The sequence below is a fragment of the Arthrobacter sp. SX1312 genome, assembly GCF_002929295.1.
Classification (GTDB): domain Bacteria; phylum Actinomycetota; class Actinomycetes; order Actinomycetales; family Micrococcaceae; genus Arthrobacter_D.
Map to the genome: position 1 here is coordinate 1449099 of NZ_PJIM01000001.1, position 55361 is coordinate 1504459.

Genomic DNA, 55361 nt, shown 5'->3' on the forward strand with positions numbered 1-55361 from the left:
TCTCCACCGTGACGTCGCCGCCATCGGGGTAGAGCTCGGAGAGCTTGTCCAGGTTCACGACCTGGAACTCGACGCGGAACGGGTTCTTGAAGCCGCGCAGCTTGGGAAGACGCATGTGCAGCGGCAGCTGGCCGCCGGCGAATCCTGCCTTCACCTGGTAGCGCGCTGCGGTTCCCTTGGTACCACGGCCTGCGGTCTTACCCTTCGAGCCCTCACCACGGCCGACACGGGTCTTCGCCGTCTTGGCTCCGGGTGCGGGACGCAGGTGGTGGACCTTCAGGGCGTGGACGCGCTCTGCTTTTGCCTCGGTCGCGGCCGGAGCCGCGATGTTCTTGTCTGCCATTAGTTGGCCTCCTCAACCTTCAAGAGGTGCGGAACCGTGTTGATCATGCCGACGGTGACGGCATCGGCTTCACGGACCACGGTGTGGCCGATCCGCTTCAGGCCGAGCGACCGCAGCGTGTCGCGCTGGTTCTGCTTGCCGCCGATGGCGGACTTGATCTGGGTGATCGAGAGCTTCGCCGAGCTCACGGGCACCTTCTTCGGGGTGATCGCGGTCATCACGCACCTGCCTTCTGAGCTGCGATTGCGCGCAGCATCTGGTGGGATGCGACCTCGTCGAGGGGCAGGCCACGGCGTGCCGCGACGGCCTGGGGCTCCTCGAGGCGCTTCAGCGCGTCAACGGTCGCGTGAACGATGTTGATGGCGTTCGCGGAACCGAGCGACTTGGAGAGGACGTCGTGGATGCCGACGCACTCCAGGACCGCACGCACCGGACCACCGGCGATGACGCCGGTACCCGGGGAGGCGGGACGGAGGAGGACGACGCCTGCGGCTGCCTCGCCCTGCACCAGGTGCGGGACGGTGCCACCGATGCGCGGAACGCGGAACATCGTCTTCTTGGCTTCCTCGACGGCCTTCTGGATGGCCGAAGGGACTTCCTTCGCCTTTCCGTAGCCGACGCCGACCATGCCGTTGCCGTCGCCGACCACCACGAGGGCGGTGAAGCTGAAGCGGCGGCCGCCCTTGACGACCTTGGCGACACGGTTGATGGTGACGACGCGTTCGATGAACTTGTCCTTGTCGTCGTTGCGGCCGCCGTCGCGACCGTCACGGCCACCCCGGCCGCCACGTTCGCCACCGCGGGCGTTGCCGCCACGCTCGCCGCCGCGGGCGTTGCCGCGCGCATTGCGGTTGGCGTCAGCCGACGCGGTCTCCGTTGCGCCTGCGGCTGAAGTCGCTTCGGCCGCGGGCTGCTCTGTAGCCGTATTCAATGGGGCTTCCTTTGCGTTGTTCTCCTCGGTCACAGTGCCAGCCCACCTTCACGTGCGCCGTCTGCGATGGCTGCAACGCGACCGTGGTACTTGTTGCCACCGCGGTCGAAGACGACTGCCTCGACGCCGACGGCCATGGCACGCTCGGCCACGAGTTCGCCGACGCGCTTGGCCTTCGCGGTCTTGTCACCGTCGAATGCACGGAGGTCCGCTTCGAGGGTGGACGCCGATGCGACGGTCACGCCCCTGGTGTCGTCGACGACCTGCACGAATACGTGGCGGGCCGAACGGTTGACGACCAGGCGGGGGCGGACAGCCGTGCCCGAGACGCGCTTGCGTACACGGAGGTGGCGGCGTCCGCGGGAGGCGGCCTTGCTCTTCGAGCTGCGCTTCTTGTTGATGCTCAGACCCATGGTTACTTACCAGCCTTTCCGACCTTGCGGCGGATGATCTCGCCTGCGTAGCGGATGCCCTTGCCCTTGTACGGGTCAGGCTTGCGCAGCTTGCGGATGGTTGCAGCGACCTCGCCGACCTGCTGCTTGTTGATGCCTGCGACCGAGAGCTTGGTGGGGCTGTCGACGGTGAGCGTGATGCCCTCGGGAGCCTTGACGGCTACCGGGTGGCTGTAGCCCAGAGCGAACTCCAGGTCGCTGCCCTTGGCCTGGACACGGTAACCCGTGCCCACGATCTCGAGGTTCTTCTTGTAGCCCTCGGTGACTCCGACGATCATGTTGGAGACGAGGGTGCGGGTCAGGCCGTGCAGCGAACGCGATTCGCGCTCGTCGTTGGGGCGGCCGACCGTGAGCGTGCCCTCGGAGAGGGAGACCTCGATGGGGCTGGGAACCGTGTGGCTCAGCTCGCCCTTCGGGCCCTTGACGGAGACCTCTTGACCGCTGACATTGACCTCGACACCAGCGGGAACGGTGATGGGGAGACGTCCAATACGTGACATGTTTCTTTCCCTTTCCCGTTACCAGACGTAGGCGAGGACTTCCCCACCTACACCCTTCTTGGATGCCTGGCGGTCCGTGAGCAGACCGGAGGACGTGGACAGGATGGCGATACCGAGGCCGCCGAGCACGTGGGGCAGGTTCGTGGACTTCGCGTACACGCGCAGGCCCGGCTTGGAGATACGGCGGATGCCGGCGATCGAACGCTGGCGGTCCGGGCCGAACTTGAGGTCGATGGTCAGCTTCTTGCCGACCTCCGCTTCCTCTTCCTTCCAGCCGGCGATGTAGCCCTCGGCCTTCAGGATGTCCGCGACGCGGGCCTTCAACTTGCTGTACGGCATGGACACGGAATCGTGGTAAGCCGAGTTGGCGTTGCGCAGACGCGTGAGCATGTCTGCGACAGGATCTGTCATTGTCATGTGGGCTCTTGCCCTTCCTCGAAACGGTTTCCGGTTTCCGGTCGGCACACGTAGTGACGGCCGGAGCGGACCTGCAACGTAGTTAGATTAATCTTCGGATTTGAACGGGAAGCCAAGCGCCTTGAGGAGCGCGCGGCCCTCGGCGTCGGTCTTGGCGGTGGTGACGACGGTGATGTCCATACCGCGGACACGGTCGATCCGGTCCTGGTCGATCTCGTGGAACATGGACTGCTCCGTGAGACCGAAGGTGTAGTTGCCGTTGCCGTCGAACTGCTTGCCGTTGAGGCCGCGGAAGTCGCGGATACGGGGCAGGGCGAGGGAGACCAGGCGGTCCGTGAATTCCCACATGCGGTCGCCACGCAGGGTGGCGTGGGCGCCGATGGGCATTCCCTCGCGGAGCTTGAACTGCGCGATGGACTTGCGGGCCTTGGTGACCTGGGGCTTCTGGCCCGTGATCGCGGTGAGGTCCTTGACGGCTCCGTCGATCAGCTTGGAGTCCTTGGCGGCGTCACCGACACCCATGTTCACGACGACCTTCACCAGGCGCGGGACCTGGTTGACGTTGGCGTAGCTGAACTGCTCCTGCAGGGCGCCCTTGATCTCGGACGCGTAGCGCGCCTTGAGGCGGGGAAGAACCTTGGCTTCTGTGGTTTCGACAGTCATTACAGATCCTTCCCTGATGACTTGGCGACACGGATGCGGACCACGCGCTCGCGGCCGTCGCGCTCGACGGTCTCGGTGCGGTATCCGACGCGGGTCGGCTTCTTGGTCTCGGGATCGACGACGGCCACGTTGCTGATGTGCACGGGTGCCTCGACGACTTCGATGCCACCGGTCGTGGTGCCGCGCTGCGACTGCCCGACCTTGGTGTGCTTGGTGATCCGGTTGATGCCTTCCACGAGGACGCGGTTGGACTCGGGGAACACCTTGAGGACCTTGCCCTGCTTGCCGCGGTCTCCGCCGCGTTCCTGCTTGCCCCCGGTGATGACCTGGACGAGGTCACCCTTCTTGATCTTGAGCTTTGTCTTCTGTGCCATGGACTACAGCACCTCCGGCGCCAGCGAGATGATCTTCATGAAACGCTTGTCGCGGAGCTCGCGACCGACAGGGCCGAAGATACGGGTGCCGCGAGGGTCGCCGTCGTTCTTCAGGATCACTGCTGCGTTCTCATCGAACTTGATGTAGGAACCGTCCGCGCGGCGGCGTTCCTTCTTGGTGCGGACGATGACCGCCTTGACGACGTCGCCCTTCTTGACGTTGCCGCCGGGGATCGCGTCCTTGACGGTGGCGACGATGACGTCGCCGATGCCTGCGTAGCGGCGCCCGGATCCTCCGAGAACGCGGATGGTCAAGATTTCCTTGGCCCCCGTGTTGTCGGCGATCTTTAGCCGCGATTCCTGCTGAATCACTGATTACTCCTGTCGTCGCGCCGGTTCTCTCATCGAGCCTTGCGGAACGGATATGGGTGGGCCCCGTAATACTGGTACTCGCCGTGTGCGCGCCCGGGGCGCGCGGCCATGCCAAATCTTCGACATGGTGGATCGTGGCGAACAAGATTATCGGGCTTTTGCCTATTTGCCCGGTGTGAAGGCAACCCCCGGAGGAAATCCCGTGAGGAGACCTTGTGAGGGCATGCGCCAGCCCACCAGACAGACAAGATTCCCATGGTATCGCGAAGATGCCCCGGACGCGAAATCGCGTCCGGGGCATCCGGGGCGGGTCCGGTGGTGCCGGACCCTGTGCAGTGCTGGTGTTACTTGGCCTTCTCGATGATCTCCACCAGGCGCCACCGCTTGGTGGCGGACAGCGGGCGGGTCTCGCTGATCAGGACCATGTCGCCGATGCCGGCGCTGTTCTGCTCGTCGTGCGCCTTGACCTTGGAGCTGCGGCGAAGCACCTTGCCGTACAGGGCGTGCTTCACGCGGTCCTCGACCTCGACGACGATCGTCTTTTCCATCTTGTCGGAGACGACGTAGCCACGGCGTACCTTGCGGTAGCCGCGCGAGTTGGCGTCGTGGACGGCCTTCTCGGTTCCTACGGTCATTTCGCTCTGCTTCTCACTCATTTGGCGTCCTCCTCAGAAGCCTCGGTGTCCGCGGAAGGTGCGTCCTTCGCGGAGGCCTTCTTGGCTTTCTTGGGCTTGTCCGCCTTCGCGGGCTTCGCTTCCTCGACGGGAGCGACGACCTCGGGACGGAGACCCAGTTCGCGCTCACGCAGCACCGTGTAGATGCGTGCGATGTCGCGCTTGACCGAACGAAGGCGACCGTGGCTTTCGAGCTGGCCGGTGGCCGACTGGAAACGGAGGTTGAACAGCTCCTCCTTGGCCTTGCGCAGTTCTTCCACCAGACGGTCCTTATCGAAGCCGTCCAGCTGGTCTGTTGCCAGTTCCTTTGAACCCAGAGCCATAACTATTCACCACCCTCACGACGCACGATGCGTGCCTTCAACGGCAGCTTGTGGATCGCGAGGCGCAGGGCTTCGCGGGCTACCTCTTCGGAAACGCCGGACAGTTCGAAGAGAACCCGTCCCGGCTTGACGTTGGCCACCCACCACTCGGGCGAACCCTTACCGGAACCCATGCGGGTCTCGGCGGGCTTCTTGGTCAACGGGCGGTCCGGATAGATGTTGATCCAGACCTTGCCGCCACGCTTGATGTGGCGGGTCATGGCGATACGAGCGGACTCGATCTGCCGGTTGGTGACGTATGCCGGGCTCAGAGCCTGGATACCCCACTCGCCGAAGCTGACCTCGGTACCGCCCGTGGCAGCGCCCGAGCGACCCGGGTGGTGCTGCTTACGGAACCTGACTCGACGTGGGATAAGCATTTAGGCCTGTCCTCCTTCAGTCGCAGCGGGGGCTGCGGCGGTCTCGGCGGGTGCAGACGCACCCTGGCCCTCGGAGCGCTCAGGCGCACGACGACGACGGTCGCCTCCGCGGTCGGCACCGGCGGGGCCACGGCCCGGACGGTCTCCGCCACGGCCACGGGAGGGAGCTGCTGCAGCCTGGGCCGCGAGTTCCTTCGCCGTGACGTCACCCTTGTAGATCCAGACCTTCACGCCGATGCGGCCGAAGGTGGTCTTCGCTTCGAAGAAGCCGTAGTCGATGTTGGCGCGGAGCGTGTGCAGGGGAACGCGTCCCTCGCGGTAGAACTCCGAGCGGCTCATTTCGGCGCCACCCAGGCGACCGGAGCACTGGACACGGATGCCCTTGGCGCCGGCACGCTGTGCGGACTGCATGGCCTTCTTCATCGCGCGGCGGAACGCCACGCGGGAGGAGAGCTGCTCGGCGATGCCCTGGGCGACGAGCTGAGCCTCGATCTCGGGGTTCTTGACCTCGAGGATGTTCAGCTGGACCTGCTTGCCCGTGAGCTTCTCGAGCTCGCCGCGGATGCGGTCCGCTTCTGCTCCACGACGGCCGATGACGATACCGGGGCGTGCCGTGTGGATGTCCACGCGGACGCGGTCCCGGGTGCGCTCGATCTCGACCTTGGCGATGCCGGCGCGGTCCATGCCGGTCGACATCAGCTGGCGGATCTTGATGTCCTCGCGGACGAAGTCACGGTAGCGCTGGCCGGGCTTGTTGCTGTCGGCGAACCAGTGTGACCGGTGGTCGGTGGTGATGCCGAGTCGGAACCCGTGCGGGTTTACTTTCTGTCCCACTTAGCGGACCTCCACTTTCTCAGGGGTAGCGACGACAACCGTGATGTGGCTGGTCCGCTTGTTGATGCGGAACGCGCGGCCCTGGGCTCGCGGACGGAACCGCTTCATCGTCGGGCCTTCATCAACGAATGCTTCGCTGATGATGAGGTTGTCCTCGTCGAAGGCGACGCCGTCACGGTCCGCGCGAACGCGGGCGTTGGCGACTGCCGACTGGACCACCTTGAAAACCGGCTCCGAAGCAACCTGTGGGGCAAACTTCAGAATAGCCAGAGCCTCATTCGCCTGCTTACCACGAACAAGGTTGACGACGCGCCGGGCCTTCATAGGCGTTACGCGGATATGACGCGCAATAGCCTTGGCTTCCATTGCTTTCCTTCTCTCGTCTTAGCCGTAAGAGCAGCGCCTAGCGGCGCTTGCCCTTGCGGTCGTCCTTAACATGGCCGCGGAAGGTCCGCGTGGGAGCGAATTCGCCGAGCTTGTGCCCGACCATCGACTCGGTGACAAACACCGGGATGTGCTTGCGCCCGTCGTGCACCGCGATCGTGTGCCCGAGCATGTCGGGGACGATCATGGAGCGGCGGGACCACGTCTTGATGACGTTCTTCGTACCCGATTCGTTCTCGCGAGCGACCTTTACGTAAAGGTGCTGATCGACGAAGGGGCCTTTCTTCAGGCTGCGTGGCATGTCTCCAGGCTCCTATCGCTTGTTCTTGCCGGAACGACGGCGACGCACGATAAGTGAGTCGCTCTCTTTGTTGGGGCGACGGGTGCGGCCTTCGGCCTTGCCGTTGGGGTTGACCGGGTGGCGTCCACCGGAGGTCTTGCCCTCGCCACCACCGTGCGGGTGGTCGACCGGGTTCATGGCGACACCACGGACGGTCGGGCGGATGCCCTTCCAGCGGTTGCGGCCGGCCTTGCCCCAGTTGATGTTCGACTGCTCGGCGTTGCCGACCTCGCCGACCGTCGCGCGGCAGCGGACGTCGACGTTGCGGATCTCGCCGGAGGGCAGTCGCAGCTGGGCGAAGCGGCCCTCCTTGGCGACGAGCTGGACCGACGCACCGGCGGAGCGTGCCATCTTCGCGCCGCCGCCTGGGCGGAGCTCGACGGCGTGGATGACGGTACCCACGGGGATGTTGCGCAGCGGCAGGTTGTTGCCGGGCTTGATGTCCGCCCCGGCGCCGGCCTCGACGAAGTCGCCCTGCTTGAGCTTGTTCGGCGCGATGATGTAGCGCTTGGTGCCGTCGACGTAGTGCAGGAGGGCGATGCGCGCGGTGCGGTTGGGATCGTATTCGATCTCGGCAACGCGGGCGTCGACGCCGTCCTTGTCGTGGCGGCGGAAGTCGATCAGACGGTACTGACGCTTGTGTCCACCGCCCTTGTGGCGGGTCGTGATCTTACCGGTGTTGTTGCGTCCACCCTTCTTGGGAAGGGGGCGGACCAACGACTTTTCCGGCGTCGACCGTGTGATTTCAGCGAAGTCGGCAACGCTCGAGCCACGACGGCCCGGGGTTGTCGGCTTGTATTTACGGATTCCCATAACTCAATTCCTCGTTAAAGTGGTCTCCGCTCTCAGGAGAGCGGACCGCCGAAGATGTCGATCGAGCCCTCTTTGAGGGACACGATGGCACGCTTGGTGCCCTTGCGCTGGCCCCACCCGAACTTGGTGCGCTTGCGCTTGCCAACCCGGTTGATGGTGTTGATCGAGTCGACCTTCACGGAGAAGATCTTCTCGACCGCCAGCTTGATTTCTTCCTTGTTCGAGCGCGGGTCTACCAGGAAGGTGTACTTGCCTTCGTCGATCAGGCCGTAGCTCTTCTCCGAGACGACGGGTGCAATGACGACGTCGCGCGGATCCTTTGCGATGGTGCCGCTCACTTGGCATCCTCCTCGGTGATGACATCAGCAGCGCCGACGAACTGGTCGTAGGCGGCCTTGGTGAAGATCACGTCGTCGGAGACCAGCACGTCGTACGTGTTGAGCTGGTCTACGTAGAGGACGTGTACCTCGGGCACGTTGCGCACCGAGAGTGCAGCGACGTCGTTAGCGCGCTCGATGATCACGAGCAGGCGGGGCCGCTCGGAGATCGCGCGCAGGGTGTCGATCGCGCCCTTGGTCGACGGCTTGCCGCCGGCGACCAGGGATTCGAGGACGTGGATACGGCCGTTGCGTGCCCGGTCGGAGAGGGCTCCGCGCAGGGCGGCGGCCTTCATCTTCTTGGGGGTGCGCTGGCTGTAGTCGCGGGGCGTGGGCCCGTGGACGACGCCACCACCGGTCATGTGGGGGGCGCGGATCGAACCCTGGCGGGCACGACCGGTTCCCTTCTGCTTGAACGGCTTGCGGCCTGCGCCACTGACCTCGGCGCGGGTCTTGGTCTTGTGCGTGCCCTGGCGGGCGGCAGCAAGCTGGGCGACGACGACCTGGTGCAGCAACGGCACGTTGGTCTGCGCGTCGAAGATCTCCGCGGGGAGATCGACCTTTACAGTGTTGGCAGCCATTTGGCTATGCTCCCTTCACGGCGGTGCGTACGAGGACGACCTGGCCGCGGGCGCCGGGGACGGCACCCTTGATCAGCAGCAGCGACTTCTCGGCGTCGACAGCGTGAACCCGGAGATTCAGCGTGGTCTGACGAACGGCGCCCATGCGGCCTGCCATTTTCATTCCACGGAAGACGCGGCTGGGGGTGGATGCTCCACCGATGGAACCGGGCTTGCGGTGGTTCTTGTGAGCACCGTGCGAGGCTCCCACACCGTGGAAACCGTGGCGCTTCATGACGCCGGCGAAGCCCTTGCCCTTGGTGGTGCCGATGACGTCGACCGTCTGGCCGGCTTCGAACATCTCGACGGAGAGTTCCTGGCCGAGCGAGTAGGAGTCGGCGTCGGAGGTGCGCAGTTCGACGACGTGACGGCGCGGCGTGACGCCGGCCTTCTCGAAGTGACCGGCGAGCGGCTTGGTGACCTTGCGGGGATCGATCTGGCCGAAGCCGATCTGCACGGCGGTGTAGCCGTCCTTGTCCTCGCTGAGGAGCTGCGTGATGACGTTCGAGTCCGCCTGGACGACGGTGACGGGGATGAGGATGTTGTTCTCGTCCCAGACCTGGGTCATGCCGAGCTTGACGCCCAGCAGGCCCTTGACCTGGCGCGTAAGTGAAGTAGACATATGTATCCGCTCTCCCTTACAGCTTGATTTCGATGTTCACGTCCGCAGGCAGGTCGAGACGCATCAGCGAATCAACGGCCTTGGGCGTGGGATCAATGATGTCGATCAGACGCTTGTGAGTACGCATTTCGAAGTGCTCACGGCTGTCCTTGTACTTGTGCGGGGACCGGATGACAACGAAAACGTTCTTCTCCGTGGGCAGGGGCACGGGGCCCACTACCGTTGCGCCTGCGCGCGTCACCGTCTCAACGATCTTCCGTGCTGAAACATCGATGACCTCGTGGTCATATGACTTCAGCCGGATGCGGATTTTTTGTCCCGCCATGGCGTCTCGACTCTCTCTCTACATAACTGCCTGGGCAGTTCCGGTACGTACGTACATTTCCTGCGCCCGTTGTGCGACGCCTCCCGAACAGACTGAATCCGGAGAACTCCGGGTTCCTCACCCTGCCGGGCTCCGACCCCCGCGCTCGGGCGTGTCGCGCAGTGCGAAAACAAGCACAGTCCGGACACACACGCTCCGCAGATCTCGGACGAGCCGAGCGGGGTGGATTATATTTGGGCTGCGCATCGGCGGACTCGATCCCTGCATCAGGCATTATCCTGACCGGGATGAGGTCCCTTACCGCACGCGCAAGCGCTTGAACAACTTATCTAGTGTCGCAGATTGCCTCCGTGATTGCGAACCGGCCCGGTGCGCGGGCGGGTGACCTGCACTACTCGACCTTCACCGGACCCGGTCAAACCGTCGGGGCAAGGCCTAGAATATTGGCCCACCACCACGAAGGAGATCCGCCATGATCAGCGCCAACAGGGCCACGACCGTCCTGCCCGTGCGGGACCTCGATCGAGCCAGGAATTTCTACGAGAACACCCTCGGCCTTCATCCCGACAACGCCTGGCACGAGGGGAGCTTTTTCTTCAGCGAGGACGGGCACAACGGGATCGAGCTCATGCTGAAGCCGGACGGCAGCCCGTCCGGCAATACCGAGCTCAGCTTCGAGGTCGAGGACCTCAGCGCCGAGATGACCTCGCTCGAACGGAACGGCGTCAGGTTCGAGGACTACGACCTCCCGGGACTGAAGACCGTGAACCACATCGCGGAGGACGACCACATGCGTGCGGCCTGGTTCACCGACACGGAGGGGAACATCCTCTGCCTCCACCAGCTCGTCACCTGAGGAGGGGGCGGGGCACCGCCGGCCCGGACCCGTCGACGCAGAAGGGCCCCGCTGCCGAAGCAACGGGGCCCTTCCGACGATCATTCAGGCAGTCGGAGGACTACTTGAGGATCTTGGTGACACGTCCCGAACCAACGGTGCGGCCGCCTTCGCGGATCGCGAAGCCGAGGCCGTCCTCCATGGCGATCGGCTGGATCAGCTCGACGGTCATCTCGGTGTTGTCGCCGGGCATGACCATCTCGGTGCCCTCGGGGAGGGTGATGACGCCGGTCACGTCCGTGGTGCGGAAGTAGAACTGCGGGCGGTAGTTCGAGTAGAACGGGTTGTGACGCCCGCCCTCGTCCTTGGCCAGGATGTAGACGTTGGCTTCGAAGTCGGTGTGCGGGGTGATGGAACCCGGCTTCACGATGACCTGTCCACGCTCTACGTCTTCGCGCTTGATGCCGCGGAGCAGCAGACCACAGTTCTCGCCAGCCCAGGCCTCGTCGAGCTGCTTGTGGAACATCTCGATACCGGTGACCGTGGTCTTCTGGACCGGACGGATGCCGACGATCTCGACCTCGGAGTTGATGGCGAGGGTTCCGCGCTCGGCGCGACCCGTGACGACGGTTCCACGACCGGTGATCGTGAAGACGTCCTCGACGGGCATCAGGAAGGGCTTGTCCTTGTCGCGGATGGGATCCGGGACGTTGTTGTCGACGGCTTCCATGAGGTCCTCGACGGACTTGACCCACTCGGGGTCGCCTTCGAGGGCCTTGAGGCCGGAGACGCGGACGACAGGAGCGTCGTCGCCGTCGAAGCCCTGCGAGCTGAGCAGCTCACGAACTTCCATCTCGACGAGGTCGAGGAGCTCCTCGTCGTCGACCATGTCGGACTTGTTCAGTGCGACCAGCAGGTAGGGGACGCCGACCTGGCGGGCGAGCAGCACGTGCTCGCGGGTCTGGGCCATAGGACCATCGGTGGCTGCGACGACGAGGATTGCCCCGTCCATCTGGGCCGCACCGGTGATCATGTTCTTGATGTAGTCGGCGTGACCGGGGGCGTCTACGTGGGCGTAGTGGCGCTTCTCGGTCTGGTACTCGACGTGCGAGATGTTGATCGTGATGCCACGCTGCTTCTCCTCGGGAGCCGAGTCGATCGACGCGAAGTCACGCTGCTCGTTGAGAGTGGGGTACTTGTCGTACAGCACCTTGGAAATGGCAGCCGTCAACGTCGTCTTTCCATGGTCAACGTGACCGATGGTGCCGATGTTAACGTGCGGCTTAGTCCGCTCGAACTTTGCCTTCGCCACGGGTTCCTCCTAGAACGTTTGAGAAGAATTGCTTCCCAGCCACGCTTGTCGCGGCTGAAACTCATGCAAGTCTACTGGGGGCTTTTGGTTTTGATGAAATTGCTCTGCACCGCCGGGCCTGCTGGTCCGGCGGCAGAGGGGGCGAGGCGGCCTGCCCTGGGCAGGCCGCCTCCGCTCCCCCGGGATCCCGTTGCCGGGAGGGGGCTACTCGCCGCGCGTCTTCTGGATGATCTCGTCGGCGACTGCCTTCGGGACCTCTGAGTAGCTGTCGAACTTCATGGAGTACACGGCACGGCCCTGGGTCTTCGACCGGAGGTCACCGATGTAGCCGAACATGCCCGACAGGGGCACGTGCGCCGTGATGACCTTCACGCCGCTGGCGTCCTCCATGGACTGCATCTGGCCGCGGCGCGAGTTGAGGTCGCCGATCACTTCACCCATGTATTCCTCAGGGGTGCGGACCTCCACCTCCATGAGCGGTTCGAGCAGCACGGGCTTCGCCATGCGTGCGGCTTCCTTGAACGCCATGCGGCCGGCGATCTTGAACGCCATCTCCGAGGAGTCGACGTCGTGGTAGGCGCCGTCGAGCAGGGTCGCCTTGATGCCGACCACCGGGTAGCCGGCGAGCACGCCGTCGTTCAGCGCATCCTGGATGCCGGCGTCGACACTCGGGATGTACTCGCGGGGCACACGGCCGCCGGTCACCTTGTTGTCGAAGGCGTACAGGACGCCTTCCTCGACCTCCATCGGTTCGATCGCGATCTGGATCTTCGCGAACTGGCCGGAGCCACCCGTCTGCTTCTTGTGGGTGTAGTCGTGCTTGGCGACCTTGCTGCGGATGGTCTCGCGGTAGGCGACCTGGGGCTTGCCCACGTTCGCTTCCACGCGGAACTCGCGGCGCATGCGGTCCACCAGGATGTCCAGGTGGAGCTCGCCCATGCCGGCGATGATCGTCTGTCCGGTGTCCTCGTTCAGCGAGACCTGGAACGTGGGGTCCTCGGCCGAGAGCTTCTGGATGGCTGTGGACAGCTTCTCCTGGTCGCCCTTGGTCTTGGGCTCGATGGCCACCGAGATCACGGGTGCCGGGAAGCTCATGGACTCGAGCACGATCTGGTTCGCCGAGTCGGAGAGGGTGTCACCGGTGGTGGTGTCCTTCAGGCCGATCGCCGCGTAGATGTGTCCTGCCGACGCTTCCTCGACGGGGATCTCCTTGTTGGCGTGCATCTGGAACAGCTTGCCGATGCGCTCCTTCTTGCTCTTCGTGGAGTTCACCAGCTGGGTACCGGCCGTCACATGCCCGGAGTACACGCGGATGAACGTCAGCTGACCGAAGAACGGGTGCGTGGCCACCTTGAACGCGAGGGCCGAGAACGGCTCCTCGGTGCTCGGCTTGCGCGTCAGCTCGACCTCTTCGTCCCGGGGATCGTGACCGATCATCGGGGGGACGTCGAGGGGCGAGGGCAGGTAGTCGATGACGGCGTCGAGCATCGGCTGCACGCCGCGGTTCTTGAACGCGGAACCGCAGAGGATCGGGTAAAGCTCGGAGTTGATCGTCATCTTGCGGATGCCGGCCTTGAGCTCGTCGACGGAGATCTCTTCGCCTTCGAGGTACTTGTTCATGAGCTCGTCGGAGGACTCGGCGACGGTCTCGACGAGGGCCGCGCGGTACTCCTCGGCCTTCTCCTGGAGGTCCGCCGGGATCTCCTGGATCTCGTACTTCGCACCCATGGTGACGTCACCCTTGGAGTCGCCGGGCCAGACGAGGGCACGCATGTAGAGCAGGTCGACGACGCCGATGAAGTCGTTCTCGGCACCGATGGGGAGCTGCAGCACGAGGGGCTTGGCGCCCAGGCGGCTGATGATGGTGTCGACGGTGAAGTAGAAGTCGGCGCCCAGCTTGTCCATCTTGTTGACGAAGCAGATGCGGGGCACTTCGTACTTGTCGGCCTGGCGCCAGACGGTCTCCGACTGGGGCTCGACGCCCTCCTTGCCGTCGAACACGGCGACGGCGCCGTCGAGGACGCGCAGTGAGCGCTCCACCTCGACGGTGAAGTCGACGTGCCCGGGGGTGTCGATGATGTTGATCTGGTTGTTCTCCCAGAAGCAGGTGACCGCGGCGGACGTGATGGTGATGCCGCGCTCCTTCTCCTGTTCCATCCAGTCGGTGGTGGAGGCGCCGTCGTGCGTCTCACCGATCTTGTGGTTGACACCCGTGTAGAACAGGATGCGCTCGGTAGTAGTGGTCTTGCCGGCATCGATGTGGGCCATGATGCCGATGTTGCGGACCTTGTTGAGGTCGGTAAGCACGTCCTGTGCCACGGTGTCTCCCTTAATACGTAAATGGAGTTCTGCTGGGCCGCCGGCCGGCCCGTCCCTGACGGGCTGCGGGTCCGGCCGGCAGAGCTGCTACCAGCGGTAGTGTGCGAAGGCCTTGTTCGACTCGGCCATCTTGTGCGTGTCCTCGCGGCGCTTGACTGCTGCGCCGAGACCGTTGGATGCATCCAGGATCTCGTTCTGCAGGCGCTCGGTCATCGTCTTCTCGCGGCGGGCCTTGGAGTAGCCCACGAGCCAGCGGAGGGCCAGGGCGGTCGAACGACCGGGCTTGACCTCGACGGGGACCTGGTAGGTGGCGCCACCGACACGGCGTGAGCGGACCTCGAGGGTCGGCTTGACGTTGTCCATGGCCTTCTTCAGCGCTGCGACGGGGTCGCCGCCGGACTTGGCACGGGCACCTTCGAGCGCGCCGTACACGATGCGCTCTGCGGTGGACTTCTTGCCGTCGACGAGCACCTTGTTGATCAGCTGCGTGACCAGGGGGGAACCGTAGACGGGATCTACAACGAGCGGCCGCTTCGGGGCCGGGCCCTTACGAGGCATATTACTTCTTCTCCATCTTCGCGCCGTAGCGGCTGCGAGCCTGCTTGCGGTTCTTCACGCCCTGGGTGTCCAGTGCGCCACGGACGATCTTGTAGCGGACACCAGGGAGGTCCTTCACACGACCGCCGCGCACGAGCACGATGGAGTGTTCCTGGAGGTTGTGACCGACACCGGGGATGTAGGCGGTGACTTCGATGCCGCCGTTGAGGCGCACGCGGGCCACCTTGCGGAGGGCCGAGTTCGGCTTCTTCGGGGTGGTGGTGTAGACGCGGGTGCAGACGCCGCGCTTCATGGGGCTGCCCTTCAGTGCGGGCGCCTTGGTCTTGGAGACCTTAGGTGTCCGGCCCTTGCGGACCAGCTGGTTAATCGTAGGCACTTTCGTGTTCTCCGTAATGTCTGAAGATGAGATCTGTGTCGCCCTACCCAGCGGTTGCGGCGGCTTCTCAGGGCCGCACCGTCCAGAGGTCGGGTTGATCGGTCGTTTGGCGCACCACCGACGGATAGGCTGCCGCAGAACGACTGTAGGCGTGCAAAAGAGTGGCATTCGCTGTACAACTTACGTACAACACGGAGATACGTTTCTCAACGCCGATCCACTGCCACACAAACAATTGGTCCCAAGTCTACCAGAGATGGGGTGTGCCCCCGTACGGGCAGCCCTCCCCCGCATGGTAGAGGCGGAGGGCCCGGAATGGGGGAAGGCCCCGGACCGCAGGGTCCGGGGCCTTCCTCATGGGTGCTGTGCTCAGCGGAAGTCGCTGTTACCCATGTCGTAGTCGTCAAGCGGGATCGCGTGGAACTCGGGGCTCAAGCCGCCCTCGACTCCGGCGTAGTCGAAGTCGCTGAACGCGCTCGGGCCGGTGAAGAGGTTCGCCTTCGCTTCCTCGGTGGGCTCGACCGTGACCTTCGTGTAGCGGTCCAGGCCGGTGCCGGCCGGGATGAGCTTACCGATGATGACGTTCTCCTTGAGGCCGAGCAGCGGGTCGCTCTTGCCTTCCATGGCGGCCTGCGTGAGGACACGCGTGGTCTCCTGGAAGGACGCGGCGGACAGCCACGACTCGGTGGCGAGCGACGCCTTGGTGATACCCATGAGCTCGGGACGGCCGGAGGCCGGCTTCTTGCCCTCGGACACCACGCGACGGTTCTCGTCCTCGAAGCGGCGACGCTCGGCCAGCTCACCGGGGAGCAGGTCCGACTCGCCGGACTCGATCACGGTGACGCGGCGCAGCATCTGGCGGACGATGACCTCCACGTGCTTGTCGTGGATGCCCACGCCCTGGCTGCGGTACACGCGCTGGACCTCGTCCACCAGGAACTCCTGGGCCTTGCGGGGGCCGAGGATCCTGAGGATCTGCTTCGGGTCGACCGCGCCGAAGACGAGCTGCTGCCCGACCTCGACGTGCTCGCCGTCGGTCACCAGGAGGCGTGCACGGCGCAGGACCGGGTACGCGATCTCCTCGGAGCCGTCGTCGGGGGTGACCACCAGGCGAAGCTGCTTCTCGGCATCCTCGATGGTGACGCGCCCTGCGACCTCGGAGATCGGGGCGACACCCTTGGGGGTACGCGCCTCGAAGAGCTCCTGGATACGGGGCAGACCCTGGGTGATGTCCTCGGCCGACGCCACACCACCGGTGTGGAAGGTACGCATGGTCAGCTGCGTGCCGGGCTCACCGATCGACTGCGCGGCGATGATGCCGACCGCCTCTCCGATGTCCACGGTCTTGCCGGTCGCGAGCGACCGGCCGTAGCAGAGCGCGCAGGTGCCGACGCTGGACTCACAGGTGAGTACGGAGCGGACCTTGATGTCGGAGATGCCGGCCTCGAACAGTTCACCGATGACCACGTCTCCGACGTCGGAGCCCGCGGCAGCGAGCACCTTGCCCTTGGAGTCGACGACGTCTGTGGCCAGCGTCCGTGCGTACGCCGAGTTCTCGACCTCTTCGTGCAGGACCAGTTCGCCGTCGGCGTTCGGCACGGCGATGGTGACCTTGAGCCCGCGCTCGGTGCCGCAGTCGTCCTCGCGGACGATGACGTCCTGCGACACGTCGACGAGGCGACGCGTCAGGTACCCCGAGTTGGCGGTACGCAGGGCGGTATCGGCGAGGCCCTTACGGGCACCGTGCGTGGCGATGAAGTACTCCAGGACCGACAGCCCCTCGCGGTACGAGGACTTGATCGGACGCGGGATGATCTCGCCCTTGGGGTTGGCCACCAGGCCACGGATACCCGCGATCTGGCGGACCTGCAGCCAGTTGCCTCGTGCACCGGAGGACACCATGCGGTTGATGGTGTTGTCCTTCGGCATGGCGGCGCGCATGGAGGCGGCGACCTCGTTGGTGGCCTTGTTCCAGATGTCGATGAGCTCCTGGCGGCGCTCCTCGTCGGCGATGAGGCCCTTGTCGAACTGCGACTGGACCTTGGCGGCCTGCGTCTCGTAGCCCTCCATGATGCCGGCCTTGTTGATCGGCGCGGAGATGTCGGAGATCGCGACGGTGACACCGGAGCGGGTGGCCCAGTAGAAACCGGCGTCCTTCAGGTTGTCCAGCGTGGCCGCCGTGACGACCTTCGGGTAGCGCTCGGCGAGATCGTTGACGATCGTCGAGAGCTGGCCCTTGTCGGCGACCTTCTCCACCCAGGGGTAGTCCAGGGGAAGCGTCTCGTTGAACAGGACCTGTCCGAGCGACGTCTCGATCAGTGCCGGCGTGCCGGGCTCCCAGCCCTCGGGAGCGGCGATGTCGGCGCTGGGCACGAAGTTGTCGACGCGGATCCTGACCACCGAGTTGAGGTGGAGGGAACCCATGTCGAACGCCATGACGGCCTCGGCCATGCTCGTGAAGACGCGGCCTTCGCCGGCACTTCCCTCACGCTTGGTGGTGAGGTGGTGCAGACCGATGATCATGTCCTGCGAGGGCAGGGTGACGGGACGGCCGTCGGACGGCTTCAGGATGTTGTTCGAGGAGAGCATCAGGATGCGCGCCTCGGCCTGGGCCTCGGGGCTCAGCGGCAGGTGGACTGCCATCTGGTCGCCGTCGAAGTCGGCGTTGAACGCACCGCAGACCAGCGGGTGGAGCTGCAGCGCCTTGCCTTCGACCAGCTGCGGCTCGAACGCCTGGATGCCGAGCCGGTGCAGGGTGGGTGCACGGTTCAGCAGCACGGGGTGCTCGGTGATGATCTCTTCGAGGACGTCCCACACCTGGGGACGGTACCGCTCGACCATGCGCTTGGCGCTCTTGATGTTCTGCGCGTGGTTGAGGTCCACCAGGCGCTTCATCACGAACGGCTTGAAGAGCTCCAGGGCCATCTGCTTGGGCAGACCGCACTGGTGCAGCTTCAGCTGCGGGCCGACGACGATGACCGAACGGCCCGAGTAGTCGACGCGCTTGCCGAGGAGGTTCTGGCGGAAACGACCCTGCTTGCCCTTGAGCATGTCCGAGAGGGACTTCAGGGGGCGGTTGCCCGGTCCGGTGACCGGACGGCCGCGGCGGCCGTTGTCGAACAGCGAATCGACGGCTTCCTGCAGCATGCGCTTCTCGTTGTTCACGATGATCTCGGGGGCCCCGAGGTCGAGCAGGCGCTTCAGGCGGTTGTTGCGGTTGATCACGCGGCGGTACAGGTCGTTGAGGTCGGACGTCGCGAAACGGCCGCCGTCGAGCTGGACCATCGGGCGCAGTTCCGGCGGGATCACCGGGACGGCGTCGAGGACCATGCCCAGCGGGCTGTTCGTCGTCGTCAGGAACGCGTTGACCACCTTGAGGCGCTTCAGGGCGCGCGTCTTGCGCTGTCCCTTGCCGTTCTGGATGATGTCGCGAAGCATCTCGGCCTCGGCCGGCATGTCGAAGTTCTCGAGGCGCTTCTTGATCGCCTCGGCGCCCATGGAGCCCTCGAAGTACAGGCCGTAGCGGTCGCGCAGCTCGCGGTACAGGCCTTCGTCACCCTCGAGGTCGGCGACCTTCAGGGTCTTGAAGCGCTCCCAGACCTGGACCAGGCGCTCGATGTCGGCGTCGGCGCGCTTGCGGACGTTCGCCATCTGGCGGTCGGCGGAGTCACGGGCCTTCTTCTTGTCGGCGGCCTTGGCGCCCTCTCCTTCGAGGCGGGCGAGCTCGTCCTCGAGGTCCTTGGCGATCGCGGCGATGTCGGCGTCACGCTGGTCCGTCATCTGCTTCTTCTCGAGGTCGTGTTCGGCCTGGAGGTTCGGCAGTTCGGCGTGGCGGTTCTCCTCGTCGACCGAGGTGATCATGTAGGCGGCGAAGTAGATGACCTTCTCGAGGTCCTTCGGCGCCAGGTCGAGGAGGTAGCCCAGGCGCGAGGGGACGCCCTTGAAGTACCAGATGTGCGTGACGGGAGCGGCGAGCTCGATGTGCCCCATGCGCTCACGGCGCACCTTGGCACGCGTCACCTCGACGCCGCAGCGCTCACAGATGATGCCCTTGAAGCGCACACGCTTGTACTTGCCGCAGTAGCACTCCCAGTCGCGGGAAGGGCCGAAGATCTTCTCGCAGAAGAGGCCGTCCTTCTCGGGCTTGAGCGTGCGGTAGTTGATGGTTTCCGGCTTCTTGACCTCGCCGTAGGACCAGCCGCGGATTTCGTCCGCGGTGGCAAGTCCGATTCGCATGAGGCCGAAGGAGGATTCGCTGGACATAGGGTCCCTGTTCTCTCTTTGTTCTCTAAATTCTTGAAGTCTTATGGGGTGCGGCGGGAATCCAGGCCCGCACCGGTTCAGGGAGGTGCCCGGAGGAAGGCGGCTTTAATATTTCAAGGCCGCCCGCGGCCGAAGAAATTTCGTTGCCGCCGTTCCGGGCACCGGACTGAACCGGTACGTAATACCTAGACTTCCTCGACAGAACTCGGCTCGGCCCGTGAGAGGTCGATGCCCAGTTCCTCCGCGGCCCGGAAGACTTCTTCATCCGAGTCACGCATCTCGATCGTCGTGCCGTCGGTGGAGAGGACTTCCACGTTGAGGCAGAGCGACTGCATTTCCTTGATCAGGACCTTGAAGGACTCGGGAACACCCGGCTCGGGGATGTTCTCGCCCTTGACGATGGCCTCGTAGACCTTGACGCGGCCGTGGATGTCGTCCGACTTGATGGTCAGAAGTTCCTGCAGCGTGTACGCCGCGCCGTAGGCCTCGAGGGCCCAGACCTCCATCTCGCCGAAGCGCTGGCCACCGAACTGTGCCTTACCACCCAGCGGCTGCTGCGTGATCATCGAGTACGGGCCGGTGGAACGCGCGTGGATCTTGTCGTCCACCAGGTGGTGGAGTTTCAGGATGTACATGTAGCCGACCGAGATTGGGTCCGGGAACGGCTCGCCGGAGCGGCCGTCGAACAGTCGCGCCTTGCCGGACTCGCCGATGAGGCGCTGTCCGTCGCGGGTGACGTTCGTGGAACCGAGCAGGCCGACGATCTCGTCCTCGGTGGCGCCGTCGAACACGGGGGTCGCGACGGTGGTCGAGGAGATCTCCCGGGGAAGGTTCGGGAGGTTCTTCAGCCACTCGGGTTCGCCCTCGATCTTCCAGCCCTGCTTGGCTGCCCAGCCGAGGTGGATCTCGAGGACCTGTCCCACGTTCATGCGGCCCGGGACACCCAGCGGGTTCAGGACGATGTCGACGGGCGTGCCGTCCTCCAGGAACGGCATGTCCTCGATCGGGAGGATCTTGGAGATGACGCCCTTGTTGCCGTGGCGGCCGGCGAGCTTGTCGCCGTCGGTGATCTTGCGCTTCTGCGCCACGTACACGCGGACGAGCTGGTTGACGCCCGGGGGCAGCTCGTCGTCGTTGTCGCGATCGAAGATGCGAACGCCGATGACCGTACCGGACTCGCCGTGGGGGACCTTCAGCGAGGTGTCGCGGACTTCGCGGCTCTTCTCGCCGAAGATGGCGCGCAACAGGCGCTCCTCGGGGGTCAGTTCCGTCTCGCCCTTGGGGGTGACACGGCCCACGAGGATGTCTCCGGCCTCGACCTCGGCACCGATGTGGATGATGCCGCGCTCGTCGAGGGCTCCGAGGACCTCCTCGGAGACGTTCGGGATGTCACGCGTGATCTCCTCGGCACCGAGCTTGGTGTCGCGGGCATCGACCTCGTGCTCCTCGATGTGGATCGACGTCAGGACGTCGTCGGAGACGATGCGCTGCGACAGGATGATCGCGTCCTCGAAGTTGTGACCCTCCCAGGACATGAACGCGACGAGCATGTTCTTGCCGAGCGCGAGCTCGCCCTGGTCCGTGGAGGGACCGTCGGCGATGATCGTGTTGTACTCGACGCGGTCACCCTCGGCGACCAGGACGCGCTGGTTGTACGCGTTGCCCTGGTTGGAGCGGGCGAACTTCATGATCGGGTAGTTCGTCTCGGTGCCGTCGTCGTTGAGGATGCTGACGAGGTCCGCCGACACCTCCTTGACGACGCCGGCCTTCGTCGCGGTGACGGCGTCACCGGCGTCGACGGCGGCGTTCTTCTCCATGCCGGTCCCCACGAGGGGGCGCTCGGAACGGAGCAGGGGCACGGCCTGGCGCTGCATGTTCGCACCCATGAGGGCGCGGTTCGCGTCGTCGTGCTCCAGGAACGGGATCATCGCTGTCGCGACGGACACCATCTGGCGCGGGGAGACGTCCATGTACTCGACCTCGCCGGGCACGACGAGCACGGGCTCGCCGGAACCACCGCGGGTCCGGACGAGGACCATGTCCTCGACGAACGTGTTGTCCGCGGCGAGGGGCGCGTTCGCCTGGGCGATGAGGCGCTCCACCTCGTCGTCGGCGGTGAGGTAGTCGATCTGGTCGGTGACGATGCCGTCGACGACCTTGCGGTACGGGGTCTCGATGAAGCCGAACGCGTTGATCCGGCCGTAGGAGGCCAACGAACCGATCAGGCCGATGTTCGGGCCTTCAGGGGTCTCGATGGGGCACATGCGTCCGTAGTGCGAGGGGTGGACGTCTCGGACTTCCATGCCTGCACGGTCACGGGACAGACCACCGGGGCCCAGCGCGGACAGGCGACGCTTGTGCGTCAGGCCGGCGAGGGGGTTGTTCTGGTCCATGAACTGCGAGAGCTGGGAGGTCCCGAAGAACTCCTTGATCGCGGCGACGACGGGGCGGATGTTGATCAGGGTCTGCGGCGTGATCGCCTCGACGTCCTGCGTGGTCATCCGCTCGCGGACGACGCGCTCCATCCGGGACAGGCCCGTGCGGACCTGGTTCTCGATGAGCTCGCCCACCGCACGGATGCGACGGTTGCCGAAGTGGTCGATGTCGTCGACCTCGACGCGCAGCTCGACGTCGCCGCCGTCACGCTTGCCGCCGAGGGTCTTCTCGCCGGCGTGCAGCGCGACCAGGAACTTGATCATCGCGACGATGTCGTCGATGTTCAGCACCGACGCGTCGGAATCCGTGAGGTCCTTGTCGATGCCGAGCTTGCGGTTGATCTTGTACCGGCCGACCTTGGCGAGATCGTAGCGCTTGGGGTTGAAGTACAGGTTGTCCAGCAGCGTCTGGGCAGCCTCGACCGTGGGGGGCTCGCCTGGTCGCAGCTTGCGATAGATGTCCAGGAGGGCGTCCTCGCGGGTCTCCGTGGCATCCTTCTCCATGGTGGCGCGGATGGAGTCGTACTGGCCGAACTCCTCGAGGATCTGGCCCTCGGTCCAGCCGAGCGCCTTCAGGAGCACGGTGACGGACTGCTTGCGCTTGCGGTCGAGGCGGACGCCGACCTGGTCGCGCTTGTCGATCTCGAGCTCGAACCAGGCACCGCGCGACGGGATGATCTTCGCGCTGAAGATGTCCTTGTCACTGGTCTTGTCGGCGGTGCGCTCGAAGTAGGCGCCCGGCGAACGGACGAGCTGCGACACGACGACACGCTCGGTGCCGTTGATGACGAAGGTGCCCTTGTCGGTCATGAGGGGGAAGTCACCCATGAACACGGTCTGCTGCTTAATCTCACCCGTGTTGTTGTTCATGAACTCGGCCTTGACGTACAGCGGGGCGGAGTAGGTCGCGTCGCGATCCTTGCACTCGGCCATCGTGTACTTGGGGTCGGCGAACTCGGGCTCGGAGAAGCTCAGGGACATGGTGCCCTGGAAGTCCTCGATCGGGGAGATCTCCTCGAAGATGTCCGCGAGGCCGGAGGTGGTGGCGAAGCCCTGCAGCCCCTTCTCGAGCGCTTCCTCTACACGGGTCTTCCAGCGCTCGTTGCCGACGAGCCAGTCGAAACTGTCCGTCTGGAGCGCGAGGAGATTGGGAACGTCAAGCGGTTCGTGAATCTTTGCGAATGAGAGCCGGGGTGCGGCGCCGTCGGCGTCGACCTGGCTGGTAGCGGTTGCATTATTAGAGGTGCTCGGGGCGACCAAGAGGGATCCTTCCACAGACCGTCAGGCTTGTCAGCGCCTTCATCTCGGCACCGCCACCGCAGGATGCTGCGGGGATCTCAGTGCTCACCAGAGTCTGCTCACATCCGTCCCAACCGTGGGGCCAGGTCAAATGACGAGAGCAGAGCAAAGCCCACCGCTATATGAAGGCTGAGGTTCGAGGGAAGACGCAAAGACCTACACTACGGGAAGGGCAGGAATAAGTCCAATAGCTCCTCTCCCCCTTTTCCGTCAAGCCGCCGCGCCTCGCACCGGGGAGTGGAGATGGGGAAGGCCGGGCGCGCGGGCTCCGACCCTACCCGGCGGCGGGCTCCGGGAGCGGGCCCGTGCTCACGTCGCCGCGGAGCCGCTTGACGATCAGTTCGGCACTGATCAGGCACATCGGGATGCCGATGCCCGGCACGGTGGAGCTGCCCGCGTAGAACAGGTTCTCCACCTTCGCGCTGCGGTTCGAGCCGCGGAAGAACGCGCTCTGCTTCAGGATGTGCGCCGGTCCGAGGGAGGTCCCCCGCCAGGCGTTGAGGTCCTCCGCGAAGTCCTGCGGTCCGTAGCTGCGCCGCACGACGACGCGCTCCGCCAGATCGGGGATGCCCGCCCACTCGGAGATCTGGCCGATGACGGCGTCGGCGAGGTCCTCGACCCGCGGGTCTCCCCCGCGCTCCAGCCCGCCCTTGCCGATCCCCACGTCCGCGGGGATGGGCACGAGCACGAAGACGTTCTCGTGGCCCTCGGGCGCGACGGAATCGTCCGTGGCGCTGGGACGGCAGACGTAGAGCGACGCCGGCGAGGGCACCGAGGTCTCCTTGCCGAAGATCCGCCCGAAGTTGTCCCGCCAGTCGGTGCTGAACAGCAGCGTGTGGTGTTCGAGCTGCGGGAGGGTGCCGCGCACGCCCAGGTACAGCAGCAGCGCGCTCGGTCCGGGGACGCGCTTCTCCCAGTACTTCTCCGGGTAGGTCTGGAGGTCCGACGGCAGGAGGGTCGTCTCCGTGTGGTGGAGATCGGCTGCGGAGACGACGAGGTCGGCGGCGGTCGACGTCGTCGTGTCCGCGGTGCGGTAGGTGACCGACCGCACCGTCGCGGTCCGGCGGTCCAGGGGCGACCGGCCAGGCGTGCGGGCGTCCGTGTCGATCGAGACGACGTCGGCACCGGTGCGGATCTCGACGCCCGCGCCCTCCGCGACGCGGCGCATCGCGTCGATGAGCGTCGTGAAGCCGCCCATCGGGTAGAGCACGCCGTCGTCGAGGTCGAGGTGGCTCATCAGGTGGTACATGCTCGGGGCGTCGAAGGGCGAACTGCCGAGGAAGACGGCCGGATACCCGAGGATCTGCTGGAGACGGGGGTCCTCGAACCGCTTCTCGACGAACGACTGCAGCGGCTGCAGGAGGAGCAGGCCGATGCGGGGCAGCCGCTTCAGGACGTCGGGCCGGAGGAACGGGAGGAAGGACTGGAACGTCGAGTAGAGGAAGCGCTTCTTGGCGATCTCGTAGGCGTCCTCGGCGGAGTCCAGGTACTGCGAGAGCTGCTCGCCGGCCCCGGCCTCGAGGGACTCGAAGAGCTTGGTGACGGCCTCCCGGTCCGCGGGGACGTCGACGGCGTCGAAGCCCTCCTCGAAGATGACGCGGTAGCCGGGGTCGAGCTTCACCAGCTCGAGCTGCTCCGCGGCGCTCGTGCCCATCAGCTTGAAGAAGTGGTCGATCACCTCGGGCATCAGGTACCAGGAGGGGCCGGTGTCGAAGCGGAAGCCGTCCTGTTCCCAGGACCCCGCCCGGCCGCCGACCTCGTCCCGCTTCTCCAGCAGGGTGACGCGGTGGCCCTCCCGTGCCAGGAGGGCCGACGTCGCCAGTCCGCCGATCCCGCCGCCGATCACGACGACGTCCTTCGCCCCCACACGTGCGCGCCTGCTCTGCTGTGCGGTCATGCCGTCCTCTCCTGCGCGGCAGGTTCCGGTACCGCGCGACCGGTGAAGGCTTGCGCCATGATGCGGAACTTCACCGGGTTGGGAACCCTGATCCGTGCCCGAAGGAGTTCCTCGGCGGGTGTGCGCCGGAGGCGCGCCGCGAGGTCGGTGAACAGGCCCTGTGCGAGGGCGACGGCGCGGCGCGGCGTCGGGGGCAGCCCCGGGAGCGCGGCGGCCGAGATCCGCAGGTCCTCGTCGATGTCGTCCAGCAGGCGGTTCTTGTCCGCCTCGGTGAAGTTGCCGGGCCGGACGCCGGGGAAGTAGCTGCGCCCGAGGGTCGTGAAGTCCTCGGCGAGGTCCCGCAGGAAGTTGATCTTCTGGAAGGCCGCGCCCAGGTGCCGCGCGCCGTCGACCAGCACGGCGTCCTCCTCGGGCGGAACCGTCCGGCCCGCCAGGAACGCCTTCAGGCACATGAGCCCGACGACCTCCGCCGAGCCGTACACATACAGGTCGAAGGACTCCTGGGTGTGCTCGTGCTGGGTGATGTCGGCGCGCATCGAGGCGAAGAAGGGGCGGGTGAGGTCGACGCCGATGCCGGTGCTCCTCGCCGTGACCGCGAAGGCGTGCACCACGAGGTTGGCGCTGTAGCCCGTGGCCATGGCCGTCTCGGTGTCCCGCTCGAGGTCGTCGAGCAGGCGCTCCACGTCCGCGTCGGAGAGGCCGGCCCCGGCAGCGGCGCCGTCGACGATCTCGTCCGCCACGCGCACGAGGGCGTACACGGCCTCGATGGCGCTGCGCGTGGTGCGGTCGAGGATCCTCGACGCCAGGCCGAAGGACGTCGAGTAGCAGCGGATGACCTCGGCGGAGGTCCTCAGCGCGGCGTCGGTGTAGCGCGCGAGCGAATCGTCCACGCCCACTCAGTGCACCCTGTCCACGACGGCGGTCACGACCGGTTCGAGCGCGGACCGCAGGGCGGACGGCACCGCCGCCGACTCGAGGTGCGTGCGGGCACGCGACGCGTACTGGGCGGCGAGATCCGCGGAGTAGTCCTTCGCACCGCTGTCCACGAGGATCCGCCGCACGAAGTCGGCGTCCGACGCCGACATGCCGGGGCTCCCGACGAGCGAGGAGATGCTCTTCCATTCGGGGCGCGCGGACATGTAGGACAGGAGCGCCGTCCGCTTGCCCTCGCGCAGGTCCCCCCAGTTCGTCTTCCCGGTGCGCGTCTCGCTGCCGAAGACGCCGAGCAGGTCGTCGGCGATCTGGTAGGCGATCCCGGCGTCGCGCCCGAAGTCGCCGAGCCGTTCGACCACTTCCTCCTCGGCGCCCGCGAGGACGGCGCCGGCCTGGAGGGGCCCCTCGAAGGAGTACACCGACGTCTTGAGGCGGGCCATCTGGACGATGTCCTCGAGCGGGGGCACGTCGGCGCTGAGGGAGGTCTCGACGTCGAGGAACTCCCCGGCCGCGGAGGCGAACACGGCGTCATCGAGGATGCCCCCCAGCCGGCGGCGCGTCGCGGGTGGGGCGGCGACCCGCTCGAGCAGGCGGTAGGCGTTGGACAGTGCGAGGTCGCCGGCGATGACCCCGGCGGAGAGCCCGACGTGGCGTGCTCCGTCCGGGGACAGGCCCGCGGCCTCCGCCACACTGCGGTAGCGGCCGGACACGTTCGGGATCCCCCGGCGGACGAAGTCGCGGTCGATCACGTCGTCGTGCACGATCAGGGCCGTGTGGAGGAGCTCGAATGCCGCGCCGAGTTCGGCGGCGTTGTCGAGGTCCCGCCCGCCGAGCATCTGGTAGGCGGACATCACGAGGCGGGGCCGGAAGCGCTTGCCACCCGTGGTGCACCGCTCGAGGGTCTCCCACAGGGCGTGATAGCCGGGGCCGATCTTCGCGGCGCGGTTCTTGGACTCCTCGAAGAACCGCCCGAGGGCATCCTCGACCTGCTCCAGCCCGGCGGGCTCGACCAGCAGAGTGTCCATGTCCATAGGTAAAGTAAACAACGGAAAGTGCGCCCTTGACGACACGCGGGGGCGGACGGCGGCGGGCCGGCGACGCGGCGACGCCGCCCCCCGCGCCACGCGCGGACAACCAGCGAAAAGAGAGCCACCATGGCGAGCGAAACAGGAACGATCGAGCACGGGACGGCCGGTAGGGGCGGCGGCACACGGCGGGACGCCGAGCTCGTCGTGCTGCTCGCGGAGGACGGCACGCCGCTCGGGACGCAGGAGAAGGCGACCGTCCACACCCTCGACACGCCCCTCCACCTCGCCTTCTCGACCCACGTGTTCGACGGCGAGGGGCGCATCCTCGTGACCCGGCGCGCGCTCGGCAAGAAGGCCTGGCCCGGCGTATGGACCAACTCCTTCTGCGGGCACCCCGCCCCGGGCGAGGACTTCGAGGATGCGGTGCACCGGCGTGCCGCCCAGGAACTCGGGTTCACCGTCAGGGACGTGCGGGCCGCACTGCCCGACTTCCGTTACCGGGCCGTGGACGCCGGCGGGATCGTCGAGAACGAGATCTGCCCCGTCTACACGGCCCTCGCCGACAGCGCCGTGGCCCCCCTGCCCGAGGAGGTCATGGACCACCAGTGGGTGGACGCTCGGAGCCTCGTGCGTGCCGTCACCGCCACCCCGTGGGCGTTCAGCCCCTGGCTGACCCTCCAGCTCCCGCTGCTCTACCCGCAGGGCGCCGACGGGCCGGGGCCGCACCGGCGCGACTGAACCCGGTCGGAGGCGGAGGGGCCAGGCCCTAATCTGGTAGCGGCACCATTTCAACGACGAAAGAGAGTTTCGCCATGGCGACACCCACGCCAGCCCCCGACGACGTCGTCCTCGTCGGCGGAGCCCGCACACCCCTCGGGCGCCTCAACGGACAGCTCGCCTCCTTCACCGCCGTCGACCTCGGCGCGCTCGCCATCACGGGTGCGCTGGAGCGGGCGGGGGTCGATCCCTCCGCCGTGGACGCCGTCATCATGGGCCACGTGGTGCAGGCGGGCTGCGGCCAGAACCCCGCGCGGCAGTCGGCCGTCAAGGCGGGCATCCCCTGGAACGTCCCGGCCGTCACCCTCAACAAGGTGTGCCTGTCCGGGCTCACCGCCGTGATCGACGCCGCCCGGCTGATCCGCAGCGGCGAGGCGCGCGTCGTCGTGGCCGGCGGCCAGGAGTCCATGACGCGTGGTCCCCACCTGCTCCCGGGCGCCCGTCAGGGATGGACCTACGGGTCCATCCACGCCCTCGACTCCGTGGCCCACGACGGGCTGACCGATGCGTTCGACGACGAGTCGATGGGGGCCTCGACCGAACGCGGCAACGTGCGGCTCGAGATCGACCGCACGGCCCAGGACGCGGTCGCCGCGGCGTCCCACCAGCGGGCCGCAGCTGCCACGGACGGCGGGGTCCTCGCGGAGGAGATCGTCCCGGTGACCGTACCGCAGCGCAAGGGCGACGACGTCGTCCTCACGGCCGACGAGGGCATCCGCCCGACGACGAGCGTGGAGTCGCTCGCGAAGCTGCGGCCGGCGTTCAACCCGGACGGCGCGATCACGGCGGGCAACTCCTCCCCGCTGTCCGACGGCGCCGCCGCGCTCGTCGTCACCACCCGCGCCCATGCCGAGGAGCTCGGGCTCACGGTGCTCGCCGTCGTCGGCCGCCCGGGCCAGGTGGCGGGCCCGGACAACACGCTCCACTCGCAGCCCTCGGCCGCCATCAGCCAGGCCCTCGACCGTGCGGGGTGGTCCGCGGCCGATCTGGACTTCATCGAGATCAACGAGGCGTTCGGCTCGGTGGCCGTGCAGTCGCTCAAGGACCTCGACTACCCGCTCGAGAAGTGCAACATCCATGGCGGGGCGATCGCGCTCGGCCACCCCATCGGAGCGTCGGGTGCCCGGCTGGCGTTGCACGCGGCCATGGAGCTCGCGCGCCGCGGGACCGGGAAGTCCGCCGTCAGCCTGTGCGGTGGAGGCGGCCAGGGCGAAGCCCTCCTCCTCTGGCGCTGAGGCGTCCCCCGATCCTCCTGTCATACGAGAAGAGCCCCGCTTCGTGAGAAGCGGGGCTCTTCCGTCGTGCGAGCGGCCGGCACGTGCCGGCCGGAGGTGTTACTTGAGGGTAACGGTGGCGCCGGCGGCCTCGAGGGCCTCCTTGGCCTTCTCTGCGGCTTCCTTGGTGGCACCTTCGAGGACGGCCTTGGGCGCGCTGTCGACGACGTCCTTGGCTTCCTTCAGGCCCAGCGAGGTGAGCGCGCGAACTTCCTTGATCACTGCGATCTTCTTGTCGCCTGCAGCCTCGAGGACGACGTCGAACGCGGTCTGCTCCTCTTCGACAGCATCTGCGCCGCCGCCGGCGGGGCCGGCGACTGCAACTGCAGCAGCGGTGACATCGAAGGTCTCCTCGAACAGCTTCACGAAGTCCGAGAGTTCGATGATGGACAGTTCCTTGAAGGCCTCGATGAGCTCTTCGTTGGTGAGTTTCGCCATGGGAGGCGTCCTTCCTTTAGTGGTGCAGTGCACCGGAATATGTGGGGCGAAGGGAAACTAGTTCGCTTCGGGTGCTGCGGCTTCCTCGACGGGAGCCTCCGCGGGAGCTTCTGCGGGCGCAGCGGCTTCCTCGGTTGCAGCGGGAGCGTCGGCATCGGCTGCAGGTGCAGCGTCGCTTCCCTCCTCGAGCTTGATGCGCAGGGCATCGACGGTGCGTGCCAGGGAGGACATCGGTGCCTTGAGGACACCGGCCACCCGGGCGAGCTGGAGTTCACGGGACTCGAGGGCCGCCAGGGCGATGACCTCGGAGGCGTTGAGCGCCTTGCCCTCGAAGATTCCGGTCTTGATGACGAGCTTCGGGTTGGCTTTCGCGAAATCCGTGAGGCTCTTGGCTGCAGCTACGGCGTCGCCCTTGATGAAGGCGATCGCGGTGGGTCCGGAGAGCTGGCCATCGAATGCGTCGATGCCTGCTTCCTTCGCCGCGATGCCGGTCAGGGTGTTCTTGACGACGGAGAACTTGTTGTCGGTGCCGAGCGCACGACGCAGGTTCTTCAGCTGAGCAACGGTGAGCCCGCGGTATTCGGTCAGGACAGCGGCGGTGGATTCCTTGAAATCGGTGGCGATCTCATCCACTGCGGAAACCTTTGTTGGCGTTGCCATAACCCTCCTTCCGGGGGAATATGCGCCGGCTTTCCAGCTCCAATGAAAAACGCCCCGCGCAGATGCACGGGGCTTTGCTCGACACGGGCCGGGGCCAGTGGAGAGGAGCTTCGTTCACCTGCGTAGGCCGTCCCTCACGGGCACTTTCGGATCCTGATCCTTCTTCCCTGCAGCTCACGAGTGAGCAACCGGGAAGCGGACGCGGACCGACCGACGGTCTTTGGTGCCTCAAGCCTACGTGACGCCCGAAGCGTCTCCAAATCGGTGCGGGGGAAGCACCTTCTGCCAGCCTGCCGTCCGGCCCGCCGGCCGGAAGCCGAGTGCCACGTTCACGTCGAGCATGAACGTGTTCTCCTCGGCGTTCCAGGTGTAGACGCGCTCCGCGCCGGGCCATTCCGCGAGCACACGCCGGAAGTTGGCCGCCTTGAGCCACAGGCCGAGCCGGTGGCCCCGATGCTCGTCGAGGACCAGCGTGTCCTCCTGGTAGACGATGGTGGGCCTGGAGGCGAAGCGCTCGAGGATGGTGTGCCCTACGAGGTGTCCGCTGGGCCGGTGCCGTGCCGCGCAGACAAGGCTCGATGTCCCGCCCTCCGCGGACCTCCCCTCCTCCCGACGGATGCGGTCCGCGTCCCACTGCTCCTCCTCCTGGGCGAAGCCGCCGAGCGGCGGGTCGGTGCTCATCTTCCGCCGCAGCAGGGAGTAGTCCGCCAGCAGCCCGTCCGGGCAGCGCCCACCCCACGCCACCAGCTCGTAGTCGGGCGCGCCCACCCTGCCCGCATCCTGCTCCAGTTGCTGCACGCCCTCCAACCGGTCGAGGTGCAGCACACTCAGGCGATCCACCTGGACGAGCTCGAATCCCGACCGCAGGGCGAGGATCGCGGACGCATCGCCGGCGGGGAAGGATCCCGCGCCGGTCGGCGGGACGATCATGGCACCCTGGTCCCGGTCGTCCCCGACGGCCACGTCGCTCCAGGACATGATCGTGGTACGCCCCCTGAGCCGCACCTGCTGCTCCGCGAAGGCGAGCAGCGCGGCACCCAGCCCCCGCCGCCGGTACGCCGGTAGCACCTCGATCTGCAGGAATGCCGCCTGCAGGTTGTCCCGGAGCGGGAAGCCGAGGCGCGCGTTGGCCACGATGCTGCTACCGTCCCGCGCCACCCCGAGCACGTACTCACGATCGGGGCTCGGCTGCATCATCGCGATTCGCTCGTCCGGCGCCGTGCAGAAATCGTCATGACCCCACACGGCGTGCTCCACCGCGTTGCTCACGGCCGCGCTCCGCCGGAACCCGTCGCCTCCCTCGACGTCGAGCGTGCGGGGAATCGGTAGCTGCTCGATGGTCGCCGTGATCACGGGCCCAGCATAGCCCTGCGATTGGGACCTCTCAATCACTGTTGCCCCCAGACACGAAGAAGCCCCGCGGCTGATGCCGCGGGGCTTCTTCGGGAACAACGCCTCAGACGGCGAAGACCTTGGTGACGTTCGGGTCGACGGAGATGCCGGGACCGAAGGTCGTCGAGACGGTCGCCTTCTGGATGTAGCGGCCCTTCGAGGCGGAGGGCTTCAGGCGGAGGATCTCCTCGAGCGCCGCGGCGTAGTTCTCGCCCAGCTTCTGCTCGTCGAAGGACACCTTGCCGATAATGAAGTGGAGGTTCGAGTGCTTGTCGACGCGGAAGTCGATCTTGCCACCCTTGATGTCGGTGACTGCCTTCGCGACATCTGCCGTGACCGTACCGGTCTTCGGGTTCGGCATCAGGTTGCGGGGGCCGAGGATCTTTCCGAGGCGTCCCACCTTGCCCATGAGGTCAGGGGTCGCCACGGCCGCGTCGAAGTCGGTCCAGCCGCCGGAGACCTTTTCGATCATGTCGTCGGACCCGACGAAGTCGGCGCCGGCCGCGATGGCCGCCTCTGCCTTCTCGCCGGTCGCGAAGACCAGGACGCGGGCGGTCTTGCCGGTGCCGTGGGGGAGGTTCACGGTGCCGCGGACCATCTGGTCCGCCTTGCGGGGATCCACTCCGAGACGGAAGGACACCTCGACCGTGGCGTCGAACGTGGAAGGGTTGGTCTCCTTCGCGAGGACTACCGCTTCGAGGGGGGCGTACTGCTTGTCCGCCTCGATCTTCGCGGCAGCTCCCTTGTATGCTTTGCTGCGCTGTGCCATCTGCTTGTTCTCCTTATGCAGTCGTGGTCTGCGGACCGCGCTGGGCCCTGCCACTCACGACGTCGTCCGCGGGAGCGTCGCCGTCGTGCCTATTGGTGGTGTGCCCTGTCCGTCGAAGCCGGACCGGGCGGGGGTGGGGTGGTTAGCCCTCGACCGTGATGCCCATGGAGCGGGCGGTACCGGCGATGATCTTCGCGGCTGCCTGGACGTCGTTGGCGTTGAGGTCTTCCATCTTCATGGTGGCGATCTCCTCGACCTGGGCGTTGGTCAGCTTGGCGACCTTGACCGTGTGGGGCGTCCCCGAGCCCTTGGCGACTCCGGCCGCCTTCTTGATCAGCTCGGCTGCCGGCGGGGTCTTCGTGACGAAGGTGAACGAACGGTCCTCGTACACCGTGATCTCGACGGGAATGACGTTGCCGCGCTGGGACTCCGTGGCGGCGTTGTACGCCTTGCAGAATTCCATGATGTTGACACCGTGCTGGCCAAGCGCGGGACCGATGGGAGGGGCCGGGTTGGCGGCACCTGCATTGATCTGCAGCTTGATGAGGCCGGTGACCTTTTTCTTGGGGGCCATGAAAGGGTCCTTCTCTTGCATTGCGATCCCGCGGGACAGGAGCGTCCTGCGGGGTGGTGGCCGTCATGGCGTGACGGCCTTCACGGTGCCCCCGGCCAAGCACGCCGGGTGGCACCGAAGCTTTACTGGATCTTGGTGACCTGGTTGTAGGAGAGCGTGACCGGGGTCTCGCGCTCGAAGATCGAGACGAGCACGACGAGCTGCTGCGACTCGTGCTTGATCTCGGAGATCGTCGCCGGGAGGGTCTCGAAGGGACCCTCGTTGACGGTGACGGACTCGCCGACCTCGAAGTTGACCGTTGCGGGGGTGAACTGCGGCTGGACGGGCTTGCCGGACACCGCGTCCGTGTGGACGATGGTGTGCTCGAGCATCGAGAAGACCTCGGAGAGGCTCAGCGGGACCGGGTTGTGGGCATTGCCCACGAAGCCGGTGACGCCCGGGGTGTGCCGTACGGCACCCCAGGACTCGTCGGTCAGTTCCATACGGACCAGTACGTAGCCGGGGATACGCACGCGGTTGACGATCTTCCGCGTGGTGTTCTTGATCTCGACGACCTCTTCCATCGGGACCTGGATCTCGAAGATGTAGTCTTCCATGTCCAGCGTCTGGATGCGGGTCTCGAGGTTCGCCTTCACGCGGTTCTCGTAGCCGGCGTAGGAGTGGATGACGAACCAGTCGCCCTCCTGGCGGCGGAGTTTCGCCTTAAACGCGACCACGGGGTCCTCGACGGGAGCTTCCTCGGCGGCCTCGTCGGTGGCTTCCGGGGCCTCCGCCTCGGCGTCCCCGGACACGGCATCCGCTTCGTCGGCGTCGTCGTCGGCGTAGTCGTCGTCATCGGCGGCAGTGTCGGCGTCGGAGGCTGCGGCCTCGTCGACGGCGTCGATCGCCGTGGCCTCGAGGTCGGAGTCGGTGGAGTCGTCGACCGCGTCGGAGCCGTCAGCAGGCACGTCGATGTCGGCGGAGTCCACCTCCGCCTCCGTCCCGTACTCCTCGTTCTCCAGACCATCTTCGGGAGTGATCTGCCGTTCGAGTTCTTGCTCGGACACCTAGCCGCCTGCTTTCTGACATTCTTCGAAGGTTGTTCTGCTTGCCTGCACTCGACCCGGCGCTCCGCCGGCGGTGCGTCGGTGGGGTGTCCCCCAGGGCAACGTCAGTTGCCGCCGAACACCCACAGCGCGCCGGCCCCGAACAGGAGGTCCAGTCCGGTCACGATGAGCATCATGATGATCACGAAGACGAGGACGGTGATGGTGAATCGGACCAGCTCCCGACGGGTCGGCGTGACGACCTTCCCGAGCTCCGCGAGGACCTGGCGGATGAACAGCATGATGCGTCCGAAGAACCCGCGCTGGGGTTCCTTCTTCTCGGAGGGGCTTCCCTTGGAGCTGCTCGCAGCCGTATCGGTCACCGTCAACCTCATCAATCTGTGTGGTGTTCCAGCCGGACCACCAGAGGCGCGTCCAGCTGATCATGTTTACCGTCGCGCGGAACCGATACCTGCGTCGGGACTTCGTGATCTGTTTCTGCCGTGCCTTCGCCGTCGTTCCGCGAAGGCCACGCGCAGGGCAGACAGGACTCGAACCTGCAACCTGCGGTTTTGGAGACCGCTGCGCTACCAATTGCGCCACTACCCTTTGGTCTTGAACCGGTACAGCTCCACTCCGGACGGCCCGGGGAGGGCACGAACCATCATGGTGTTTCAACACCGAGGGACAAGTCTACGCATTCACCGCCGGAACGTCGAACCGGCAGCATGCGCCCCCGCCACGGCGCCCTCCCCGGACGTGGCACGGCAGCGGCCGCGCGGACGCTCCGGCGCAGGGAGGCGGCCCTGTTCGGGCCCTGGCAGGTGCCAGCGCCTAAGCTGGGACGAGACACTTGCCCCCCATGGAACGGGACCCGATGAACGCGACGACCGACGACTCCGCCCGCGCAGCACTCCCCCGGATCTCCCGACGGATCGGCTCGATCGCGGAGTCCGCGACACTCGCCGTGGACGCCAAGGCCAAGGCCCTGAAGGCTGCCGGGCGCCCCGTGATCGGGTTCGGCGCGGGTGAGCCCGACTTCCCCACCCCGGACTACATCGTCGAGGCGGCGATCGAGGCGGCCCGCCAGCCGCGGTTCCACCGCTACTCCCCCGCCGGCGGACTGCCGGAACTGAAGCAGGCGATCGCCGCCAAGACGCTGCGCGACTCCGGCTACGGCGTCGACCCGTCCCAGGTGCTGGTGACGAACGGCGGCAAGCAGGCCGTGTACGAATCCTTCGCCGCGCTCCTCGATCCCGGGGACGAGGTCCTGGTACCCACTCCGTTCTGGACCACCTACCCCGAGGCCATCCGCCTGGCCGGCGGTGTGCCGGTCGAGGTGTTCGCCGGCCCCGAGCAGGGTTACCTGGTGACGGTGGACCAGCTGGCGGCCGCCCTGACGCCGCGCACCAAGGTGCTCCTCTTCGTCTCGCCGTCCAACCCCACCGGTGCGGTGTACGGCCCGGACGCCGTACGGGAGATCGGCGAGTGGGCTGCGGCGCGCGGACTGTGGGTCGTCACCGACGAGATCTACGAGCACCTGACGTACGACGACGTCCCGTTCACCTCGATCGCGACGGCGGCCCCCGCCCTCGGCGACAGGGTGGTGGTGCTCAACGGCGTCGCGAAGACCTATGCGATGACCGGATGGCGCGTGGGCTGGATGATCGGACCGAACGACCTCGTGAAGGCGGCGACCAACCTGCAGTCGCACGCGACGTCGAACGTCTCCAACGTGCCGCAGATGGCGGCGCTCGCCGCCGTCTCGGGCCCGCTGACGGCGGTCGAGGAGATGAAGGTCGCGTTCGACCGGCGGCGCCGCGCGATGGTCTCGGCGCTCGACGCGATCGAGGGCGTCGAATGCCCCACCCCGCACGGGGCCTTCTACGCCTACGCGGATGTCCGCGCCCTCCTCGGCAGGAGCTTCGACGGCGCCACGCCCGCGACGTCCGCCGAACTCGCCGCACTGATCCTCGAGAGGGTGGAGGTCGCCGTCGTTCCCGGCGAGGCCTTCGGGCCCAGCGGATACCTGCGGTTGTCCTACGCCCTCGGCGACGAGGACCTCGCGACGGGTGTGCGCCGGCTGCAGGAGTTCCTCGGGTCCGTCCGCTGACGCGACGGCCAGGGCGCCCGGCCACGGCCGGCGGCTGATCAGAGCAGCCGGCGCTCCGTGGCCCAGCGCGTGAGCTCGTGGCGGGAGGAGAGCTGCAGCTTCCGGAGGACCGCCGACACATGGGTCTCGACGGTCTTGACGGAGATGAACAGCTCCTTCGCCGTCTCCTTGTAGCTGTAGCCGCGGGCGATCAGCCTCATGACCTCCAGTTCGCGTGCGGACAGGCGATCGAGCTCGTCGTCGACGGCGACCGACGCCGTCCCGAACGCATCGAGGACGAATCCGGCGAGCCGCGGCGAGAAGACGGCGTCCCCCGAGGCGATGCGCTGCACGGCATCGGTGATCTCCGGCCCGGAGATGGTCTTCGTGACGTAGCCGCGGGCCCCCGCGCGGATGACGGCGACGACGTCCTCGGCCGAGTCGGACACGCTCAGCGCCAGGAAGCGGGACGGGACGCCGAGCCGGGAGCACCGGTGGATGACCTCCGCGCCGCCGCCGCCCCGCCCGCCCGGCAGGTGCACGTCGAGGAGGACGACGTCGGGCCGCATGGCATCGATCACGGTCTCCGCCTCCTCGACCGTCGCCGCTTCGCCGAGGACCCGGATCACGGGGCCGAGCGCCGCACGGAGCCCTGCTCGGAAGATCCCGTGGTCGTCGACGATGACCACGGAGACGGTTCCCGGAGCCGGTCCCGGTTCATCCATGCTGTCCATGTGTCTCCCTTCCGGCCGTCGGCCGTCCGTCCTGTCGCCATGCACGGCTGCCGATCGTCCCGGCGCCTCGGCCGCCGGGCACCCCGATCGCCCCGGGGCGGGGCCGCGTCCTCATGCGGGGACGCCGGTGGCCCGGGGCAGGCGGAGCCGCACCTCGGTGCCGTCCGCATCGCTGCGGAGTTCCGCCGTTCCACCGTGACGCTGCATCCTGCTGTGGATCGACTCCCGGATGCCCAGGCGGTCGGCCGGGACCGCCGCCGGGTCGAAGCCCGGGCCGCGGTCGCGCACGAAGACCTCCATGGTCTCCGGTCCGGCCTCGAGGTACACCGACACGGCGACACCGGCGTGCTTCGCCGCGTTGAGCATTGCTTCACGGGCTGCCTGCGCGAGGGCGTCCTCGGCCTGCCCGAGAGGGGCGTCGCCCACGGCGACGACGGTGACCGGGTGCCCGTAGAGGTCCTCGATCTCCCCGGCCATGCTCCGGAGCCGTTCGGCGAGGCTGACGGGGTCCCGCCCGGCGTCGGCGAACAGCCACTGGCGCAGCTCGCGTTCCTGGGCCCGGGCCAGGCGCAGCACATCCGTCTCCGAGTCCGCCCGATTCTGGATGAGGGCCAGGGTCTGCAGTACCGAGTCGTGGAGGTGCGCGGCGATCTCCGCGCGTTCCGTCTCCCGCACACGGGCTGCCTGCTCGCTCTCCAGGTCCCGCCAGAACTTGAGGCCCCAGGGGGCGAGGACCAGCCCCACGCCTGCGAGGACGGCGAGGACGGCGACGAGGGTCGCCATGGTCAGGGTCCACGAACCGCTGCTGGAGAGTGCAACGAGGACCCCCGCGATGACGAGCACCATGCCGGCGAACAGGCGCAGGGCGCCGCCCGCCCGCTCGGCGCCGGCCCGGTTCATCACCCGTGCCCGGCGCACGTCGTCGAGCTGGGACCAGGCGAGGGCTGCGCCCGTCGCGACGACCGCGATGGGGACGAGGAAGCCCCAGTCGACCGCGACGCCCAGCAGCTGCACCACGAGGACGGCCGCAGCGACCAGCAGTGCGGTGCCGAACAGGATCTCCCGGTGCCCGGCACGCTCCGTGCGGTCGCTCCAGGAGTCGGCGGCGAAGGGATCGGCGCCGTCGGGCCGCGCCCCTGCAGGAGCCGAGCCTGCGGGAGGTGCGCCGGAGCCGGTCTGTCCCGTGCCGGGCAGCACGGCGAGGGAGGCGGCCGGCCGGCCCGTCCGACCACCGAGGTCGTCCTGGGGGCCCGTCGCGCCGACGTCGTGCATGAAGGCCGCAGGACCCCTCCTGTGTCCCGCCGCAGCGGCCCGGTCCGACGCCGTCGGAACGAAGATCCAGAGCCAGGCGTACAGGAAGACTCCAGCGCCGGAGGCGAGGGTCAGGACCGCCATGCCGACCCGGACCCAGGACCGGGGGACGCCCAGATGAGCCGCGAGGCCCGCGCACACGCCGGCGATGATGCCGTCGGAGGTGCGCAGCAGCGGGGGTCTCATGTCCTCATCAAAGCACGCCGAGGGCCGCTCGGGGACGGTCCCGGAGCAGATTCAGGGGGCTCTCAGGGTTCAATCAGGGTAGGCCCCGATGTGCGCGCCACGGCGTGGGCGGAAGGATGGGGGACATGACCTCAGCACCACCGCCAGGCGGGCCGTCCTGGCACCAAGAACCGGCCGCATCGCACCCCGCGGGACCTCCCGCGTCGTCGTCGTTCTTCCGCTGGTTGCGGGGACTCGACATCACCCGGACCCCGGACCGCTGGGTCGGTGGAGTAGCCGGCGGCGTGGCCCGGCGCACCGGCCTGGACATCGCCCTCGTCCGCGGACTGATCGTGATCCTCGCGGTCTTCGGCGGTATCGGTGTGCTGCTGTACGGGCTCGCCTGGGCGCTGCTGCCGGAACCGGACGGGCGCATCCACGTGGAGCAGGCCGGCCGGGGCTCCTGGACCTCGGGACTGACCGGGGCCGCCGCGCTCGTGGCGATCGGCCTCTGGCGCCCGAATCTGCCCTACCTCGACGGCGGCGGTGCGGGCGGCCTGCTGTGGACCCTGTTCTGGATCGGCGCCGTCGTCCTCTTCGTGTACTGGATCATCAACCGCTCCACCGGCGGACAGGCCCGCCGGGACATCCCCGGTGGCCCGTCGACCCCCGGCGGGTCGGGCAGCGGCCCCGTGCCGCCGTCGGGTCCGGTACCGGACCGGGGTGACCCGGGGCGTCCCGGCCCCGTGCCGCCGTCGGGTCCGGACGGTGAAGCACCCGCGGCAGGACCGGCAGCAGGTCCCGGCGGGGGCTCGCCCGATGACGACTCCTCCAGTGGTCCGGTCGGCTCCGGCTTCCCCGTCGGCTCCGACACGGAACGGGACGGAGGAGCCGACGGCGCAGCGGACGACGGGGCGGATGACGGCGCGGATGACGGCGCGGACGGGAGCACCGACGATCCTGCCGACGACGACGCCGCGGCCGACGCCGGGCACCGCACCGTACCCCTGCCGTACCAGCCCCGCGCCTACTCGGCGACGGAGCCGTGGGCGCAGCAGACCCAGCCGTTGCCCTACGAGCCAGGGTCGTCCTGGTCAGGGTCCACGTATCCGGGGGCCTACATGGCCCCCGCCATCGGCCGGCCACCGGTCACGAAGTACCGGCCGCCGCGGCCTCCCGGGCCCGTCACGGCACTGCTGGTCGGCGGGGCCGTCGTCGTCGGGGCAACGCTCCTCGCCCTCGACTACGTCGGAATGCTGGATCTCGCCAATCCGGTCGTCGTCGCCCTCGCTGCGGCTTCGATCGTCCTCGCCCTCGGTGTCATCGGGCTCGGAGCATGGGGGCGCACCTCCGGATTCGCCGGATTCGCGGCGGCGCTCGCCGTCATCGGCGCACTCATCGCGTCCTTCACGATCGTGGGCGGCGCATGGATCGTCGCCGAGGAGCGGAGGGCCACCCCGGTGTCGCTGCAGGCCGCCTCCGGCGGCTACAGCGTCCTGGCCTCGCAGAGCACCATCGATCTCACCAGCCTGCCGCCGCTGTCCCGCGACGTCGTGGTGCCGGTCAACTCGCTCGCCAGCGCCGTCACCGTGGTGGTGCCCGACGACGTCCCGATCGAGGTCCGCACACGGATGGCGCTGGGCAGCTCCGGGACCCGCGGGACCCTGGAGGGGCCGGACGGCTCGTCCGCGGAGCCCCGGAGCGACGGCGGTGTCCTGCAGCTGCGGAACGGCACGCTGAACCCCGACGCCACCGGATCGGCGATCGTCCTCGACGTGCGCGGCGCGATGAGCGACGTCAGCATCGTCACCGCTCCCGGCTCCGGCGACACCCCTTCGACCATCAGTCCCACCCCGACCGGAGACACACCATGAGCACCGCACTGAACGGAACGAAACACCACCCACGCCTCCTGACCATCGTCTGGGGGTCGGTGATCCTCGCCGTGGCCTCCCTCCTCCTCGTCAGCCAGGTCGTGGAGCTGTCCATCGACCCCGTGATCGTGGCACTGGGCCTGCTCGTGGGCGTCGGGCTGGCGCTCGTCGCGGGCGGCATCCTGTCCCTGCGATCCAGGCCGACCGGGGACGGCCGGGAGGACCCGCACGACGACCCCCTGTCCGGATACTGACTGCAGTTGGATACTGATTCCCACGACCCCACCCACCCGAGAACCGAAAGGCACACCATGCAGTCCTTCTACCGCATGCTCCGCTCCTCACCCATCAAACGCGCCCCAGGGGGCCTCCTGGGCGGCATCGCCGCGGGCATCGCACTGCAGTACGGCTGGCGCGTGACCTACGTCCGCATCGGGATCCTGCTGAGCTTCCTGCTCCCCTTCATCGGCCTCCCGCTCTACCTCGTCCTCTGGCTCCTGCTCCCCACGACGGAAGGCACCATCGCCCTCGAGCGGCTCCTCGCCGGAGGCTAGGACCGGGCGTGCAGCAAGGGGCACCCGCCGCACGGCGGGTGCCCCTTCCGTCTGCGTGACCTGCAAGGATGGATGACGTGCCGAAGACTCCTGCTGCCCGCCGCTTCCCCCGCCTGCTCATCGCGTCCTGCGCCTTTCTGTTCGTCTCCGGCTACTTCGTGGTGCGGTTCCCGGACGTCGAGGGCGCGAGCTACGCGTCCTACGGCTTCAACCTGCTGATCGCCCTGCCGGCGTTCATCGCGCTCATGCAGCAGCTCGGTGCCGCGCGGGGTGCCGCCGCCCTCGCGGCCGTGTCCGTCTTCGGCTACCTGATCGAGGGCTTCGGCGTCGCCACACATCTGCCCTACGGAGAGTTCTACTACGGTGAACCGCTGGGGCCCACGATCCTCGGCCTCGTCCCGTACCTGCTGCCCCTCTCCTACGTGCCGCTGGTCATCGGGGCGGTGGCCGTCGTCTCGGGCGGCGGGAGCGCCCTGCGGAGGATCCTGCTCGGCGGGCTGCTGCTCGTGGTCATCGACGGCGTCCTCGATCCCGGGGCGGTGTCGCTCGGCTTCTGGATCTGGCCGGGTGGCGGGCCCTACTACGGGGTCCCGCTCTCGAACTACGGCGGATGGCTCATCTCCGGGCTGGTCGCTTCCGCCCTCGTGACCTGGATCGGCGGGCGACGCCTGACCGATGTCCCGCTCCGGCCGGGCCTGCTCGACAGCCTGCTCGTCTCCATGTTCCTGTGGCTCGGCGTCTGCGTCTTCTCGGGACTCGTGTTCCCGGCAGTGCTCGCCGTCGCCCTGATCGTCCTCGTGGCGCGTCGGCGGGTGCAGCTCACGCGCACCGCGCCACCGTCCGCGTCGGCGGCGGGCGGGGCGACGGTCGACGCCGCACGGCAGGTCTGAGCCACTCCACCCCACACGAACGGACTTCGGCCGTCCCGCGGTCCGGCACCCGGGCGGTCCGGGCCGTCCGGCACCCGGGCGCGAACGGACACCGTCCGGCCGTCAGGCGGTGGAGCCCAGGCGTGCCAGCAGTTTCTGCGTGGACATCATCGCGCCGCCGAGGACCGCCGGCAGCCCGCCACCGGGGTGGACGGAGGCGCCCACGCGCCACAGCCACGGGCGCAGCGGATCCGAGTAGGGCGGAAGGTGGAACGGGCCGCTCATCCACGCGGGCCGCACGGCCCCGTAGAGCGCCCCGCCCGCCGAACCGCGCTCGCCGAAGTAGCCCGGGTCGAGGATCTCGTGGCTGCCGAAGTAGTCCTCGATCGGTTCGGGCAACCCGAGGACGCGCGTCGTCCGGTCGAGCTCACGCCGCACGAACGGGTCCTCGAGCGAGTATCTCCGGCCGTTGGCCGGCGCCGTGAGCAGCAGTGCGAGCGTCGCCGAGCCGTTGGGGTAGACGCCGTGCGCGGGATAGTAGTTCGCGAAGGCCATGGTCTGGTCGGGTTCCTCCCCGGCCTCGAGGCTCGCGTAGAGCGCCGCCGGATCGTCCGGCATGACCACGCCGTGCCGGGCCGTCCCCTCGGGGAGCGGCCGTGCCAGGACGGCGTAGATCCCGATGGCGGAGCAGGTGAGCTTCCGCGGCAGTCGCGGGGCACGTCCGGCCAGCAGCCCCGCGAGGCGGTGCGCGTCGAGACCGCTGACGACGGCGTCGGCCGGGTAGTTACCCGCGGCCGTGGTGACCCGCCGTCGTCCGATGCGCTGCGCGGGCTCGCCCGTGCGGATCTCCACGCCGGCGTCCTCGGCGATGCGCCGGAGCGCCAGCACGAGTTCGTAGACGCCGCCCTCGGGGATCCAGACGCCGTCCTGGGCCATGATGGCGGGCATGCTGGCGTAGATGGCGGGCGTCCGGGTAGGGCTGACGCCCGCATTGAGCGTGTGGATCGCGATGACCTCGCGGAGCCCCTCGGGCAGCCACGGCAGGCTGTCGAGATAGCTCCGCGTGGTGAGCCTCCGCCCGTACAGTCCACCGAGCTTGGCCAGCGCGGGGTAGGAGGACTTCTCGAGCGGGCCCGTGGTGAGGAGGCGCGACACGTCCTCCCCGAGGACGCCGTGCTCCGCCGCGAAGCGGGTCCAGGCCGGGTGCCACGGATGACCCTCCGGTACCGGCAGGGCGCACGCCTCGCCGCGGTAGTAGTAGGTCCCGACCTCCGGAAGCCGTTCGAGGCGGAGACAGGCGATGTCCGCGGCCGGCATCGCGTCGGCGGGGGCGACGGCGTCGAGGAGGCGCAGGAGTTCCTGCCACACGCTGGGGAAGGTGACGAGCGACGGCCCCGTGTCCATGCGCTGCCCCGAGACCTCGACGCGGCGGCTCTTGCCGCCCACGTGGTCCGAGGCCTCCAGCAGGGTCACGCCGTGGCCTGCGCGTCCGAGGAGGGCCGCGGCCGTGAGGCCACCGATACCGCCTCCCACGACGACGACCCGGCTCATCGGTAGAGGCCCAGCGTCAGGGCGACGACGAGCTGGACGCCGGCGACGGTCCCCGCCACGTAGGGGAAGGCGATCGAGTACCGGTACAGCCGATGCCCGGTCTCCGGGCGGGGATCCCGGTAGAGGCCCAGCAGCAGCCAGCCCGCGATCACGGTGTTCACGACGGCGACCGGGATGTTGACCACGGCGAAGCACGCCGTCGACACCGCCCACCAGGCGCCGCTCCAGGCGACGACGCCGCGGGGCCCGAGCCGCACGGCCGTCGTCGTGATGCCCACTCCCCGGTCCTCGTCGATGTCCTGGACGGCGTCGTAGGTGTGCTTCGCCGCACTCCAGGCCATCAGGCCGAGGGCGGCGGCCCAGACCTGCGTGTCACCGAGGGCGTAGGGGACGAAGACGAGCGGGAACGCGTAGGCCGCGTTGCTGAGGGAGTCGAGGTACGGCCGGGCCTTGAAGCGCAGCGGCGGCGCGGAGTAGAAGACGAAGACGAGGGCGTACAGGGCGATCCAGGCGAGGGCCGCCGGGGGGAGGGTGGCCGTGAACCATGCGAGGAACGGCAGGTTCGTGACGAGCACGGCGATCCAGATGGAGCGGACCTCCGAGGCCCTGATCCTGGCCCCCTCGAGCGATCCCTTCCGCGGATTCAGGGCGTCGGTGTCCTGGTCGAAGATGTCGTTCACGCCGTAGATGAGCAGGTTGAACGGCAGGGTCAGCCAGACCAGGAGGGCGAGGGCCTCCCACTGCCAGAAGGTCCCGGTGAGCCACATGCCGACGACGCCCGTGCCGAGCGTGTTGATCCAGAGGACCGGCCGCGAGATGTGGACCATGCGCAGCGCCGCTGGCGCAAAACCTGCCTGGGGCACTGCTGGTGTCCTCCTCGGACGGGCGGCGCGCACCCGGGGGCTCGGGCCCTCGTGCGCTGGATGCTTCCAGCCTACGTGGTCGCCGATGTGCCCGGTGCCGGGTGCCGGACGGGCGCCCTCTGTGAAGGGGGTGGGCCGTATGTGTCTAGAATCATAGGCGGGCCCGACGGCGTGCTCCTGATGCACCATCACACCCTCCTCGAAGGAACCCCACGCCATATGAAGATCGGAATCCTCACCAGCGGCGGCGACTGCCCCGGACTCAACGCGGTCATCCGCGGCGCTGTCCTCAAGGGCATCAAGGTCCACGACCAGGAGTTCGTCGGATTCCGGGACGGCTGGCGCGGCGTCGTCGAGGGCAACATCGTCGACCTCCCCCGGCATGCGGTGCGCGGCATCTCCAAGCAGGGCGGCACGATCCTCGGGACCTCCCGCACCAACCCCTTCGAGGGCAACGGCGGAGCGGACGTCGTCAAGGCGAACATGGAGCGCCTCGGCATCGACGCGATGATCGCGATCGGCGGCGAGGGCACGCTGGCGGCGGCGAAGCGGCTCACGGACCTGGGCGTGAAGATCGTCGGCGTCCCCAAGACCGTCGACAACGACCTCGACGCCACCGACTACACCTTCGGCTTCGACACCGCGGTGCAGATCGCCACCGAGGCCATCGACCGCCTGCGCACCACGGGCGAGTCCCACAGCCGCTGCATGATCGCCGAAGTCATGGGCCGGCACGTCGGGTGGATCGCCCTGCACGCCGGCATGGCCTCCGGCGCCCACGCCATCCTCATCCCCGAGCACCAGACCAGTGTGGAGCAGATCGCCGAATGGGTGTCCACGGCCAACGCCCGCGGGCGCGCGCCCCTCGTCGTCGTCGCCGAGGGCTTCGTCCCCTCGCACATGGAGCAGGCGCACTCGGAGCGCGGCCTCGACACCTTCGGCCGTCCGCGGCTCGGCGGGATCGCGGACCAGCTCGCGCCCGAGCTCGAGGCACGCACCGGCATCGAGACCCGCGCCACGATCCTCGGCCACATCCAGCGCGGCGGCGTCCCGACGTCGTTCGACCGCGTGCTCGCCACACGCCTCGGCATGGCCGCCGTCGATTCCGTGAGGGACGAACTCTGGGGCACCATGGTGGCGCTCAACGGCACGGAGATCGCCCACGTGGGCTTCGAGGCGGCGCTCGGCAACCTCAAGCGGGTCCCGCAGCACCGCTACGACGAAGCCTCCATCCTGTTCGGCTGACCCGTGGACCTTGATCCCGGCACGGTCTCGATCATCCAGCTCGCCTGGTCGCGCCTGCTCGGACTCGACGACGGCGCCCTCGCCGGCGGATCCGACCGCCTGTACGCGGTGGACGACGGCGCCTCGGTGCTGACCTTCGTGACCCTCTTCGGCCGCGAGGTGCTCAAGGGACCGGGCTGGGCCGTGGACGCGGGACGCACCATGTCCGGGACGGAGCTGCGCAGCCACTCGACGCTGCTCACGCTCAGCAGGGAGCATGGCGGACGCGGTCTCGGCGAGGCCCAGCTGTATTTCTGTGACGACCTGCCGCGGTTCGAGGGGCCCCCTGCCGTCGTGTCCGGTGAGGTCTCGCTCATCCGTGAGCTCGAGCGCCGGTGCCCGCCGGACGACGTCGCCGAAGCGGGCCTCGCAGCGGTGGAGCACCCGTTCGTGCTCATCGACGAGGGCGACGCCGACTCGGCGCCCACTCCCCTGTCCGGCGCCGGTTACGACATCTGGCAGGGCATCCTGGCGCACATCGCCGTCATCACCCCGCCCGAGGAACGACGCAGGGGTTATGCCGGGCGGGTTGCCGCGGTCGCGGTCGAGGAGGCGATGGCCGCCGGGCTCGTGCCGCAGTGGCGCGCGCGGACGGACAACACGGCGTCCCAGCGGACCGCCCGACGGGCCGGCTTCGCCTTCGCGGGGACGCAGACCTCGGTCCTCCTGGGCGCCTGAGCGCCTCCGCCCCGGGGAGAAGCCGGCAGTCGGACCCGGGCACTTCCTTCTGGCGAGTCCATAGCCAAAGCACCCCGACGAGAGCATGCTTGTCCTGTCGGGGCTCCAGGAGGAGAGGTCATGAACATTGCCCTTTGGATCGCGTCCGGCACCCTTGCAGTCTTCTTTCTGGCTGCCGGTGTCACGAAGACCTTCCAACCCATCGACAAGATCGTGTCCCAGGGTCTGACCTGGGCGAAGGACAAGCCAGGCTACGCGCGCACCGCTGGTGTCTTCGAGATCCTCGGTGCTTTGGGGTTGATCCTCCCGGGCATCTTCCGGGTGGCCACTTTCCTGGTCCCGGCAGCAGCACTGGGGCTGGCGTTGATCATGGCGCTGTCGATCGCGTTTCACCTTTCGCGTGGCGAGAAGGGGTTCACCATCAACATCGTGGCTCTGCTGCTCGCCTTGTTCGTGGCCTGGGGACGCTCCACCGCGTGGGCCCTCCAGTAAGCGATCGGCCCTGCAGCGGGCGGTCCTGCAGCGGGCGGTCCTGCAGGGAAGATCACAGCCCTGTCGCGAACCCGGCGCTGGCCGTCAGCCGAGCAGCCCCAGGAGCTCCGTCCTACCGAACATCTCGGCTGCGGCCCGTGCCGACGGCGTCCCGGCGTCGGCGTCCGCTCCCGCCTCGACGAGCAGCCGTACGACGTCGTCGTGCCCCTTGAAGACGGCACCGGCGAGGGGTGTCTGCCCCCGGTCGTTGACCTGGTCCGCTTCCGCTCCGCGGGCCAGCAGATCGCGCACGATCGCCGGATGACCGTTGTACGCGGCGAGCATCAGCAGGCTGTCGCCCGCGGTGTTCGTCAGGGTGAAGGGCACCCCGGCGTCGAGGTACCGCACCAGTGTGGCGGTGTCACCTGCCCGCGCGGCGTCGAACAGGGCGTGCGCGAGGGCGATCGCCGCGGCCGCACCGGCGTCGTCCGTGGGGCCCTGACCGGCGTCGGCGCTCATCGCGGGGCCTTCAGGAATCCCGAGGCGCGCCCGACGACCTGCCCGGCATCCGGCGCCACGATGACTTCCTGGCCGGCGGCGTAGGCCTCGTCCCCGTCCTGCACGAGCAGAACCGCGGACGCGTCCACGGACCGCTTGAGCACGGCGAGGGCGATCGGGCCCATCTCGTAGTGGTGGCCGACCGACGTCACCCTGCCCACCGTGCGGCCCTCGCTGAGGACCGGGCTTCCGGGCGCGGGGAGGGTGTGCTGGCTGCCGTCGAGGTGCAGGAAGGTGAGCCGGCGCGGCGGGTGCCCGAGGTTGTGCACGCGGGCGATGGTCTCCTGGCCCTTGTAGCAGCCCTTCGCGAGGTGGACGGCGGTACGCATGAGGTCGAGCTCGTGGGGAATGGTCTTCTCGTCGGTCTCGAAACCGGGCCGGGGACGCCAGGCCGCGATCCGCAGGGCCTCGGCGGCCAGCGAGCCGGCCAGTGCGCGTCCCGTGGCGGATACCGCTGCGTCCAGGTCTGCGCGCGGCACGAGGTACTCGAACCAGGGCCGCTCGCGTCCCGGGTGCTCGTGCTCGTCGACGACCGCGTAGGAGTATCCGCCGGGAACGACGGTGGGCCAGGGGTCCTCCCACACGACGGCGTTCCCGCCCGGTGCGGGCAGGGTCGTCGTCGATCCGAGCATGGCCCAGGCCTCCGTGGCGTCGGCGACCTCGACGCGGAGCATGAACTTCATGCGTTCCAGCCAGGCGGCCAGTGGCGCCGCCTCGCCTCCCTCGGTGATGAGCCAGGTGGTGGCGCCGTCGTCGACGACGTGGGCCGCGTACTCGATCCGGCCCTGCACGGTGAGGAGGAGCGTCTCGGAGCTTCGGCCGGGCCGGAGATCGAGGAGCAGCTGGGAGGAGAGCGTGTTGAGCCAGCTCAGGCGGTCGGGTCCGGAGACGGTGACGACGCCGCGCTGCGACAGGTCGACGACGGCCTCCCCTGCGGCCAGGAGCCGCTGCTCACGGAACGGGTCGCCGTAGTGGGATGCCACACCGGCGTCGGCTCCGCCGCCCTCGACGGCACCGGGTCGGCTCAGCAGGGGGCTTCGTGGGGTCATGTGATATCACAACGCCTTCCAGGCGGGACTATTCCGGGATGTCGCCGACGGGCGGCCTACGGACGGTTCAGGAGATCTTCCTGAGGATCGCGGACGCGTGGGCCTCGAGGGAGTTGCCCTGGGCCGCGACGTCCCAGCGCCAGTACAGGTTGCCGTCCACCAGGCCGAACAGCCGGGTGGCGGCGGCGTACTCCTTGGAGTGCTGGCCGCGCATCACGAGGTCGGTACTGAGCTGGATCTGCGGGCCCTTGATGCTCCCGTAGTAGAGCTCGGCGATACCGCCGGGGTGTACCACGGTGGCCGTGATGTCGAAACCCCCGGAGTCGTTGCGGAACTGCTCCACCTCGTCGGCCGTCTTGAGGGCCGGGACGATGTCCGCGGGGTTGAGGCCGGGGCCGACGTCGGAGTCGTTCAGCTTGCGGTCGAGCGCCCAGAAACCGGTCTCGACCGAGAGCGGGCGCAACTGCGCGCCCTGCTCGTCGATGAGCCAGGATTCGGCGCTGTACTGCAGGTACGGCAGACCGTTCTGCGAGAACACGACACGCTGCGAGAAACGCTCCGAGTCGGCGGTACCTTCGCCGAGCATCCCCGTCCCCTCCCAGGTTCCGAGGAGCCACGACAGTGGGACGAGCTCGGGTGTCAGGTCGGTGGGCAGGTCGATCGACATAGGGCCTCCGGGGTCAGTCGGCTACTTCTGGCCCTTGTACAGGCGCGTGATGACGAGGGCCGCGAACCCGGCCATGCCGAGACCGGCGACGACCAGCAGCGAGATGAAGAAGATTTCAAGGGCGAGGATGGACATGCTCCCATCCTAACGCCCGGTCCGGACAGCGGAGGAACGTGCGCAGAGGTCGCTCGTCCGGCCGGGGCGAGCCGGACCCCGGCCGGGATCGGCGGCCCGGCTCAGGCGAGGAACAGCGTGTCGAGGAAGTACACGACGGCGCCGATCGCGAGCACGGGGGTGACGCCGGCCGCGATGGCCGCGATCAGGTCGATCGGCGCTTCCCGGGCGACGAGCAGCCGCCGGGTGCCTGCGATCACGGCACCGCAGGCGAGCCCGACGACCGCGGCGGCGAGGGCCGGCACATCGGTGAAGAGCAGCGCTCCGAGCGGGCCGGCGAGCGCAGCGAGGACGACGGCTGCGGGGGCGACGAGGCGGTCCGGCAGGGGCAGCAGGCACACGGCGATCGCGATGAGCATGCTGACGCCGGTCACGAGCGTCATGCCGGAATCAGCGGCGTTGACGGCCAGGCGGTCCGTGGCGACCCAGCCCGAGCCCATGCTCACGGCCACGACGCCGGAGCTCGCCCCGAGGGTCGATTCCAGCCGGAGGCTCTGACCGGTCCCGCGCAGGAGCTGGATCATGAAGACCGCGCCGACGCCGAGGGCCACGGAGATCGGGAACCAGGTCATGAAGAACGGTCCGGACACGGTGGCGGCGAGGACCACGGCGAGCAGTGCGGCGAGTCCGATCGCGGCCGCCAGGCTCTTCTTGGCCGGTACGCGGAGGATGGAGGGCCACCCGATGGCGGTCAGGACGCAGAGGGCGCCGACGGCCACAGCGACCGCCGTCGCCGAGATGTAGGAGGACGCGACGACCGCTCCGGTCGCGACGGCCGCGGCTCCGGCCGCTGCGGCCACACTCGTCCTCTTCACCCGAGCAATACTGCCCTACCCGCGCTGGTGGGCGGAAAAGCTGCGCCGCCGGTGGCCGCCGTGCGTGTGGTGCATCACAGGGCGGAGGCTATACTTGACCAAATTTCGACCGCACACTCCTCCCCGTCCGGGGGGATGGCGCCGTTGCCCGATGATGCGCATTCCCGACCCGTGGAGGACACATGCCGCACATCCTGATGCTCACCAATTCCACCGGCTCGTCCGTGGACATCCTGCCGGCCCTGGAACTGCTCAATCACAAGGTGCACATCCTCGCGGCGGAACCCACGGCGCTCCTCGAGACGGAACCCTGCGACGTCGTCCTCGTCGACGCGCGCAAGGACCTCGTGGGCGCCCGGTCCCTCACCCAGCTCCTGAAGGCCACCGGCCTCAGCGCGCCCCTCCTGCTCGTGCTCACGGAGGGAGGCATGGCGGCGGTCGCCGCGAACTGGCTGGCGGACGACGTCGTCCTGGACTCGGCGGGCCCCGCGGAGGTGGAGGCGCGGCTGCGGCTGGTGATCGCACGTTCGACGGCGGCCGGCGAGCAGGCGAGCACCGAGATCCATGCGTCCGGCGTGGTGATCGACGAGGCCAGCTACACGGCTCGGGTGGGCGGCGAGCCCCTGAACCTGACGTACAAGGAGTTCGAGCTCCTCAAGTACCTGGCCCAGCACCCCGGGCGTGTGTTCACCCGCGACCAGCTCCTGCACGAGGTGTGGGGCTACGACTACTACGGGGGCACCCGCACCGTCGACGTCCACGTGCGGCGACTGCGGGCGAAACTCGGCTCGGACCACGAGCAGCTCATCGGCACGGTCCGGAACGTCGGGTACCGCTTCACGCTGACCCGCCTGCCCGAGGACCGCAGTTCGGTCAACCAGGACGCCTGATCCCACGCGAAAGCCCCTTCCACCCGCGGGTGGAAGGGGCTTTCGGTGTTCCCGGCTGAGCCGGTAGGAGTGGAGGACATACGGGTCGAACGTATCGCGGGCGCCCCACTGGCGCATCCCCCTCGAGCAGTTCCCGACACTACCGCACCAGCCGCGCGACCACCAAACCGTGGGATGGGCGGGACTAGGCTGGGCGCATGACCGCCGCTCAGCATGCCCCCACCTGGTCCGTCAGCAGGATCGCCGGAGCCCCGCCCACGGACGTCGTCGACGAGGTACGGCGCCTCGCGGCGTCCGCCGCCGAGGCCGACGGCAACCCGCCACTGTCCGAGCAGACCCTCCTCACCCTGCGCGCCCCCGACGCCGGTGACCGCCTGCTCGTCCTCACGGCCCGCACCTCCGAGGCGCCGGACAGCGAGCTCGCCGGGGTCGCCGTCGTCACGCACGGTTCCGGGGACGGCGCCGTGCTCGAGCTCGTCGTCGGGCCCGACTGCCGCGGGGAGGGTGCCGGGACGGCCCTGATCGAGGCGGTCCTCGCCGAGGGGATCGCCGGGCTCCGCGGCTGGTCCCACGGCAACCATTCCGCGGCATCGGACCTTGCGGCACGGTTCGGCTACGCCCCGGTGCGGGAACTGTGGAGGATGCGCCTGACCCGCGCGGCCGTCACGGAATCGGTCCCCGCCCTCCAGCTGCCCGACGGCGTCGTGCTGCGCTCGTTCGTCCGCGGGCAGGACGAGGAGGCCTGGCTCGCGGCCAACGCGGCGGCCTTCGCACACCACCCCGAACAGGGCGCTACGACGCGCGCGGATCTCGACGCGCGGATGGACGAGGACTGGTTCGACGCCGACGGCTTCCTGCTCGCCGTCCGCGAGAGCGACGGCGCCCTTCTCGGCTTCCACTGGACCAAGGTCCACCCCGCGGTGGGGGCCCACCCGGCGATGGGTGAGGTGTACGTGGTCGGCGTGACGCCGGAGTCGCAGGGCATGGGCCTCGGCAAGGCCCTGACGATCGCCGGCATCGAGCACCTCCACGCCCGGGGCCTGCAGGCCATCATGCTGTACGTCGACGCCGACAACACGGCCGCCGTGGCGCTCTACCGCGCGCTCGGGTTCACGCGATGGGACGTCGACGTCATGTACGCGGCCAAGGCGGCGCACCCCACCTTGTAAGGTTGAATCGAGGTGTCCCCCGGCCTGTCGGTGCGGGGTTCCCGCCACCATGACCGCCCACGCTGCAGGAGACGCTATGGATTCAGGAATCAAACGCCGGGGTGCGTCACTGTACGGGTCCTCGGAGACGGCTCCGGCCCGGGCAACCCAGGACCGCATCGACATCCCGGAGTTCGCTCCCAGCCTCCTGCCGTCCGGCGACATCCGGGCGGACCGTTTCCTCGACCGCGAGATCAGCTGGCTCGACTTCAATGCGCGCGTCCTCGAGCTCGCGGAGGACCCGGACCTCTTCCTCCTGGAGCGGGTCAGCTTCCTGTCGATCTTCGCGTCGAACCTCGACGAGTTCTTCATGGTGCGGGTCGCCGGCCTCAAGCGCCGGATCGCCACGGGCCTCGCGGTGCCGTCGGCTGCGGGCCTCAGCCCCATCGAGCAGCTCGAGAAGATCATGCAGGACGGCTACCAGCTGCAGCAACGGCATGCCGCCGTCTTCGCCGAGCACATCCGGCCTGCCCTCGCCCGCGAGCAGATCCACCTCACGACCTGGGAGGAACTGGACGACACCGCACGCGCCGAGCTGCACAAGATCTTCGCCGAGAAGGTCTTCCCGATCCTCACGCCCCTCGCCGTCGACCCGGCCCACCCTTTCCCCTACATCTCGGGGCTGTCCCTCAACCTCGCCGTCGTGGTCCGCAACCCCGTCAGCGAGAAGGAGCTCTTCGCCCGCGTGAAGGTGCCGGACCAGCTGCCGCGCCTCATGTCCGTGGACGGGCCGCGGGCGGGCAACATCGCCGGGCGCATCGCCCGTTTCATCCCGCTCGAGGAAGTCATCGCCGTCCACCTGGACCAGCTCTTCCCCGGGATGGAGGTACTCGAGCACCATCTTTTCCGGGTCACGCGCAACGAGGACCTGGAGGTCGAGGAGGACGACGCCGAGAACCTGCTGCAGGCCCTCGAGAAGGAACTGCTGCGCCGCCGGTTCGGGCCGCCCGTCCGCCTCGAGGTCACCACGGACATCAATCCCAGCATCCGGGGGCTGCTCTCGCGGGAACTCGGCGTGGAGGAGGACGAGGTCTACAACCTCCCGGCACCCCTGGACCTGCGGGGCCTCAGCGTGATCGCGGGGATCGACCGCGGAGACCTGCACTTCCCCAAGCACGTCCCCCACACCAGCCGCCACCTCAACGAGAGCGAGACGTCGAAGGCAGCGAACGTCTTCGCTGCGATGCGCCGGCGGGACATCCTGCTGCACCACCCGTACGATTCCTTCTCCACCTCCGTCCAGGCGTTCCTGGAGCAGGCGGCCGCGGACCCCAAGGTGCAGGCCATCAAGCAGACGCTGTACCGGACGTCGGGCGACTCCCCCATCGTGGACGCCCTGATCGACGCCGCCGAGGCCGGCAAGCAGGTGCTGGCGCTCGTGGAGATCAAGGCACGCTTCGACGAGCAGGCCAACATCTCCTGGGCCCGCAAGCTGGAGCAGGCCGGCGTGCACGTGGTGTACGGCATCGTGGGACTCAAGACCCACTGCAAGCTCTCGCTCGTGGTGCGGCAGGAGATCGACGGCCTCCGCCGCTACTGCCACATCGGCACCGGCAACTACCACCCGCGCACGGCCCGGTACTACGAGGACCTCGGCCTGCTGACCTCCAACGAGCAGGTGGGCGAGGACCTGTCGCGTCTGTTCAACCAGCTGTCCGGATATGCCCCGAAGTCCACCTTCAAGCGCCTCCTGGTGGCTCCGCGGTCCGTCCGTTCGGGTCTGATCGACCGCATCGAGCGGGAGATCGCGAACAAGCATGCCGGGCTCGCCGCGCGCGTGGTCATCAAGGTGAACTCGATGGTCGACGAAGCGATCATCGACTCGCTCTACCGCGCATCGCAGGCGGGGGTCAAGGTGGACGTGATCGTGCGCGGTATCTGCTCGGTACGGCCCGGGGTCCCGGGGTTGAGCGAGAACGTCACGGTGCGCTCCGTACTCGGCCGGTTCCTCGAGCACTCGCGTGTCTTCGCCTTCGCGAACGGCGGGGAGCCGGCGGTGTTCATCGGATCGGCCGACATGATGCACCGCAACCTCGACCGCCGCGTCGAGGCGCTCGTGCAGCTCAGCTCGGCCGAGGACATCTCCTACCTGATGAACCTGATGGATCGCTACATGGACCCGACGGTCTCCAGCTGGCACCTCGACGAGACCGGCTGCTGGACCCGGCACCACAAGGACGCCGACGGCGCGCCGCTCGAGGACATCCAGTCGTCGCTGCTCGCCTCCCGCGCCCGCCAGCGGGCAGTGTCGCGCCGCTGATGGTTCCACCCACGAAGGATGCCACCATCGCGACGGCGACCGGCGGCTCGGCGGTCGTCGCTGCAGGCACGCTGTGCTGGCGGATCGAGAAGGGCTCGCTCGAGGTCCTGATCATCCACCGGCCCCGGTACGACGACTGGTCCTGGCCGAAAGGCAAGCTCGATCCGGGCGAGACGACACCCGAGTGCGCCGTCCGCGAGACCCTCGAGGAAGTGGGACTGGGTGTGAGGCTCGGCATCCCGTTGGCGACCATGACCTACCCGGTGAACTCCGGTGACAAGACGGTGTACTACTGGGCGGCGAGGATCGAGCGGTCCACCCCGGTGCCGGACGGCAGTGAGGTGGACGATCTGCGCTGGGTGTCCCCCGAGGAGGCCCGCGCCGTGCTGAGCAACCCGACCGATGTCGCACCGCTCGATTCGCTCATCGAGGCGCACCGTGCCCGGAACCTCCAGACATGGCCCCTGATCGTGGTCCGCCATGCGAAGGCCAAGCCGCGTTCGTCGTGGAGCAGGGCCGAGGGCGAGCGTCCTCTCGCCGCCACCGGCCGCCGGCAGGCCACCGCCGTGAGCCGCCTGCTCCAGGCGTGGACCCCCGAGCGCGTGGTGAGCAGTCCGTGGGTGCGGTGCGTCCAGACGATCTCGCCCTACGTGAAACAGCGCAGCGCGAAGCTGAAGCTCGTGGACGCCCTGACCGAGCACGACGCCAGGAGGAAGCCGGCGCGCACCCGTGCCGCCATCGAGCGGCTGCTGGACAAGCGCCGGCCCGTGGCGATCTGCACCCACCGCCCGGTGCTCCCGTCCGTCCTCTCGGTACTGCGCCGCCACATGCCGGACCACCTGCACGAGCTCCTGCCCGTCGAGGACCCGCACCTCGCGCCCGGCGAGGCGGTGATCTGCCAGGTGAGCAGCGCGAACCAGGGGCGCATCGTCTCCGTGGAGCAGTTCCGCGCCTACGACGACTGAGGTCAGTCCCTGACAAGCGGTCCATCCAGGCGCCTGTCGAGCGCCTGTCGACAGTGCGTCAGGCGCACCTCCGTCCGTCCGTCGGGCGAGGACGGACAGTTCATCCGGCGTCAGCGGCCTGATCGCCCCCGTTCATCCCTCGTTCATCCATGGTGCCTAGTGTCGGACGCTCACGCAGCGACCGGCACCGACGACAGGAACGCTCCCATGGCCGATGTGAAGAGCCTCGTACGGGCACTCGCACCGCACGAGATCGAGCAGATCCACCGGATCGGACCTGCAGGGCCGCTCACACCGAAGCTCATGCACGCCATCGATCGTGCTGCCGGCGGGCCGGGCGAGGGCCGTGGTTACTACGTGTACGGACGGCGTGCCGATCCTG

At 68.0% G+C, this 55361-nt stretch carries 60 protein-coding genes and 1 tRNA gene (2 of these 61 cut by a window edge); 16 read left to right on the plus strand and 45 right to left on the minus strand.

What is annotated here, in order from left to right:
- From rplO to rpsJ, 20 genes are all read right to left on the minus strand, one after another.
- Positions 1-343 carry the 5' portion of a 50S ribosomal protein L15 gene (gene rplO / locus CXQ92_RS06815; RefSeq protein WP_104166363.1) on the minus strand. 155 nt of this gene lie to the left of the window's left edge, so the window shows 343 of its 498 coding nt (coding positions 1-343); the start codon lies at positions 341-343; the stop codon falls past the left edge of the window.
- Positions 343-561, minus strand: coding sequence for a 50S ribosomal protein L30 (gene rpmD, locus CXQ92_RS06820; RefSeq protein ID WP_104166365.1), 219 nt, complete (start codon positions 559-561; stop codon positions 343-345). Before rpmD ends, rplO begins: the two co-directional genes overlap by 1 nt.
- On the minus strand, positions 561-1274 hold the full coding sequence (gene rpsE, locus CXQ92_RS06825) for a 30S ribosomal protein S5 (RefSeq protein WP_258069769.1): 714 nt from the start codon (positions 1272-1274) through the stop codon (positions 561-563). Before rpsE ends, rpmD begins: the two co-directional genes overlap by 1 nt.
- A 29-nt stretch (positions 1275-1303) precedes the next feature.
- Positions 1304-1687 (minus strand): 50S ribosomal protein L18, encoded by a 384-nt coding sequence (gene rplR / locus CXQ92_RS06830; protein WP_104166369.1) that lies wholly within the window; start codon positions 1685-1687, stop codon positions 1304-1306.
- A 2-nt stretch (positions 1688-1689) separates the two neighbouring features.
- Entirely contained in the window at positions 1690-2226 is a 537-nt protein-coding gene (gene rplF, locus CXQ92_RS06835) for a 50S ribosomal protein L6 (RefSeq protein ID WP_104166371.1), read from the minus strand.
- Between the two features lie 18 nt (positions 2227-2244).
- Entirely contained in the window at positions 2245-2643 is a 399-nt protein-coding gene (rpsH, locus tag CXQ92_RS06840; protein ID WP_043440638.1) for a 30S ribosomal protein S8, read from the minus strand.
- Between the two features lie 87 nt (positions 2644-2730).
- A complete protein-coding gene (rplE, locus tag CXQ92_RS06845) occupies positions 2731-3306 on the minus strand; it encodes a 50S ribosomal protein L5 (protein WP_104166373.1) in 576 nt (191 codons plus the stop codon).
- Entirely contained in the window at positions 3306-3680 is a 375-nt protein-coding gene (gene rplX / locus CXQ92_RS06850; RefSeq protein ID WP_104166375.1) for a 50S ribosomal protein L24, read from the minus strand. Before rplX ends, rplE begins: the two co-directional genes overlap by 1 nt.
- 3 nt (positions 3681-3683) lie before the next feature.
- Positions 3684-4052, minus strand: coding sequence for a 50S ribosomal protein L14 (gene rplN / locus CXQ92_RS06855; protein WP_026549116.1), 369 nt, complete (start codon positions 4050-4052; stop codon positions 3684-3686).
- A gap of 344 nt (positions 4053-4396) precedes the next feature.
- The gene (rpsQ, locus tag CXQ92_RS06860; RefSeq protein ID WP_104166814.1) at positions 4397-4687 is read right to left on the minus strand and encodes a 30S ribosomal protein S17; all 291 of its coding nucleotides are present in this window, start codon (positions 4685-4687) and stop codon (positions 4397-4399) included.
- Positions 4688-4704: 17 nt separating this feature from the next.
- Entirely contained in the window at positions 4705-5049 is a 345-nt protein-coding gene (gene rpmC, locus CXQ92_RS06865) for a 50S ribosomal protein L29 (RefSeq protein WP_043440628.1), read from the minus strand.
- Positions 5050-5051: 2 nt separating this feature from the next.
- Positions 5052-5468, minus strand: coding sequence for a 50S ribosomal protein L16 (gene rplP / locus CXQ92_RS06870; RefSeq protein ID WP_043440626.1), 417 nt, complete (start codon positions 5466-5468; stop codon positions 5052-5054).
- On the minus strand, positions 5469-6302 hold the full coding sequence (gene rpsC / locus CXQ92_RS06875; protein ID WP_043440623.1) for a 30S ribosomal protein S3: 834 nt from the start codon (positions 6300-6302) through the stop codon (positions 5469-5471).
- Positions 6303-6668 (minus strand): 50S ribosomal protein L22, encoded by a 366-nt coding sequence (gene rplV, locus CXQ92_RS06880; protein WP_087030095.1) that lies wholly within the window; start codon positions 6666-6668, stop codon positions 6303-6305.
- A gap of 37 nt (positions 6669-6705) precedes the next feature.
- Positions 6706-6987 carry a 30S ribosomal protein S19 gene (gene rpsS, locus CXQ92_RS06885; protein WP_026549122.1) on the minus strand — a complete coding sequence of 94 codons (282 nt, stop codon included), beginning with the start codon at positions 6985-6987 and terminating at the stop codon, positions 6706-6708.
- A gap of 12 nt (positions 6988-6999) precedes the next feature.
- The gene (gene rplB / locus CXQ92_RS06890; protein WP_104121367.1) at positions 7000-7839 is read right to left on the minus strand and encodes a 50S ribosomal protein L2; all 840 of its coding nucleotides are present in this window, start codon (positions 7837-7839) and stop codon (positions 7000-7002) included.
- A 32-nt stretch (positions 7840-7871) separates the two neighbouring features.
- Complete coding sequence (gene rplW / locus CXQ92_RS06895; RefSeq protein WP_026531955.1) at positions 7872-8177, minus strand: 50S ribosomal protein L23; 306 nt, start codon at positions 8175-8177, stop codon at positions 7872-7874.
- Positions 8174-8797 (minus strand): 50S ribosomal protein L4, encoded by a 624-nt coding sequence (gene rplD, locus CXQ92_RS06900; protein WP_104166377.1) that lies wholly within the window; start codon positions 8795-8797, stop codon positions 8174-8176. The genes rplW and rplD overlap by 4 nt, the downstream gene beginning before the upstream one ends.
- A gap of 4 nt (positions 8798-8801) precedes the next feature.
- Positions 8802-9458 (minus strand): 50S ribosomal protein L3, encoded by a 657-nt coding sequence (rplC, locus tag CXQ92_RS06905; protein WP_104166379.1) that lies wholly within the window; start codon positions 9456-9458, stop codon positions 8802-8804.
- 16 nt (positions 9459-9474) lie between these two features.
- Positions 9475-9783 carry a 30S ribosomal protein S10 gene (gene rpsJ / locus CXQ92_RS06910; protein WP_026531952.1) on the minus strand — a complete coding sequence of 103 codons (309 nt, stop codon included), beginning with the start codon at positions 9781-9783 and terminating at the stop codon, positions 9475-9477.
- Positions 9784-10255: 472 nt separating this feature from the next.
- On the opposite strand from rpsJ, the gene CXQ92_RS06915 reads away from it, so the two are divergent.
- The gene (locus tag CXQ92_RS06915; RefSeq protein ID WP_104166381.1) at positions 10256-10639 is read left to right on the plus strand and encodes a VOC family protein; all 384 of its coding nucleotides are present in this window, start codon (positions 10256-10258) and stop codon (positions 10637-10639) included.
- Positions 10640-10739: 100 nt separating this feature from the next.
- On the opposite strand, the gene tuf is transcribed toward CXQ92_RS06915, so the two are convergent.
- The 9 genes from tuf to CXQ92_RS06960 all read right to left on the minus strand — a co-directional run bounded on the left by tuf (position 10740) and on the right by CXQ92_RS06960 (position 27041).
- Positions 10740-11930 carry an elongation factor Tu gene (gene tuf / locus CXQ92_RS06920; protein ID WP_104166383.1) on the minus strand — a complete coding sequence of 397 codons (1191 nt, stop codon included), beginning with the start codon at positions 11928-11930 and terminating at the stop codon, positions 10740-10742.
- A gap of 204 nt (positions 11931-12134) precedes the next feature.
- Positions 12135-14249, minus strand: coding sequence for an elongation factor G (gene fusA / locus CXQ92_RS06925; RefSeq protein ID WP_104166385.1), 2115 nt, complete (start codon positions 14247-14249; stop codon positions 12135-12137).
- Positions 14250-14336: 87 nt separating this feature from the next.
- Positions 14337-14807: a 30S ribosomal protein S7 gene (gene rpsG, locus CXQ92_RS06930; RefSeq protein WP_043440595.1), complete on the minus strand. Its 471-nt coding sequence runs from the start codon at positions 14805-14807 to the stop codon at positions 14337-14339.
- Between the two features lies 1 nt (position 14808).
- Positions 14809-15183, minus strand: a complete 375-nt coding sequence (rpsL, locus tag CXQ92_RS06935) for a 30S ribosomal protein S12 (protein WP_043440593.1) — start codon at positions 15181-15183, stop codon at positions 14809-14811.
- Between the two features lie 369 nt (positions 15184-15552).
- Entirely contained in the window at positions 15553-19446 is a 3894-nt protein-coding gene (locus CXQ92_RS06940; RefSeq protein WP_104166387.1) for a DNA-directed RNA polymerase subunit beta', read from the minus strand.
- Positions 19447-19631: 185 nt separating this feature from the next.
- A complete protein-coding gene (rpoB, locus tag CXQ92_RS06945; protein ID WP_104166389.1) occupies positions 19632-23141 on the minus strand; it encodes a DNA-directed RNA polymerase subunit beta in 3510 nt (1169 codons plus the stop codon).
- 313 nt (positions 23142-23454) lie between these two features.
- Positions 23455-25077: a phytoene desaturase family protein gene (gene crtI / locus CXQ92_RS06950; protein ID WP_104166391.1), complete on the minus strand. Its 1623-nt coding sequence runs from the start codon at positions 25075-25077 to the stop codon at positions 23455-23457.
- Positions 25074-25973: a phytoene/squalene synthase family protein gene (locus tag CXQ92_RS06955; protein ID WP_104166393.1), complete on the minus strand. Its 900-nt coding sequence runs from the start codon at positions 25971-25973 to the stop codon at positions 25074-25076. The genes crtI and CXQ92_RS06955 overlap by 4 nt, the downstream gene beginning before the upstream one ends.
- Positions 25974-27041, minus strand: coding sequence for a polyprenyl synthetase family protein (locus CXQ92_RS06960; RefSeq protein ID WP_104166395.1), 1068 nt, complete (start codon positions 27039-27041; stop codon positions 25974-25976). It lies immediately after the preceding gene.
- A gap of 123 nt (positions 27042-27164) precedes the next feature.
- On the opposite strand from CXQ92_RS06960, the gene idi reads away from it, so the two are divergent.
- Complete coding sequence (idi, locus tag CXQ92_RS06965; protein WP_104166397.1) at positions 27165-27776, plus strand: isopentenyl-diphosphate Delta-isomerase; 612 nt, start codon at positions 27165-27167, stop codon at positions 27774-27776.
- A 74-nt stretch (positions 27777-27850) separates the two neighbouring features.
- Positions 27851-29050: an acetyl-CoA C-acetyltransferase gene (locus tag CXQ92_RS06970; protein WP_104166399.1), complete on the plus strand. Its 1200-nt coding sequence runs from the start codon at positions 27851-27853 to the stop codon at positions 29048-29050.
- Between the two features lie 99 nt (positions 29051-29149).
- Here CXQ92_RS06970 and rplL read toward each other — a convergent pair whose 3' ends face one another.
- From rplL to CXQ92_RS07010, 8 genes are all read right to left on the minus strand, one after another.
- The gene (gene rplL, locus CXQ92_RS06975; RefSeq protein WP_104121380.1) at positions 29150-29527 is read right to left on the minus strand and encodes a 50S ribosomal protein L7/L12; all 378 of its coding nucleotides are present in this window, start codon (positions 29525-29527) and stop codon (positions 29150-29152) included.
- A gap of 57 nt (positions 29528-29584) precedes the next feature.
- A complete protein-coding gene (rplJ, locus tag CXQ92_RS06980) occupies positions 29585-30187 on the minus strand; it encodes a 50S ribosomal protein L10 (RefSeq protein ID WP_104166401.1) in 603 nt (200 codons plus the stop codon).
- 234 nt (positions 30188-30421) lie between these two features.
- On the minus strand, positions 30422-31540 hold the full coding sequence (locus CXQ92_RS06985) for a GNAT family N-acetyltransferase (RefSeq protein WP_104166403.1): 1119 nt from the start codon (positions 31538-31540) through the stop codon (positions 30422-30424).
- Positions 31541-31643: 103 nt separating this feature from the next.
- Complete coding sequence (rplA, locus tag CXQ92_RS06990) at positions 31644-32348, minus strand: 50S ribosomal protein L1 (protein WP_104121382.1); 705 nt, start codon at positions 32346-32348, stop codon at positions 31644-31646.
- Positions 32349-32490: 142 nt separating this feature from the next.
- Positions 32491-32922, minus strand: coding sequence for a 50S ribosomal protein L11 (rplK, locus tag CXQ92_RS06995; RefSeq protein ID WP_043440576.1), 432 nt, complete (start codon positions 32920-32922; stop codon positions 32491-32493).
- 122 nt (positions 32923-33044) lie between these two features.
- Entirely contained in the window at positions 33045-33806 is a 762-nt protein-coding gene (nusG, locus tag CXQ92_RS07000) for a transcription termination/antitermination protein NusG (protein ID WP_258069805.1), read from the minus strand.
- Between the two features lie 266 nt (positions 33807-34072).
- The gene (secE, locus tag CXQ92_RS07005) at positions 34073-34330 is read right to left on the minus strand and encodes a preprotein translocase subunit SecE (protein WP_258069770.1); all 258 of its coding nucleotides are present in this window, start codon (positions 34328-34330) and stop codon (positions 34073-34075) included.
- 153 nt (positions 34331-34483) lie between these two features.
- Positions 34484-34556: transfer RNA gene (locus tag CXQ92_RS07010), tRNA-Trp, on the minus strand.
- A gap of 253 nt (positions 34557-34809) precedes the next feature.
- Between CXQ92_RS07010 and CXQ92_RS07015 the strand changes: the two genes are divergently transcribed.
- On the plus strand, positions 34810-36060 hold the full coding sequence (locus tag CXQ92_RS07015) for a pyridoxal phosphate-dependent aminotransferase (RefSeq protein ID WP_258069771.1): 1251 nt from the start codon (positions 34810-34812) through the stop codon (positions 36058-36060).
- A 38-nt stretch (positions 36061-36098) separates the two neighbouring features.
- Here CXQ92_RS07015 and CXQ92_RS07020 read toward each other — a convergent pair whose 3' ends face one another.
- Together CXQ92_RS07020 and CXQ92_RS07025 are read right to left on the minus strand one after the other, a co-directional pair.
- The gene (locus CXQ92_RS07020) at positions 36099-36773 is read right to left on the minus strand and encodes a response regulator transcription factor (RefSeq protein WP_104166409.1); all 675 of its coding nucleotides are present in this window, start codon (positions 36771-36773) and stop codon (positions 36099-36101) included.
- 111 nt (positions 36774-36884) lie between these two features.
- Positions 36885-38270: an ATP-binding protein gene (locus tag CXQ92_RS07025; RefSeq protein ID WP_104166411.1), complete on the minus strand. Its 1386-nt coding sequence runs from the start codon at positions 38268-38270 to the stop codon at positions 36885-36887.
- Positions 38271-38395: 125 nt separating this feature from the next.
- On the opposite strand from CXQ92_RS07025, the gene CXQ92_RS18375 reads away from it, so the two are divergent.
- The 4 genes from CXQ92_RS18375 to CXQ92_RS07045 all read left to right on the plus strand — a co-directional run bounded on the left by CXQ92_RS18375 (position 38396) and on the right by CXQ92_RS07045 (position 41567).
- Positions 38396-40123 carry a PspC domain-containing protein gene (locus CXQ92_RS18375; RefSeq protein WP_258069772.1) on the plus strand — a complete coding sequence of 576 codons (1728 nt, stop codon included), beginning with the start codon at positions 38396-38398 and terminating at the stop codon, positions 40121-40123.
- Entirely contained in the window at positions 40120-40377 is a 258-nt protein-coding gene (locus tag CXQ92_RS07035; protein WP_181033565.1) for a hypothetical protein, read from the plus strand. Before CXQ92_RS18375 ends, CXQ92_RS07035 begins: the two co-directional genes overlap by 4 nt.
- Before the next feature lie 57 nt (positions 40378-40434).
- Entirely contained in the window at positions 40435-40677 is a 243-nt protein-coding gene (locus CXQ92_RS07040) for a PspC domain-containing protein (RefSeq protein WP_104166413.1), read from the plus strand.
- 77 nt (positions 40678-40754) lie between these two features.
- Entirely contained in the window at positions 40755-41567 is an 813-nt protein-coding gene (locus CXQ92_RS07045; RefSeq protein WP_181033566.1) for a carotenoid biosynthesis protein, read from the plus strand.
- A gap of 102 nt (positions 41568-41669) precedes the next feature.
- Here the strand turns inward: CXQ92_RS07045 and CXQ92_RS07050 are convergent, their stop codons facing one another.
- Positions 41670-43097 carry an NAD(P)/FAD-dependent oxidoreductase gene (locus tag CXQ92_RS07050; RefSeq protein ID WP_104166417.1) on the minus strand — a complete coding sequence of 476 codons (1428 nt, stop codon included), beginning with the start codon at positions 43095-43097 and terminating at the stop codon, positions 41670-41672.
- Entirely contained in the window at positions 43094-43960 is an 867-nt protein-coding gene (locus CXQ92_RS07055) for a UbiA family prenyltransferase (RefSeq protein WP_258069773.1), read from the minus strand. The genes CXQ92_RS07050 and CXQ92_RS07055 overlap by 4 nt, the downstream gene beginning before the upstream one ends.
- A 219-nt stretch (positions 43961-44179) precedes the next feature.
- On the opposite strand from CXQ92_RS07055, the gene CXQ92_RS07060 reads away from it, so the two are divergent.
- From CXQ92_RS07060 to CXQ92_RS07070, 3 genes are all read left to right on the plus strand, one after another.
- On the plus strand, positions 44180-45205 hold the full coding sequence (locus tag CXQ92_RS07060) for a 6-phosphofructokinase (protein WP_104166421.1): 1026 nt from the start codon (positions 44180-44182) through the stop codon (positions 45203-45205).
- A gap of 3 nt (positions 45206-45208) precedes the next feature.
- Positions 45209-45922 (plus strand): GNAT family N-acetyltransferase, encoded by a 714-nt coding sequence (locus CXQ92_RS07065; protein ID WP_104166423.1) that lies wholly within the window; start codon positions 45209-45211, stop codon positions 45920-45922.
- Between the two features lie 120 nt (positions 45923-46042).
- Positions 46043-46414: a DoxX family protein gene (locus tag CXQ92_RS07070; protein WP_104166425.1), complete on the plus strand. Its 372-nt coding sequence runs from the start codon at positions 46043-46045 to the stop codon at positions 46412-46414.
- An 84-nt stretch (positions 46415-46498) separates the two neighbouring features.
- Here CXQ92_RS07070 and CXQ92_RS07075 read toward each other — a convergent pair whose 3' ends face one another.
- The 4 genes from CXQ92_RS07075 to CXQ92_RS07090 form a co-directional block, all read right to left on the minus strand.
- On the minus strand, positions 46499-46912 hold the full coding sequence (locus tag CXQ92_RS07075) for an ankyrin repeat domain-containing protein (protein WP_104166427.1): 414 nt from the start codon (positions 46910-46912) through the stop codon (positions 46499-46501).
- Complete coding sequence (locus CXQ92_RS07080; protein ID WP_104166429.1) at positions 46909-48000, minus strand: folate-binding protein YgfZ; 1092 nt, start codon at positions 47998-48000, stop codon at positions 46909-46911. The genes CXQ92_RS07075 and CXQ92_RS07080 overlap by 4 nt, the downstream gene beginning before the upstream one ends.
- Before the next feature lie 67 nt (positions 48001-48067).
- A complete protein-coding gene (locus CXQ92_RS07085; protein WP_104166431.1) occupies positions 48068-48667 on the minus strand; it encodes an FABP family protein in 600 nt (199 codons plus the stop codon).
- A gap of 236 nt (positions 48668-48903) precedes the next feature.
- Positions 48904-49656, minus strand: a complete 753-nt coding sequence (locus tag CXQ92_RS07090; protein ID WP_258069774.1) for a hypothetical protein — start codon at positions 49654-49656, stop codon at positions 48904-48906.
- 182 nt (positions 49657-49838) lie between these two features.
- Between CXQ92_RS07090 and CXQ92_RS07095 the strand changes: the two genes are divergently transcribed.
- The 5 genes from CXQ92_RS07095 to CXQ92_RS07115 form a co-directional block, all read left to right on the plus strand.
- Positions 49839-50546, plus strand: coding sequence for a response regulator transcription factor (locus CXQ92_RS07095; RefSeq protein WP_104166433.1), 708 nt, complete (start codon positions 49839-49841; stop codon positions 50544-50546).
- 197 nt (positions 50547-50743) lie between these two features.
- Positions 50744-51715, plus strand: coding sequence for a mycothiol synthase (gene mshD / locus CXQ92_RS07100; protein ID WP_104166435.1), 972 nt, complete (start codon positions 50744-50746; stop codon positions 51713-51715).
- 76 nt (positions 51716-51791) lie between these two features.
- The gene (locus CXQ92_RS07105) at positions 51792-54014 is read left to right on the plus strand and encodes an RNA degradosome polyphosphate kinase (protein ID WP_181033567.1); all 2223 of its coding nucleotides are present in this window, start codon (positions 51792-51794) and stop codon (positions 54012-54014) included.
- Positions 54014-54979, plus strand: a complete 966-nt coding sequence (locus CXQ92_RS07110) for an NUDIX hydrolase (RefSeq protein WP_104166439.1) — start codon at positions 54014-54016, stop codon at positions 54977-54979. The genes CXQ92_RS07105 and CXQ92_RS07110 overlap by 1 nt, the downstream gene beginning before the upstream one ends.
- 207 nt (positions 54980-55186) lie before the next feature.
- Positions 55187-55361, plus strand: partial view of a hypothetical protein gene (locus CXQ92_RS07115; RefSeq protein WP_104166441.1) — the 5' portion only. 62 nt of this gene lie beyond the right edge of the window; the window shows 175 of its 237 coding nt (coding positions 1-175); the start codon lies at positions 55187-55189; the stop codon falls past the right edge of the window.

Excerpts from the sequence above, each read along its gene's own strand:
- rpmD (WP_104166365.1), bottom strand. The coding sequence starts at position 561 with ATGACCGCGATCACCCCGAAGAAGGTGCCCGTGAGCTCGGCGAAGCTC.
- rplR (WP_104166369.1), bottom strand. The coding sequence starts at position 1,687 with ATGGGTCTGAGCATCAACAAGAAGCGCAGCTCGAAGAGCAAGGCCGCC.
- rplF (WP_104166371.1), bottom strand. The coding sequence starts at position 2,226 with ATGTCACGTATTGGACGTCTCCCCATCACCGTTCCCGCTGGTGTCGAG.
- rpsH (WP_043440638.1), bottom strand. The coding sequence starts at position 2,643 with ATGACAATGACAGATCCTGTCGCAGACATGCTCACGCGTCTGCGCAAC.
- rplE (WP_104166373.1), bottom strand. The coding sequence starts at position 3,306 with ATGACTGTCGAAACCACAGAAGCCAAGGTTCTTCCCCGCCTCAAGGCG.
- rplX (WP_104166375.1), bottom strand. The coding sequence starts at position 3,680 with ATGGCACAGAAGACAAAGCTCAAGATCAAGAAGGGTGACCTCGTCCAG.
- rpsQ (WP_104166814.1), bottom strand. The coding sequence starts at position 4,687 with ATGACCGTAGGAACCGAGAAGGCCGTCCACGACGCCAACTCGCGCGGC.
- rpmC (WP_043440628.1), bottom strand. The coding sequence starts at position 5,049 with ATGGCTCTGGGTTCAAAGGAACTGGCAACAGACCAGCTGGACGGCTTC.
- rplP (WP_043440626.1), bottom strand. The coding sequence starts at position 5,468 with ATGCTTATCCCACGTCGAGTCAGGTTCCGTAAGCAGCACCACCCGGGT.
- rplV (WP_087030095.1), bottom strand. The coding sequence starts at position 6,668 with ATGGAAGCCAAGGCTATTGCGCGTCATATCCGCGTAACGCCTATGAAG.
- rpsS (WP_026549122.1), bottom strand. The coding sequence starts at position 6,987 with ATGCCACGCAGCCTGAAGAAAGGCCCCTTCGTCGATCAGCACCTTTAC.
- rplB (WP_104121367.1), bottom strand. The coding sequence starts at position 7,839 with ATGGGAATCCGTAAATACAAGCCGACAACCCCGGGCCGTCGTGGCTCG.
- rplD (WP_104166377.1), bottom strand. The coding sequence starts at position 8,797 with ATGGCTGCCAACACTGTAAAGGTCGATCTCCCCGCGGAGATCTTCGAC.
- rplC (WP_104166379.1), bottom strand. The coding sequence starts at position 9,458 with ATGTCTACTTCACTTACGCGCCAGGTCAAGGGCCTGCTGGGCGTCAAG.
- rpsJ (WP_026531952.1), bottom strand. The coding sequence starts at position 9,783 with ATGGCGGGACAAAAAATCCGCATCCGGCTGAAGTCATATGACCACGAG.
- CXQ92_RS06915 (WP_104166381.1), top strand. The coding sequence starts at position 10,256 with ATGATCAGCGCCAACAGGGCCACGACCGTCCTGCCCGTGCGGGACCTC.
- rpsG (WP_043440595.1), bottom strand. The coding sequence starts at position 14,807 with ATGCCTCGTAAGGGCCCGGCCCCGAAGCGGCCGCTCGTTGTAGATCCC.
- CXQ92_RS06940 (WP_104166387.1), bottom strand. The coding sequence starts at position 19,446 with ATGTCCAGCGAATCCTCCTTCGGCCTCATGCGAATCGGACTTGCCACC.
- crtI (WP_104166391.1), bottom strand. The coding sequence starts at position 25,077 with ATGACCGCACAGCAGAGCAGGCGCGCACGTGTGGGGGCGAAGGACGTC.
- CXQ92_RS06960 (WP_104166395.1), bottom strand. The coding sequence starts at position 27,041 with ATGGACATGGACACTCTGCTGGTCGAGCCCGCCGGGCTGGAGCAGGTC.
- idi (WP_104166397.1), top strand. The coding sequence starts at position 27,165 with ATGGCGAGCGAAACAGGAACGATCGAGCACGGGACGGCCGGTAGGGGC.
- CXQ92_RS06970 (WP_104166399.1), top strand. The coding sequence starts at position 27,851 with ATGGCGACACCCACGCCAGCCCCCGACGACGTCGTCCTCGTCGGCGGA.
- rplL (WP_104121380.1), bottom strand. The coding sequence starts at position 29,527 with ATGGCGAAACTCACCAACGAAGAGCTCATCGAGGCCTTCAAGGAACTG.
- rplJ (WP_104166401.1), bottom strand. The coding sequence starts at position 30,187 with ATGGCAACGCCAACAAAGGTTTCCGCAGTGGATGAGATCGCCACCGAT.
- rplA (WP_104121382.1), bottom strand. The coding sequence starts at position 32,348 with ATGGCACAGCGCAGCAAAGCATACAAGGGAGCTGCCGCGAAGATCGAG.
- rplK (WP_043440576.1), bottom strand. The coding sequence starts at position 32,922 with ATGGCCCCCAAGAAAAAGGTCACCGGCCTCATCAAGCTGCAGATCAAT.
- CXQ92_RS07015 (WP_258069771.1), top strand. The coding sequence starts at position 34,810 with ATGGAACGGGACCCGATGAACGCGACGACCGACGACTCCGCCCGCGCA.
- CXQ92_RS07020 (WP_104166409.1), bottom strand. The coding sequence starts at position 36,773 with ATGGACAGCATGGATGAACCGGGACCGGCTCCGGGAACCGTCTCCGTG.
- CXQ92_RS07025 (WP_104166411.1), bottom strand. The coding sequence starts at position 38,270 with ATGAGACCCCCGCTGCTGCGCACCTCCGACGGCATCATCGCCGGCGTG.
- CXQ92_RS18375 (WP_258069772.1), top strand. The coding sequence starts at position 38,396 with ATGACCTCAGCACCACCGCCAGGCGGGCCGTCCTGGCACCAAGAACCG.
- CXQ92_RS07035 (WP_181033565.1), top strand. The coding sequence starts at position 40,120 with ATGAGCACCGCACTGAACGGAACGAAACACCACCCACGCCTCCTGACC.
- CXQ92_RS07040 (WP_104166413.1), top strand. The coding sequence starts at position 40,435 with ATGCAGTCCTTCTACCGCATGCTCCGCTCCTCACCCATCAAACGCGCC.
- CXQ92_RS07050 (WP_104166417.1), bottom strand. The coding sequence starts at position 43,097 with ATGAGCCGGGTCGTCGTCGTGGGAGGCGGTATCGGTGGCCTCACGGCC.
- CXQ92_RS07060 (WP_104166421.1), top strand. The coding sequence starts at position 44,180 with ATGAAGATCGGAATCCTCACCAGCGGCGGCGACTGCCCCGGACTCAAC.
- CXQ92_RS07070 (WP_104166425.1), top strand. The coding sequence starts at position 46,043 with ATGAACATTGCCCTTTGGATCGCGTCCGGCACCCTTGCAGTCTTCTTT.
- CXQ92_RS07075 (WP_104166427.1), bottom strand. The coding sequence starts at position 46,912 with ATGAGCGCCGACGCCGGTCAGGGCCCCACGGACGACGCCGGTGCGGCC.
- CXQ92_RS07080 (WP_104166429.1), bottom strand. The coding sequence starts at position 48,000 with ATGACCCCACGAAGCCCCCTGCTGAGCCGACCCGGTGCCGTCGAGGGC.
- CXQ92_RS07085 (WP_104166431.1), bottom strand. The coding sequence starts at position 48,667 with ATGTCGATCGACCTGCCCACCGACCTGACACCCGAGCTCGTCCCACTG.
- CXQ92_RS07095 (WP_104166433.1), top strand. The coding sequence starts at position 49,839 with ATGCCGCACATCCTGATGCTCACCAATTCCACCGGCTCGTCCGTGGAC.
- mshD (WP_104166435.1), top strand. The coding sequence starts at position 50,744 with ATGACCGCCGCTCAGCATGCCCCCACCTGGTCCGTCAGCAGGATCGCC.
- CXQ92_RS07105 (WP_181033567.1), top strand. The coding sequence starts at position 51,792 with ATGGATTCAGGAATCAAACGCCGGGGTGCGTCACTGTACGGGTCCTCG.
- CXQ92_RS07110 (WP_104166439.1), top strand. The coding sequence starts at position 54,014 with ATGGTTCCACCCACGAAGGATGCCACCATCGCGACGGCGACCGGCGGC.